General features: G+C 44.6%; 43 protein-coding genes and 3 pseudogenes (1 of these 46 cut by a window edge). 29 read left to right on the forward strand and 17 right to left on the reverse strand.

Translation table 11 applies throughout. The features are described 5' to 3' along the window. Positions 1-683: the 3' portion of an MDR family MFS transporter gene (locus ACM0OZ_RS08080; protein ID WP_414582276.1), read on the forward strand. The gene continues 571 nt to the left of window position 1, outside the view; the window shows 683 of its 1254 coding nt (coding positions 572-1254); its start codon lies beyond the left edge, outside the window; it ends in the stop codon at positions 681-683. 72 nt (positions 684-755) lie between these two features. On the opposite strand, the pseudogene ACM0OZ_RS08085 reads toward ACM0OZ_RS08080, so the two are convergent. From ACM0OZ_RS08085 to ACM0OZ_RS08095, 3 genes and pseudogenes are all read right to left on the reverse strand, one after another. Further along, positions 756-899: pseudogene (locus ACM0OZ_RS08085) on the reverse strand (bifunctional phosphoribosyl-AMP cyclohydrolase/phosphoribosyl-ATP diphosphatase); the annotation flags it as partial. 97 nt (positions 900-996) lie between these two features. Then, positions 997-1809, reverse strand: a complete 813-nt coding sequence (locus ACM0OZ_RS08090; RefSeq protein ID WP_414582277.1) for a DUF1822 family protein — start codon at positions 1807-1809, stop codon at positions 997-999. Between the two features lie 30 nt (positions 1810-1839). Further along, positions 1840-2790: a hypothetical protein gene (locus ACM0OZ_RS08095; protein WP_414582279.1), complete on the reverse strand. Its 951-nt coding sequence runs from the start codon at positions 2788-2790 to the stop codon at positions 1840-1842. Positions 2791-3221: 431 nt separating this feature from the next. Here ACM0OZ_RS08095 and ACM0OZ_RS08100 point away from each other — a divergent pair, with 431 nt between their 5' ends. Continuing rightward, positions 3222-3419: a phospholipase A2 gene (locus ACM0OZ_RS08100; RefSeq protein ID WP_414582316.1), complete on the forward strand. Its 198-nt coding sequence runs from the start codon at positions 3222-3224 to the stop codon at positions 3417-3419. Positions 3420-3500: 81 nt separating this feature from the next. Here the strand turns inward: ACM0OZ_RS08100 and ACM0OZ_RS08105 are convergent, their stop codons facing one another. Further along, positions 3501-4715 carry a pentapeptide repeat-containing protein gene (locus ACM0OZ_RS08105; RefSeq protein WP_414582280.1) on the reverse strand — a complete coding sequence of 405 codons (1215 nt, stop codon included), beginning with the start codon at positions 4713-4715 and terminating at the stop codon, positions 3501-3503. Positions 4716-4810: 95 nt separating this feature from the next. Here ACM0OZ_RS08105 and ACM0OZ_RS08110 point away from each other — a divergent pair, with 95 nt between their 5' ends. Together ACM0OZ_RS08110 and ACM0OZ_RS08115 are read left to right on the forward strand one after the other, a co-directional pair. Further along, positions 4811-5530 (forward strand): glycoside hydrolase domain-containing protein, encoded by a 720-nt coding sequence (locus ACM0OZ_RS08110; protein ID WP_414582281.1) that lies wholly within the window; start codon positions 4811-4813, stop codon positions 5528-5530. After that, on the forward strand, positions 5508-5639 hold the full coding sequence (locus tag ACM0OZ_RS08115) for a hypothetical protein (protein ID WP_414582282.1): 132 nt from the start codon (positions 5508-5510) through the stop codon (positions 5637-5639). Before ACM0OZ_RS08110 ends, ACM0OZ_RS08115 begins: the two co-directional genes overlap by 23 nt. A gap of 68 nt (positions 5640-5707) precedes the next feature. Here the strand turns inward: ACM0OZ_RS08115 and hisIE are convergent, their stop codons facing one another. Together hisIE and ACM0OZ_RS08125 are read right to left on the reverse strand one after the other, a co-directional pair. Continuing rightward, complete coding sequence (gene hisIE / locus ACM0OZ_RS08120) at positions 5708-6358, reverse strand: bifunctional phosphoribosyl-AMP cyclohydrolase/phosphoribosyl-ATP diphosphatase HisIE (RefSeq protein ID WP_414582317.1); 651 nt, start codon at positions 6356-6358, stop codon at positions 5708-5710. A 99-nt stretch (positions 6359-6457) separates the two neighbouring features. Beyond that, on the reverse strand, positions 6458-6643 hold the full coding sequence (locus ACM0OZ_RS08125; RefSeq protein ID WP_414582283.1) for a ChaB family protein: 186 nt from the start codon (positions 6641-6643) through the stop codon (positions 6458-6460). Positions 6644-6772: 129 nt separating this feature from the next. Here ACM0OZ_RS08125 and hemL point away from each other — a divergent pair, with 129 nt between their 5' ends. Beyond that, positions 6773-8071 carry a glutamate-1-semialdehyde 2,1-aminomutase gene (hemL, locus tag ACM0OZ_RS08130; protein ID WP_414582284.1) on the forward strand — a complete coding sequence of 433 codons (1299 nt, stop codon included), beginning with the start codon at positions 6773-6775 and terminating at the stop codon, positions 8069-8071. Between the two features lie 77 nt (positions 8072-8148). Here hemL and ACM0OZ_RS08135 read toward each other — a convergent pair whose 3' ends face one another. Next, positions 8149-8310, reverse strand: coding sequence for a metallothionein (locus ACM0OZ_RS08135; RefSeq protein ID WP_414582285.1), 162 nt, complete (start codon positions 8308-8310; stop codon positions 8149-8151). A gap of 1111 nt (positions 8311-9421) precedes the next feature. Here ACM0OZ_RS08135 and ACM0OZ_RS08140 point away from each other — a divergent pair. The 3 genes and pseudogenes from ACM0OZ_RS08140 to ACM0OZ_RS08150 all read left to right on the forward strand — a co-directional run. Then, the gene (locus ACM0OZ_RS08140; protein ID WP_414582286.1) at positions 9422-11035 is read left to right on the forward strand and encodes a protein kinase domain-containing protein; all 1614 of its coding nucleotides are present in this window, start codon (positions 9422-9424) and stop codon (positions 11033-11035) included. 1184 nt (positions 11036-12219) lie between these two features. Next, positions 12220-12430 (forward strand): annotated as a pseudogene (locus tag ACM0OZ_RS08145) (SulP family inorganic anion transporter); the annotation flags it as partial. A gap of 146 nt (positions 12431-12576) precedes the next feature. Further along, positions 12577-13696: pseudogene (locus ACM0OZ_RS08150) on the forward strand (cation:proton antiporter); the annotation flags it as partial. A gap of 407 nt (positions 13697-14103) precedes the next feature. Here ACM0OZ_RS08150 and ACM0OZ_RS08155 read toward each other — a convergent pair. Continuing rightward, entirely contained in the window at positions 14104-15219 is a 1116-nt protein-coding gene (locus ACM0OZ_RS08155) for an ATP-binding protein (protein WP_414582318.1), read from the reverse strand. A 272-nt stretch (positions 15220-15491) separates the two neighbouring features. Here ACM0OZ_RS08155 and ACM0OZ_RS08160 point away from each other — a divergent pair, with 272 nt between their 5' ends. The 8 genes from ACM0OZ_RS08160 to ACM0OZ_RS08195 are packed head-to-tail and all read left to right on the forward strand — an operon-like array spanning position 15492 to position 19787. Beyond that, entirely contained in the window at positions 15492-15725 is a 234-nt protein-coding gene (locus ACM0OZ_RS08160; protein WP_414582287.1) for a hypothetical protein, read from the forward strand. Between the two features lie 58 nt (positions 15726-15783). After that, positions 15784-16119 (forward strand): cation:proton antiporter subunit C, encoded by a 336-nt coding sequence (locus ACM0OZ_RS08165; RefSeq protein WP_414582288.1) that lies wholly within the window; start codon positions 15784-15786, stop codon positions 16117-16119. A gap of 11 nt (positions 16120-16130) precedes the next feature. Beyond that, positions 16131-17591, forward strand: coding sequence for a cation:proton antiporter (locus ACM0OZ_RS08170; RefSeq protein WP_414582319.1), 1461 nt, complete (start codon positions 16131-16133; stop codon positions 17589-17591). Next, positions 17588-17977: a cation:proton antiporter gene (locus ACM0OZ_RS08175; protein WP_414582289.1), complete on the forward strand. Its 390-nt coding sequence runs from the start codon at positions 17588-17590 to the stop codon at positions 17975-17977. Before ACM0OZ_RS08170 ends, ACM0OZ_RS08175 begins: the two co-directional genes overlap by 4 nt. Next, positions 17974-18225 (forward strand): hypothetical protein, encoded by a 252-nt coding sequence (locus tag ACM0OZ_RS08180; protein ID WP_414582290.1) that lies wholly within the window; start codon positions 17974-17976, stop codon positions 18223-18225. Before ACM0OZ_RS08175 ends, ACM0OZ_RS08180 begins: the two co-directional genes overlap by 4 nt. Continuing rightward, a complete protein-coding gene (locus ACM0OZ_RS08185) occupies positions 18222-18503 on the forward strand; it encodes a monovalent cation/H(+) antiporter subunit G (protein WP_414582291.1) in 282 nt (93 codons plus the stop codon). The genes ACM0OZ_RS08180 and ACM0OZ_RS08185 overlap by 4 nt, the downstream gene beginning before the upstream one ends. Next, positions 18496-19131, forward strand: coding sequence for a DUF4040 domain-containing protein (locus ACM0OZ_RS08190; RefSeq protein ID WP_414582292.1), 636 nt, complete (start codon positions 18496-18498; stop codon positions 19129-19131). The genes ACM0OZ_RS08185 and ACM0OZ_RS08190 overlap by 8 nt, the downstream gene beginning before the upstream one ends. Beyond that, positions 19128-19787: a Na(+)/H(+) antiporter subunit B gene (locus ACM0OZ_RS08195; RefSeq protein WP_414582293.1), complete on the forward strand. Its 660-nt coding sequence runs from the start codon at positions 19128-19130 to the stop codon at positions 19785-19787. Before ACM0OZ_RS08190 ends, ACM0OZ_RS08195 begins: the two co-directional genes overlap by 4 nt. Before the next feature lie 52 nt (positions 19788-19839). Here ACM0OZ_RS08195 and recA read toward each other — a convergent pair whose 3' ends face one another. Then, positions 19840-20925, reverse strand: coding sequence for a recombinase RecA (gene recA / locus ACM0OZ_RS08200; RefSeq protein ID WP_041039463.1), 1086 nt, complete (start codon positions 20923-20925; stop codon positions 19840-19842). A gap of 71 nt (positions 20926-20996) precedes the next feature. Continuing rightward, positions 20997-21188 (reverse strand): hypothetical protein, encoded by a 192-nt coding sequence (locus ACM0OZ_RS08205; protein WP_414582294.1) that lies wholly within the window; start codon positions 21186-21188, stop codon positions 20997-20999. A 27-nt stretch (positions 21189-21215) separates the two neighbouring features. On the opposite strand from ACM0OZ_RS08205, the gene xseA reads away from it, so the two are divergent. The 8 genes from xseA to xseB (ACM0OZ_RS08245) all read left to right on the forward strand — a co-directional run bounded on the left by xseA (position 21216) and on the right by xseB (ACM0OZ_RS08245) (position 28090). Then, entirely contained in the window at positions 21216-22445 is a 1230-nt protein-coding gene (gene xseA, locus ACM0OZ_RS08210; RefSeq protein WP_414582295.1) for an exodeoxyribonuclease VII large subunit, read from the forward strand. A 165-nt stretch (positions 22446-22610) separates the two neighbouring features. Then, positions 22611-22811: an exodeoxyribonuclease VII small subunit gene (gene xseB, locus ACM0OZ_RS08215; protein ID WP_414582296.1), complete on the forward strand. Its 201-nt coding sequence runs from the start codon at positions 22611-22613 to the stop codon at positions 22809-22811. Beyond that, positions 22812-22949 carry a hypothetical protein gene (locus ACM0OZ_RS08220; RefSeq protein ID WP_414582297.1) on the forward strand — a complete coding sequence of 46 codons (138 nt, stop codon included), beginning with the start codon at positions 22812-22814 and terminating at the stop codon, positions 22947-22949. 576 nt (positions 22950-23525) lie between these two features. Then, complete coding sequence (locus ACM0OZ_RS08225; RefSeq protein WP_414582298.1) at positions 23526-24956, forward strand: TolC family protein; 1431 nt, start codon at positions 23526-23528, stop codon at positions 24954-24956. A gap of 70 nt (positions 24957-25026) precedes the next feature. Next, positions 25027-26910 (forward strand): caspase family protein, encoded by a 1884-nt coding sequence (locus ACM0OZ_RS08230; RefSeq protein ID WP_414582299.1) that lies wholly within the window; start codon positions 25027-25029, stop codon positions 26908-26910. 171 nt (positions 26911-27081) lie between these two features. Next, positions 27082-27330 carry a UPF0175 family protein gene (locus tag ACM0OZ_RS08235; RefSeq protein WP_073632094.1) on the forward strand — a complete coding sequence of 83 codons (249 nt, stop codon included), beginning with the start codon at positions 27082-27084 and terminating at the stop codon, positions 27328-27330. Then, complete coding sequence (locus ACM0OZ_RS08240; protein ID WP_414582300.1) at positions 27327-27815, forward strand: DUF3368 domain-containing protein; 489 nt, start codon at positions 27327-27329, stop codon at positions 27813-27815. Before ACM0OZ_RS08235 ends, ACM0OZ_RS08240 begins: the two co-directional genes overlap by 4 nt. 53 nt (positions 27816-27868) lie before the next feature. Beyond that, complete coding sequence (xseB, locus tag ACM0OZ_RS08245; protein ID WP_198940940.1) at positions 27869-28090, forward strand: exodeoxyribonuclease VII small subunit; 222 nt, start codon at positions 27869-27871, stop codon at positions 28088-28090. Positions 28091-28178: 88 nt separating this feature from the next. Here xseB (ACM0OZ_RS08245) and ACM0OZ_RS08250 read toward each other — a convergent pair whose 3' ends face one another. From ACM0OZ_RS08250 to kdpA, 5 genes are all read right to left on the reverse strand, one after another. Then, positions 28179-29261, reverse strand: a complete 1083-nt coding sequence (locus tag ACM0OZ_RS08250) for a sensor protein KdpD (RefSeq protein WP_414582320.1) — start codon at positions 29259-29261, stop codon at positions 28179-28181. A 461-nt stretch (positions 29262-29722) separates the two neighbouring features. Then, a complete protein-coding gene (kdpC, locus tag ACM0OZ_RS08255) occupies positions 29723-30313 on the reverse strand; it encodes a K(+)-transporting ATPase subunit C (protein ID WP_414582301.1) in 591 nt (196 codons plus the stop codon). Next, positions 30313-30555: a K(+)-transporting ATPase subunit F gene (gene kdpF / locus ACM0OZ_RS08260; protein ID WP_414582302.1), complete on the reverse strand. Its 243-nt coding sequence runs from the start codon at positions 30553-30555 to the stop codon at positions 30313-30315. The genes kdpC and kdpF overlap by 1 nt, the downstream gene beginning before the upstream one ends. A gap of 22 nt (positions 30556-30577) precedes the next feature. Next, positions 30578-32647 (reverse strand): potassium-transporting ATPase subunit KdpB, encoded by a 2070-nt coding sequence (kdpB, locus tag ACM0OZ_RS08265; RefSeq protein ID WP_414582303.1) that lies wholly within the window; start codon positions 32645-32647, stop codon positions 30578-30580. A 153-nt stretch (positions 32648-32800) separates the two neighbouring features. Beyond that, positions 32801-34486, reverse strand: coding sequence for a potassium-transporting ATPase subunit KdpA (gene kdpA / locus ACM0OZ_RS08270; RefSeq protein ID WP_414582304.1), 1686 nt, complete (start codon positions 34484-34486; stop codon positions 32801-32803). A 99-nt stretch (positions 34487-34585) separates the two neighbouring features. Between kdpA and ACM0OZ_RS08275 the strand changes: the two genes are divergently transcribed. After that, positions 34586-34768: a hypothetical protein gene (locus tag ACM0OZ_RS08275; protein ID WP_414582305.1), complete on the forward strand. Its 183-nt coding sequence runs from the start codon at positions 34586-34588 to the stop codon at positions 34766-34768. Here the strand turns inward: ACM0OZ_RS08275 and ACM0OZ_RS08280 are convergent. Next, positions 34762-34953 (reverse strand): TrkA C-terminal domain-containing protein, encoded by a 192-nt coding sequence (locus ACM0OZ_RS08280; protein ID WP_414582306.1) that lies wholly within the window; start codon positions 34951-34953, stop codon positions 34762-34764. The genes ACM0OZ_RS08275 and ACM0OZ_RS08280 overlap by 7 nt on opposite strands. Before the next feature lie 311 nt (positions 34954-35264). Here ACM0OZ_RS08280 and ACM0OZ_RS08285 point away from each other — a divergent pair, with 311 nt between their 5' ends. Further along, complete coding sequence (locus ACM0OZ_RS08285; RefSeq protein ID WP_414582307.1) at positions 35265-36404, forward strand: sensor histidine kinase; 1140 nt, start codon at positions 35265-35267, stop codon at positions 36402-36404. Continuing rightward, positions 36370-37056, forward strand: coding sequence for a response regulator (locus tag ACM0OZ_RS08290; protein WP_414582308.1), 687 nt, complete (start codon positions 36370-36372; stop codon positions 37054-37056). Before ACM0OZ_RS08285 ends, ACM0OZ_RS08290 begins: the two co-directional genes overlap by 35 nt. Positions 37057-37124: 68 nt before the next feature. Here ACM0OZ_RS08290 and ACM0OZ_RS08295 read toward each other — a convergent pair whose 3' ends face one another. Beyond that, positions 37125-39488 (reverse strand): ATP-binding protein, encoded by a 2364-nt coding sequence (locus tag ACM0OZ_RS08295; protein ID WP_414582309.1) that lies wholly within the window; start codon positions 39486-39488, stop codon positions 37125-37127. 226 nt (positions 39489-39714) lie between these two features. On the opposite strand from ACM0OZ_RS08295, the gene ACM0OZ_RS08300 reads away from it, so the two are divergent. Continuing rightward, complete coding sequence (locus ACM0OZ_RS08300; protein WP_414582310.1) at positions 39715-40464, forward strand: sucrose-phosphate phosphatase; 750 nt, start codon at positions 39715-39717, stop codon at positions 40462-40464. Then, a complete protein-coding gene (gene ruvA / locus ACM0OZ_RS08305) occupies positions 40461-41096 on the forward strand; it encodes a Holliday junction branch migration protein RuvA (protein ID WP_414582311.1) in 636 nt (211 codons plus the stop codon). Before ACM0OZ_RS08300 ends, ruvA begins: the two co-directional genes overlap by 4 nt. The last annotated feature ends 141 nt before the right edge of the window (positions 41097-41237 follow it).

A 41237-nucleotide genomic window follows, 5' to 3' on the forward strand; every position in this document is an offset into this window, starting at 1 on the left:
TAGTAATACAAGAAACCTATCAACCAAAAAAGACAAGACAAGAAGCAACTTCACAGACAGCTTCTTGGATAGCAGCATTACGCAATCCTCCTTTCAGGGTTTACGTCCTTGTGAATATCATCTTCACCATGTACGTTTCCCAACTACACAGCACCCTCCCCATCTACTTCAAAAACTTTGTATCAGTTGGAGAATCGGCAAAAGGATTTACTGAAACTACTATCAGTGCGCTTTTCGCTTGGCATCTAGCTGTTACAACTTTAGGTCAACTGCCGATTGCCCGTGTTTTAAGGCATTTCAATCATGCTCAAGTATTCACTATTTCTACAATGCTGTGTGCTGTGAGTTTCAGCCTCATTTGGGTAACAGGTATTGCTTCATCTCATCAATTGGTATGGGCAACTTTGGCATTGGGAGTTTTTGGCCTTGCTATTGCCTCCTACACCCCCTCTGCTTCATCCCTAGTCACCGACCTAGCCCCAGTTTCCCAACGCGGGGTTTATTTCTCCATTAGCTCCCTGTGCTGGGCTGCTGGCTATTTTATTGGTCCTCCCTTGGGCGGTTGGGTCTTAGACCAAGCTCAAATCGTAGTTGATAGCTTTTGGATAGGCTTAACTTTGAGTACTGTCATCGTCATCGCTACTTTGCAGTACCTCAATCGAATGCTGAGAACCAAACAGTGAACTAGCAAGCGAGTGGCTCATCAGCGACAAAAGACTGAAAACCGCTGTATATGTGAGGCTTGGCGGTTTATATCACTTCCGGCGTTCTTGCAACTTGCGATAAACCTCCTTTAAATCAACTTTGTGATGAGCTAAAGCGACCAAAGTGTGGTAAAACAAATCAGCAACTTCAGAAGCGATCGCCTCTAAAGCCAAATCCTTACAAGCCATCACTACTACCAAATCACTAGCATCACGGCAGGATTTTGGCAAATCACTGGCAACCCTAAATACCACAGGGAAAGTCATTTTCTAAGCGTTAGCGATGATGCACTCAAATCACAAAATCTTCTGTGAGGCTTTCATCGCCCAAGCCTACCTTAACACTAAACCGTTCTCCTGGTTCGCCACTAAACTCCAGTTGTATCCAGTTATCATCACTTTTAGCTTGAGCTTCCAGTTGCGGACAAGTAGCTCCGGATTCATCCAACACAATTAGTTGCAGACCAGGTGGCAGATAACGTTGCTTACCAGTTGGACAAACCCGTACGCGAATGTCCACTTCTTCATTTGCTCCTGGTGCGATCGTGACCATCAGCACAACTCGATGATAAGCAAGTTGCATTCCCAAGTCAAATTGCTTGCCTGCGCTAACGCTATTAGCTGGATGAAAAGGATCATTTTCTCGAAACGGTTCAGCGCTGCGAGTACTTAAAGCCATATTGGTGGCTTGTGTACTAAACAGTGCGTCCACAGTCTGCCAACCTGCGGTAAAAACCCCCTCAAACCATTGTCTCAAGTCTATCGCCACTGTCTGCGGCTGATTTTCCCTCAGATATCTTGGCAAATCTTCGAGCGATCGCAATTGGCTGAGGGGTAACTCTAACTTACCGAGAGCTTTTACTTCCAAATCAGCAACATCCATCAGCGACTGCATCGCCGGATTCCAACTATCGCTTTTCTCCAAATCAGTTTCAAATCCCAGACATTGTAAATAAAAATTTACGGCAGAAACTGCTAAAGTATTGTTATAAACCTGTTTAGCTTTCTGAGGATTAGATTGGTGACGTGCAAACTGTTTCGCTTTTGAGTGAGCTGACAAAGTAAGCGTTACTGTGAAGGTCAAAGGTTCAATTGTGTAGCTCATAATTAATTACTCCGCTCAGTCTAACTAGCTCTACAAATATTCTCGAAATTTGGGGGCAAAATGCCGACAACAACGCTGAAAAAAGTTACTCAGTGCTGCCACCTTAATTCTTCCGAATTGTGCTGAAATTTCTTCCCAGCTTTTCCCAGACATTGTTGCCAAGGCTATTGCCCGAAAGTTAGCGTCTGGCCGATTTCTCATCTGTTTTCGCTGGAAAATTTTGTCAGCATCTTCTTCTATGCATTCCCGAATTATTTCAAATAATGAAGGTTCTTCTTGAGGCGTCGGTAAATTGCCGATATCTTCTGAGGAAAGTGATTTCTCAGATTTTAAGAATTCACCCCAAACCTCTATAACTACCCTATCTAGTCGAAAATTGACCCATGTCATTAAACTACCTGTTCTCCCTCTATTAGGGTCATAATTGTTAATGTTTCGGCAGATATAAAGCAAGGTTTTATTAACTGCTTCCTCATAAATAAGTTGATAAAACTCAGCGGGAATTTTTCTGATATGCGGACGGCAAAGCTTGCCAGATAATCGAATTGCTTCCAGCAGTTCGATTAACGCATAATCACGTTCTTCAGTTTGGGGTTTAGACTCTTGGGCTATTAGAGCTAGTCTTTGAAGTCGTGCATCATCTAGTATCTTTTTACAAGCGCGCAATCGCAGGATATTTGCCCATTCTCTCACGGTTGTACGTTGCACGTTGTAACTGTCGAGAGCTTCGTCAACATCATGCAAAAGTTGCCGTCGTACTTGCTGGTAAATCTCTTGATAAACACCATATAGCGATTGACCTTTAGGCATACGGCAAATTTTGCGCGATCGCATAATTTCATCCACCATCTGGGTTAAAATTTTCTGTCGCTCCTGAGACTCAGCAGGATGCTTTTGCGCCTCTGTTATTAACTTTGTCAGTTGCTCATCCATTGTTGTAACAGCACTGCTGATATTGCTATCTGTTAAGAGAGCTACCATATGTTTTAACGCTTGTTTTCTCTAGCTAACTAGATGAAGTCCCTATTAACCAGGCTGTATTTGGTGCGCCAATTGTTAGGCTAAATGCCTGTTCACTGGGAAAATACCGGACTTCTGCTTTTTACTCTGCTTAAGTATCTAGCGATTATAAAAGTTGTTACAAAAAATAATTTTTGGGATTTTGTATAAAACTCTGGCTTTTGGGATGAGTAATAGACAAGAAGGCGATCGCACTGGGTTACAGTTTTTGTTTTGTATAAGTGCGATTCACCTACTCTTAACCCAAATAGGCTGCATAAGCCAAACTTAACCATAGATTAAGTTTAATTAAGACATTTTTACGGTGGTCAGACTGCTGTAAAGAAACCAATTACCACAAACAAAACAGAGAGAAATCATGAAAGCTTTGAAACTTTCTTCATTTGTACTGACTGCTTCTTTGTTATGCCAAGGTTCGGAACTGCAGCCTCGGTAGAGAAGGTCTTGCCAGATGTGACAGTAGATTTAAGGAGGATATGGATCGCAAATGCAACGAGGAACAGTCCACGCCACGACGAATAGCATGTAAGGGTGCTGCTACCGTGTATTACCGTTTTGTTCGAGAATATTCACGGAGAGTGAATATTTGAACTCATCTGCGCTACTACCAAACCACTGGCATCTGGGCAGGATTTTGAAAAATCACTGGCAACCAAGTTGCACAGGGAAAGTCATTTTCTAAGCCTTGTAGCATCTCCCGTGCTTGTCGTACTGCCACTATAGAGTTTAGGAATTTCTGGTGCTGGCAGCAATTTACCCATACGTTGGGTTTGTATCTTACCGCCTTCGCATATCTGAGCGGTGATAGATGGAAACCCACTTTCAAAATCACCATCCCCTAAGTTGAGGATAACCGAAGTCCCTGATAGAGATTGACGCGAAGTTACAGCGTTGATTTCAGGAAGATTAAGAGAAAAATTAATAGGTCTGCTAGCTAAAACATGAGCAATTTCTCTCCATTCTTCAGTCTGTCTTTGTTGACTTTGAAGTTGGGCTTGATATCTTTCTTCTATGGCTTTGAAAGCACTTTCGTAATACTGGGTAAAGTCAGCGTGAATTTTTTGCTTATTAGCAGTTGCTGATACATTCACTTTTACCAGTACAACACCATCACCAATATCTTCCACGCTACGAATAGAAAGTTCTGTACCTTCATTTTCAATTTTTAATTGCCAAAACCAATGTTCCAGCGCTGCTTTATTCAAGCCATTACGCAGAATTAAATCAACGGTATGCAAAGCTTTTTGAAATATTTTAGTAAATTCCCCTGGAGCAAATTTTCCACTGCTGGGGCGACGTTCTTGTTGATTATTTAAAAGATAAACATAGTCAGAAATTACCTCTGCTAACTGAGTAGTACTGTCAATATTCCACGCTTCTAAATAAGCTGCTGTCATCCGTGCTTTTTGAAAATTCGTTTTGAGCGCTTGAATTTTAGTTAAATTTGCTCCTTCTAAATTTGCCTGAAAAAATGTGGCTTCACTAACGTCTGCTTCTGTTAAATTAACATAACTTAAGTCTGCATTTGCAAGGTTTGCGCCTTTAAGATTACATCCCGCGTATGACTTATTTTTACCTCTTTTGCTAACGAGTAAATCTCGAACTTTAGCATTCATTAAAATTGTGTTACCTACTCTGGCACGGTCTAGATTTTTTGTTAAATGAAAGTTGGTAAGTGTTAGATTAGCGTTTCGTAAATCTGTACTTTTAAGCGTAGCTTGAGTAAAAATCGCATTGGTTAGATCAGCCGTATTGAAACTGGTGCCACCTATGGAAGCAAAGGCAATAGCTATTTTCCGAAGAAACAAGTACTTTTCTTGTGTGACTAACGCTTGCCAACCAATATTACCTCCCAACCACGCTCCAACTACTACTAGGGAAAGCAACCTGAACTTACTTCCTTCTGAAAACTTAACTACGGTTTGTAATCCTACAAAACTTGGGATCGTAATGGCTAGACGGCAGAACAGCAGACGGCACAGTGGGACTCGCTCCTGGTTATGAGGGAGTATATACGGGCACTAGATGGAGAATACAAGCTAAGACGTTTTGGGGAGTTGACTCCGTGCAATCCATCACGCAGTCGTTCCTCGACCAAATCCGCACGACTTACGGCAGTCCTGACTTCTTCGGCAGGTATCTCGGTGGTCGATATGGGATGACTGCTGATGAAGTAGCACTCGCCCAGCGAAATGGCATCAAGATTCTCGTCGTGGATCAAAGTTTCGGACCGACATATAACCCACTTACTGAATACAGCGCGGGTGAAGCAGCAGCCAGGAAAGCCATCAGTAACGCTGAGGCTCTGGGAATCCCTAATGGCGTGGCTATCTTCGCTGATATCGAGATACAGTCGAACATCGCCGCTCCATGGATTCAGGGCTGGTTCGATACCCTTGCGTCCAGCATCTACAAGCCGGGCTTCTACTCTGACACCATTGAAGGCGGCTTCTCAGATGCCTACTGCCAAGCCGTAAGAAACAACTCCAATGTGGGGACTTCCATCATTTGGTCCAATGAGCCACCACTTGACCGGACGACTAAGGCGAACGCCCCAGCCTTTGCGCCAACCGGTCCAGACTGCAACGCTCAGGTGTTGGGGTGGCAGTACGGCATTGCACCAAATGAAGACCCCCCTAATGTTGACACTAATCTAGTCCTGTCCTGGAGTCGTTGCATTGGAAAATCAGGGAAATATTAATGGTCCCAGATGGCTGGATGGTAGGACAGCAGACGGAACTGTGGGGTTAGCTCCTACTAAAGATGAGCCGTTTACTGGCACCAAATGGAGAGTTAATTTGGCTCTTTGAGCGACACCGCACCTAGTACTACTTAAATCCGGGAACTGTTTTCGTCCTTTGCGCCTTGGCGGTTCCTATCACTTCCTACGTTCTTGCAACTTGCGATAAACCTCCTTTAAATCAACTTTGTGATGAGCTAAAGCGACTAAAGTGTGGTAAAACAAATCAGCAACTTCAGAAGCGATCGCATCCGCATCATCATCCTTACACGCCATCACCACCTCAGCAGATTCCTCACCAATCTTTTTCAAAATCTTGTTATCTCCCCCTGCAAACAGCTTACAGGTGTAGGAACTTTCACTTGGGTTATCGCGGCGATCGCATATCACAGCAAACAATTGCGACAATGTATCCCCTGGTGGTGGAACAATTTTTTCATCAACTTGATGAAAGCAGCTGCGCTCACCAGTATGACAGGCAATATCTCCTACCTGTTCTACCCCAACTAGTAGCGCATCACTATCACAGTCATAACGGATGCTTTTTACTTTCTGAATATGCCCAGAAGTCGCTCCCTTATGCCACAACTCCTGACGGGAACGACTCCAAAACCAACTTTCTCCAGTTTCCAAAGTTTTTTCTAGCGACTTTCGATTCATCCACGCCATCATTAAAATAGTGCCATCCAGATGATCTTGGACAATCGCTGGCACTAGACCCTTTTCATCGTAACGAATTTTTTCCACAGGAATGGCGTGGTGTAGTGAGTGTAAATCGGAAGAAAACATACCAGATGCAATGTTGCTGTTAGAAATAGGTCTTTCGTTCACGATACCATTCTACATAGGGCATCTGATATGTTTTTTTACTCACTTTCTTTCCCAACTTTAAACGACACTTTTATGCATTGCGGATTGCATCCTCACAGCACTCAACGCCACTTTGTGAGCCTTTGCTGCTTCACCGTACCAGTCGATTGCCGAGTTAAAAGCAGCTCGGTACCAATCCTGGTATGCCTCGGATAAACGAGTGCGAATCTCAATTGGCAAGTCTTGATTGGACTTGTACAACATATTGTTATTTTCCTGGTTCAGCTAGTTTACTAGGATATAAGTTCTAGTATATTACTACGATATAACTTATAAGCAGTGTTTACCCCTATCCTAGGATAGAGCTTTTTATTCTCACTGTAGGAGAGAACTTTGGTAAATACAACGATTAAAACTACAAAATCACAAGAAATCTTTGCTGCTGCCCAAAATCTCATGCCAGGAGGAGTCAGTTCCCCTGTCCGAGCCTTCAAGTCCGTGGGTGGACAACCTATCGTTTTTGACCGTGTCAAAGGCGCGTACATTTGGGATGTGGATGACAACCAATACATTGACTATGTCGGCACTTGGGGACCAGCCATTTGCGGTCATGCTCATCCTGAGGTGATTGCAGCACTCCATGAAGCCTTGGAAAAAGGGACTAGCTTTGGTGCGCCCAGTGTGCTAGAAAATATACTGGCAGAAATGGTCATCGATGCCGTTCCTAGCATCGAAATGGTAAGATTTGTTAACTCCGGTACTGAAGCTTGTATGGCAGTGCTGCGGTTGATGCGAGCTTTCACCGGACGCGATAAACTTATCAAGTTTGAGGGCTGCTACCACGGTCACGCCGATATGTTCTTAGTAAAGGCAGGTTCTGGTGTAGCCACACTGGGCTTACCGGACTCTCCAGGCGTTCCTAAATCAGCTACTACCAACACCCTGACTGCTCCTTTCAATGACTTGGAAGCTGTCAAGGAACTGTTTGAACAAAACCGCGACGAAATTGCTGGTGTCATTCTAGAGCCAATTGTTGGCAATGCTGGGTTTATTGCTCCCGATGCTGGCTTTTTAGAAGGTCTACGAGAGCTAACTCACGAGCATGGGGCGTTATTGGTGTTTGACGAGGTGATGACGGGCTTCCGCATAGCCTACGGCGGCGCACAGGAGAAGTTTGGCATCACCCCTGATTTAACAACTTTAGGCAAGATTATCGGCGGTGGTTTGCCAGTAGGAGCTTACGGCGGTCGTCGCGATATCATGTCAATGGTTGCTCCCGCAGGTTCGGTGTATCAAGCTGGAACGCTTTCTGGTAACCCCTTGGCAATGACTGCTGGAATTAAAACGCTGGAATTGCTGCAAAAACCAGGTACATACGAGTATTTGGACAGCATAACTCAAAAGTTAGCTGATGGTTTGCTGCAAATTGCCAAAGAAACAGGTCACGCAGCTTGCGGCGGTCAAATCAGTGGGATGTTTGGTCTATTCTTCGCGAATGGACCTGTCCATAACTACGAGGATGCCAAAAAATCCGATACAGCTAAGTTTGGGCGGTTCCATCGCGGTATGTTGGAGCGTGGTATTTACTTAGCACCATCTCAATTTGAGGCAGGGTTTACTTCCATTGCCCACACAGAAGAAGATATTGAGCGGACGCTAAAAGCCGCACAAGATGTGATGTCTACTCTGTAAATTAGGTACTGGGAATTGAGGATTGGGTACTGGGGAAGAAAATTCCTAGTCCCCAGTCTCTAATCCCGAGTGCTTTTTTAACAGCCACAGCCGGTGTGACCACAACCTTGCATTGTTTGATGCCCTTCAGCACAGGCTTCTGAGCAGTAGTATTTACCGTCCTTTTGAATGGCATCCTCTAAGGAAACAACACATAAGCAAGGTTCACAGGCGCATTTTAATTGGGTTACGTTGGTCATAATTTTCTCCTGACTCGTTCTAAGATTCATCTATTATATATGAACAAATATTCATATATATTGGAAGAGAATTGAAATTTTTTATATGTTTTCTCCTGTAAAAAGCTATACCGCAAATAGCGTATTTATATTTAGATAAAGAGATTCCCCAATTCAAAATCTAAAATCAACAGGGTTTGACTGACAAAGCCTTTTGAGAATTTGAGCTTTTTATTTTTTGCAAAAAAATAGTCTTAGTGACCAAAACGCGCGGGTGTAGGGGTGTAGGGGCATAGGGGGTCTTCTTTGTGGTACACCTCTACCCCGGAACTAGAAGGACTCAAGCCCCTTAATTTATTAAAGCTTCGACACTTCGACAAACTCAGTGCAACGCTTCGCAACTCTTTAACCCCGAGCGAACTTGTGCTGAGCGGTGTCGAAGCAGCCGAGGGGTTAATGGAGAAATATAGAAAATCTGCATCCTTAATTCAAGCCCCTTAATTTATTAATGGGGTTCCCTACACCCTTACACCCTTACACCCTTACCCCCCTAGTTTGTTGACAGGAAAATACTTTGTTTTTCTAAGCTTGGCGAAATTTTTTAATAGAAACAAGAATGACTTCTTATTTGCAATACAGCGGTTTTCTTTCTTTGTATGCCTTGCCACAAATATCTCAAATGTCCATCACATAGCTTTTATAGCAGTCCTAAACGATTTTTGAAATCTGGCATACAGGGTGTTGACCGCCCTTGTGTTGACTGTCAACTGAAAACCCCGTCAATAGCCACCACGGATATTTTTCACAACTGAAATAGGATTGCTATATGGACAATTCCCACCCGAAGATTTGTGGTCTAATCATAAGAATAAGCGCTGTAAGAAAATTACCCAAATGTCAACTCGCCTCGTCTATGGCAATGGAATGAAACAATGAGTGACAAACAATTAGAGAGCAGCAAAATAGTGAATTATCGTAGATTTACGCTTGCTTCATGTAAAACTAGCTTAACTTTAGCAACTCTTCAATAGAATTTTAGAGAAAATTACCAGGTAAGAGATGATTTGCAATTTAATAATGAGATTAGAGTTAAACGCTCTTCGTTATTTTTCGTGCAGCGAGTTAAGAGTTCATGAGCTACTGCATAAATCCTACGTGTCCCAATCCGGAAAATTCCGCGTATAGCCAGAGGTGTCAGTCTTGTGGCTCGCAACTCCTGTTGCGCGATCGCTATCGAGTCATCAAACCATTAGGTCAAGGTGGTTTTGGAGCAACGTTTTTAGCTCAAGATCAAGCCTTACCTGGAGAACCGAGTTGCGTCATCAAGCAACTACGCCCTTCAGGAACAGCACCACAAGTTTTGCAAATGGGACGGGAACTCTTAGAGAGAGAAGCCGTAACTTTAGATCGGATTGGCAATCATCCTCAAATACCAAGGCTGCTGGACTATTTTGAAGACGGCGAACAACTTTACTTAGTTCAGGAATACATTTATGGTGCCACTTTACAACAAGAGCTCAAACGCAACGGAGTTTTCAGCGAAGCAAGAGTGAACCAATTCTTGAGCGAACTTTTACCATTGCTGCAATACATCCACGAGCGAAAAGTGATTCACCGTGATATCAAGCCTACCAATATCATTCGCCGCGCTCAAGATGGCACATTGGTTTTGATTGATTTTGGTGCCGTTAAAAATCAAGTTAGCCAAACATTCGCAAACCCTACCGAGCAAACAGCATTAACTACATATGCGATTGGGACTCCTGGTTTTGCTCCTCCAGAACAAATGGCAATGTGTCCTGTCTTCGCCAGCGATATCTATGCTCTAGGAGTGACATGCATTTATCTCCTCACTGGCAAACCTCCTAAAGATGTAGATTACAACCAGACAACGGGTAAAATGCTGTGGGAGCGACTGGTGCAAACGAGCAACCATTTAACCGTAGTGTTGCGGAAAATGCTGGAAATATCAGTTAGCAATCGCTACCAATCAGCACAGGAAGTCCTGGAAGCGTTGCAGCTAGAGCCTTATCTGGATAGTTTGGCACAAAGTATGTTGGTACAACCCTGCACCGTCAGCAAAGAACGAATGTGCCAAAATTGCGAAGAATCCGGTCTTTTCTCGATCAACCCTGCTGCTGTCTCAGGACTTGGGGTGGCACAGGTGAGATCTGCTATTCTGGCAAGACGAGCCAAGACAGGAGATACCACTGGCACATATGCAGTGGAAACAAAACCAACAGTTGTGACAAAACCAACAACTTTAGTCAGCACTCATACTGGCTGTAATACTGGTCAAAATTCAAAAACTTCCCGTCGGTTGGATACTCAGGGTCTGTTAAGAGACTACTTGAAAGGAAAACGGGATTTTGCCCTATACAATTTGAGTATGCTCAACCTGCAAGACGTTGACTTATCACAAACAAATTTTCATTCCTCACAATTGGTGAAAACTAATCTCCAAGGAGCCAATCTTTACAATAGCAATTTTACAAAAGCTAGTCTCAACCGAGCTAATCTTAGAGACGCTAATTTAAGCAAGGCTTATTTGAGTCATGCCGATTTAGAAGGGGCGGACTTGCGAGGTTCGGATCTCAGCTATGCTAATCTCAACAATGCCAATCTCCAGGGAGCTAATCTTTGTGGAGCTAATCTTACTGGTGCCAAAATTTCTCAGGAGCAGTTAGCACTAGCTAAGATGAACTGGATGACCGTGCGCCCTTGTGGTAGGCAAGGCTTGTTGTGATTTCAGTAGCTCGTCTAGATCTGTCGCCTATTTTATCACTTTAAGAAGAGAAAATCGCTCAACGACTCATTAATACTAAGTAAGTCGGCACGATAAAACTAATGTATGTTTAGTTTTGTAAAAACGGTGGAATGAGCTATTTTTAAAGTATTCGTTGGCTTTACATTTAGTTACATAGGTTGATTTTTTGAGGCCAACTTACTTATCGGTTTGTTTTTTTTATACCTGGAAGTAATACCAATTCTGTATGAAGATACGCTAAATCAAGCTTAGACTAGAATCTATGCTGCAACCTTTCTTCCGAAACAGAGTTTGGCGCAGCTTCATAAAGAAACGGTATAACAACAGCAGAAAAGCTTGTTTGGTAATGTCAACAGACTAAATGTTTAATACGGCGGCTCCCCTCTCATATCGTGTCCGCTGAAAGACCAGCCCTCTAAATATTGACAAATAACATATTTTATGATCTTGTTTCACGGGATAGCATCAAGAGTTGCTTTGTATTGCTTGAGCTTTCGAGCCGTGGAACAGTGGGGATGTTTGCCATCAACGGACAGTGGTGGTCGCTTCTTTTTGGGACTTCTGGGATGTTTGCGAATTTTCCATCAGGACTCGCATCATTACACTGACGGGGCTGGCTTCTACAAAAGCATCAAATATGGGAGATAGCATCAGCGCTGAAGTACAATTTTGGTCTTACCTCCTTAGAGAAATCACATAGTGTACTATTTGTCAATATTGAGAGGAATGACGTAAGCGACCTAACGACCAAGTTCAGCGGCGGCTAGTGACTTATGAATCCTGACAAGAACCTTTATTCCGCCGCTGCAACGACTTGTTGGGCTGCTGCCCCCGACCGCTGGCTTCGCGGTGTCAGTGATCTAAAAACCATAGAAGAACCTTTATGCATACAAAAACTTTTTTCTTGATCCCTCAGCAAGTATTACTACCCAAAGTGGCGTACAGTATAAGAATATCCAAATGATTTAACTATTACGATTTAGTTTTTCAGAGCTTGAAGTCGCTCGGCAATCATTCTCGGCAGTCTGTTGTTGAGACTTCTTTAGACTGCGCGAGCGCAGATGTTAGATTCCATTCTCCAGCCGACTTTTATCTATAACCCATCCTTTCTATGAAATGGGTGGCTTGTAGTTCGTTTGATCTACCGTTTATTTACCTCAGTTATGGCAATCACCAATCTCATCCGGTTTAATAACCTCCGGGGCGCTATCTTCAGCGGTGTCACGACTGCCGTTGTCTCATTACCCCTGGCTCTGGCCTTCGGCGTAGGGCTCCCTCGATAGACTCTATGGGGCAGCTTATGGCGGCTTTTTTGCCGCCCTGTTTGGCGGTATCCCAACGTTGATCTGTGAACCGACCGGGGCAATGACCGTAAGCCCTGTCTACAGGTTCTCGTGCAGCACCTGTGCTGTAGGGGTAAAGCGCATCACTCTTTAATAAATTTCATTTAGTTCATTTATTGTAATACTCCTCGTCAGAGGAGGCACAAGGAGGTATTCGTGGATTTTTTGTCCTTTTTTTTAATGGACTTCGTTAAGCAGTTGCAGTCCCCAACACTTGGTTTTTTGATTGGTGGTATGGTCATTGCCGCTCTCGGTAGCCAATTGGTAATTCCAGAGGCGATTTGTCAGATCATCGTCTTCATGTTGCTCACCAAAATCGGTCTGACCGGTGGTATTGCGATCCGCAATTCCAACCTGACGGAGATGGTGTTACCCGCAGCGTTTGCTGTAGCAGTAGGGATTCTTGTTGTATTCATCGCGCGCTATACGTTGGCCAAGCTGCCGAAGGTCCGCGTTAACGGCAACGAGTATCGGCATTACCTCTAAAGTGTTGTCAGAGTTAGGTCAACTCAAATCCAAAGAAGGGCAAATCATTGTTGGCGCGGCGGTGATTGATGATGTCCTCGGCATTATTGTCCTGGCTGTAGTCGCCAGCTTAGCCAAAACCGGTGAGATTGATGTCGCCAATGTCATTTACTTGATTGTCAGCGCTACGGCATTTTTGATTGGATCAATTTTATTGGGGGGTATCTTTAACAAAAGTTTTGTGGCGATCGTGGATCAGCTCAAAACCCGTGGAAATATTGTGATTCCGGCATTTATCTTCGCTTTCTTTATGGCATTTTTAGGGAACGCCATTCATCTCGAAGCGATTTTAGGTGCCTTTGCAGCGGGTTTGGTGCTCGATGAAACCGATGCCCGGAACGAGTTAGATGAATTAATCAAACCGATCGCCGATTTACTGGTACCCATCTTCTTTGTGACGGTGGGAGCGCGTGCCGACCTCGGTGTTTTGAACCCGGCGGTACCGGAGAATCGGGCAGGACTATTGATTGCTGTCTTTTTGATGGGGGTGGCGATTATCGGCAAGCTGATCACAGGTTGGGCAGTGTTTGGACAACCCGGCATCAATCGAGTGGCGATCGGGGTTGGGATGATCCCTCGAGGTGAGGTGGGTCTAGTGTTTGCTGGCATCGGCTCAGCTAGCGGCATTTTGGATAAGCCGCTGGAGGTGTCGATTATTATCATGGTAATTTTGACAACTTTCCTGGCTCCACCTTTTTTACGGGTTGCCTTTGGTTCATCCACGAATCCCATCCCAGAATCTACCACGGCTGTAGAAACAGCAAGTGAGTAACGGTTTTACGAGATTACGGCTGTTTACTCAATGGGTGTGGTCAAAAGTAGTTGGTAAGTGAGCGATCGCTTAATATCCGGCAGCTAAATATAATGATAATCGCCTGAGGTGGGATGGGGAGGTGGAGCATCGCTCCACCTCTTCAGTTTATTCTAGATCGGGCACATCTTAAACAGCATATTTATGCGACAGCTGAAGCAATGGAATTTAGTGATGAAATGCGTTCTATTTGGATAAAACACATCCTGGATTCAATTGATAGAGGTTACGTTAAAAGAGTGATTAGTCGTCTCAAACGTTGGCAAGGAAAAGGTCAAAAAAGTGTTTTAAATTTATACAAGTATTTGTTACGCTTTCAGGATGCTGTCCACTACCCTAGCCATCAAACGCGGACTCGTTCGGTTAGATTAACTCAGGCGCTGGCGAAGCCACAAAGCAAAGAGAGGCAGAGCAAGTCGGTAACCTTGTTCAGAACCGTAAATCAAGCCTTTGTGCTGCAATCCCGCGATCGCTCCTTGGAGAGAACCCCCTCTGGACAGGTAATGCTTGTGAATGTAATCTCGACTTTGCGGCTTATCGGTAGGGTCTAACGCCAAGGACTCCAAAAGATGCGCCTGATTGGCGGGAAGCAGCATGAGTAATGACTCAAAGACCATCGATAGGTCGGTTAGCAGTTCTTGGATTGCGTGCTGGACGTGCCAATCGCGAATGAGTCCGTCAGAAACTCGTACCGACTTTAGGCGTCGCACCAGTGCGGAAGCATCGCCTAAGTGTCCCTGCACAGCATTGACAAAGAGTTCCAGCGCTTGCGATCGCGGCTCGAATGTCAGCCCTTCGGTATGCAAGCCCTCCTGAACCCAAGCGGCGACAACATCATCGGCTAAGGGAGCCAGTTGCACGATTTCCAAATTATTGCCAGGTTCATCAAGATAAATGCTGATTCCTGCGATCGTGGCGATTAATACATAACTTACCTCAGTCTGACGCTGAATCTCGTTCCTCAAAAACGTTTCCCACATTCCATTGCGATCCCAAGAGCGAATGTGGGGGAAGCTTTCCAAAATCAGCACCACCCGTTTGCCCGAAGACTCCGCTAACTGTTGCAGAAGATGGAGTAATACCTCAAATGCTCTCCATTGTTGCTCTTGGCTCTCTGCCCGAACAGGTTTCAGCCGCTGTCTGCCACTTGCTTCGTCTTTCAGGACAAATAATCCACATGCCTTGTCTTCAATCCACTCTTGCATTAGCGATCGAGCGGCTGCACTTTGAAACGTCTGGTCTATACTCTCGCACAGCAATTGCACAAAGCGCTGACCATTGGTAACTCGGATGCAGTCAACCTCCAAGATTTGAGCGCCAACTTCTTGAGCCGCCCGCCGCACCAGAGTCCGTCGTCCGCTTCCCGGCACTCCCACAATCAGCAGGTCGCCGTCACGCGCTAAAACTTGCGTGATGCGTTGAAATTGAGCCTGCCGCCCGACTAATTCAAACGGTGCTGACACATTTAAGAGATTCACGGACATAACGTTTTGATTTGGAGCTTGACTATCTCGCAAGCCGTTTACTATGTCGGCGCGTGAGTTAGGGCTAAAGTTTAGCATGGCTCTGCCATAAGTCGATTCTTTCATTTGAGTTAGAGCATTTTGAATTTTTGAATGGCTTAGTGACTCGGCAAAGCGGTTTAATGTGGCATCAGTCTATGGTTTCTATTGGCACTTTTATATAGTGCTGCTATGGTATGGCACTATTTCATCGTGCTATATATGTTTTAGCACGGTTTGATAGGTATTTACTCATGGTTCATCTATCCACGACCGGACAGCGTCTTGTCCAGCCGACAACTTGGCAGGCACGGGTGATTTGGGGAGTAACCACGACCAACGCGAGCGTCGGATTTATTCAGGAATTAAAAGCTGAAGAAGCGATAGCGGCGCTATGCAAAGCCATCACCACTGAAGCAACGGTTATCCGCAATGGGCAAAACTTCGGATTCCCTCCAGTGAGCCGGAGAAATCAAACTGCCTATTAGAAATAGTGTGTTTTTTAAAAGATAATTACGACCAACCCTTACTCAACAGGCAATTCCCGTGTTGGAAGCATTCATATTTGCAACAATATTCTGCGGATTTTTCGGCATCATCCTTAAAAAAAACCTTGTTATGAAAATCATCTCTATGGATGTCATGAGCACAGGGGTTATCGCCTATTACGTGCTGATTGCATCGCGAGATGGCTTATTCACACCCATTATTTCAGATGTCAACAATCGGGCTTACGCCGATCCGGTTCCCCAGGCGGTCATATTGACGGGGATTGTGATCGGCTTTTCGATTCAGTGCTTAATGCTGGTCGGTGTCATGAAGCTGGCACGGGATAATCCGACATTGGAAACCAACGAGATCGAGAAGAGCAATACGCCATGAATACCATTACGATGCCTTCTCTAGGAGAGGCTTTGCCAACGACAGGCGTAGCCATCGCATGGATCGCACTACCATTTTTTCTGGGGTTCACCATTTATCTACTCCCCAAACTTGACAGATTTATCGCATTGTGCACGGCATTTGCTTCTGCTGCATATGCGTTGCAGCTATTTGTCCAACAGCCGCCGCTGACACTAAAGTTACTAGATCATTTCGGCGTCACATTAGTAGTCGATCAGTTAAGCGGCTATTTTATCTTGACCAATGCGCTGGTCACGGCGGCGGTCATACTCTACTGTTGGCACAGCGGTAAGACGGCTTTTTTTTATGCACAAGCCATCATTTTGCATGGTAGCATCAATGCCGCGTTCGTCTGTGCGGACTTTATCAGTTTATACGTGGCGCTAGAGGTGAGCGGTATTGCCGCGTTTCTCTTGATTGCCTATCCCCGGACTGATCGCTCGATTTGGGTTGCCTTGCGCTATCTCTTTATCAGCAATACGGCAATGCTGTTTTATCTGGTGGGTGCGGTGCTAGCCTATCAGACAAATCATTCCTTTAGTTTTGCAAGTTTGCGCGGAGCACCACCAGAGGCACTTGCCCTGATCTTTCTGGGACTCTTGGTTAAGGGGGGAATTTTTGTATCGGGATTGTGGTTACCGTTGACCCACTCCGAGGCAGAGACACCAGTGTCGGCGTTGCTGTCGGGAGTTGTGGTCAAAGCTGGAGTCTATCCGCTAGTGCGTTGTGCGCTGATGGTGGAGGAGGTCGATCCGCTCATCCGGCTCTTCGGAGTGGGAACGGCGCTGCTGGGTGTGTTCTATGCCGTATTTGAAAAAGATACCAAGCGGATGCTGGCGTTTCATACGGTTTCGCAGTTAGGCTTTGTCCTCGCCGCACCTAAAGTCGCTGGCTTTTATGCACTGACTCACGGCTTGGTCAAATCGGTACTCTTCCTGATTGCAGGTGCTTTACCGAGCCGCAACTTCAAGGAACTGCAACACAAGCCGATCAATACAACACTCTGGATTGCTCTGGTCATCGCCAGCTTCTCGATCTCAGGCTTTCCCATGTTGTCTGGCTTTGGAGCAAAGGTGTTGACGACGAAAAATTTACTGCCCTGGCAAATAATCGCCATGAACGTTGCGGCTTTGGGAACAGCCATCTCGTTTGCCAAATTCATATTCTTGCCGCATAAAGCGGACGGCGAGGAGGTAGTAAAGCCCGGTTTCTGGCTACCGATGATACTATTGCTCCCTGCGCTTATTGCCTATAGTGGGATGTATTACCAGGCGTATACCCTTACGAATATCATGAAAGCACTCGCCATCATAGGCATTGGCTGGTTGGCGTATCTTTTGATTTTTAAACGAGCAGTACTCAAGCTGCCCCGTGTTATGGAGCAATTTGAGCATCTGATCGGTGGAATGAGTCTCATGTTGCTCCTGCTCTTCTGGATGGTACTAGCATGATTGGGCATCTGAATCTGATATTGCGACTGGCTATCTGGTTTTTGCTCACCGCTAATCTGAGTGTGGCAAATATCATCATCGGTGTCAGCATCGCACTCCTATTACCGGGGCGTCCCAAAACCCCGGAAGCATTAAAGGACTGGCTGCGGGCGCTGTGGGAAACTCTGGTGGCGATTCCGCAGGCATATAAGGAAGCCTTTGAAATGATCCTCCGTCCCCACAATTACGAAGAGGTGACGATGGAGCGAGTCAAACCCGGACGGACACCTGGACTCATCTTTCTGGATATATTTCTGATCACTTTTACGCCCACAAGCATTGTCTTGAAGTACCACGAAAATGGCTGGTACCAAGTCCACTGGGTGCGACGGAGGAAAAAGCGATGAACTTGGCACTGATTGCAATGATTCTGGCTATGCTCATACCCATGTACGAGGCTTGGCAGGATGAGAATATCTGGCAGAAGATGTTGGCATTTGCCAGTGTCGCCACCAAAGCATCAATCATACTCCTGGTTGTATCGGTCTTACGGGATGATTGGATGCTCGGTGTTGTAGGGGTGATCATCCTGAGTGTGGGTAATGCCGGATTAATGTTGTTGGCACAAATCCTTAAACGAATGAATCAACTATGATCACCGCGCTTAGTTATACCTGCATCGGTATAGGAATTTTCTTCTGGTTTTGGGGAACCTTTCCCCTGGTCGGCGATCGCTCGGTATTATTCAAGCTGCATACTCTTTCGGTTGCAGATACGCTAGGGAGCATGCTTATCATCGTCGGACTGCTCCTTCCGAAGGTACCTAGCGAATGGCCACTGCTCATCCTTGGCATTATCACCTTAGCAATCTGGAATACAGTGCTGGGCTATGTATTGGCATACTCTTCCAGCACGGGAGGAAGCGATGAATGATAGCTATATCTATGTCATAACCGCCCTGCTGCCGTTGTCCGCGCTCATGCTGTTACTTCAGACCAATCCCTACCATGCCTTGGTAATCCAGGGAATACAGGGAGCGGTGGCGACATTAGTATTTGCGGTTTTGGGGGCGGCGGATGTTGCTTTGACCCAAGCCTTGATGGGTACTCTGCTGGCGATTACGCTTTATGCGATCGCTGTGCGTTCATCGCTCGTGATGCGTCTTGGTGTACTCGAAGATGGGGCGAGTGAGACAGATGACGAGTCTCTAGCAGCCGGACAAGCCGTTCGCGTAGCGACTTCGCAGAAGTGTGACCATCTTGAGCAACTGATGAATGACTTACGAACAATTTTTCACAAACACTATATGCGTGTTGAGGTCGTTCCGTACACGAATACGCAGGCTTTGCACCGAGCGCTGATGGACAAAGAAGTCCATGCAGCCTGTGCCAGACGAGAGTACGATAATCAAGACCCCGTAGCGAGTGAGGACGAACAGCAACCCTATCACACCACAACTAGGGTTCGACGCCTCTATGACATCATGCGAACCGAACTTTCGTCACCAGCGACAAGCCTAACCTATGTAAATGCACCAGACTTAGGGGGGGAACATAAATGAAATGGGTCTACATTGCAGCGGGGATAGCGCTGTTCGTCAAATTCCTGATCATGCCCAATCCGGCACCGGACTTATCGCTCTCGATTGTCCAAACGCTTGTACAAGAAAGTGGAGTACCTAATGCAGTTACGGCTGTCATTCTCAGGAATCGGTTGTATGACACGATCTTTGAAGTGGTGGTATTTACGATCGCGGTCATGGGTGCAAAGTTTCTACTGGCGAATGAACGGCCGTTCTGCGCGATCAATCAGTTCACCGATCAACCATCCATTATTATGGCGCGTCTAGGAGCAACAATTGCCGCGATGGTGGGTATCGAACTGGCGATTCGGGGGCATTTGAGTCCCGGCGGTGGTTTTGCGGCTGGAGTGGCAGGTGGAACGGCGATCGGACTTATTGCGATTACCTCATCAACGGAGTGGATGCAGGGGATCTACAAGCGCTGGCACGCCGCTACATGGGAGAAGGTTTCGGTTCTGATTTTCATTGTCCTGTCGGTTATAACTCTAGCCGGATTTGAATTACCGCACGGAGAATTGGGCGCACTTTTCAGCGGCGGGGTTATCCCCCTGCTCAACATCCTAGTTGCAGTAAAAGTCGCATTGGGATCGTGGGCGGCTATTTTGGTTTTTATTCATTATCGGGGATTATTGTGAATTAAGTGGGTGGAGCGATCGCTCCACTCACCAAACTGCAAAAGCGCCAGTGTTAATCTTCTTCGATTAACTCTAATTCTTCTTCATCTTCCTCGTCTTCATCTGTCTTCTTAACAGAGTTAGCAGAAACAACAGCCCCCATTTCTAGTTTTTCACGCACCTGCTGCTTAATTTTTTCAGTAAATTCAGGCTTTTCTTCTAGGTACTTAATGGCGTTGTCTCGACCTTGGGAGATGTTCTCGCCATTGTAGCTGTACCAAGCTCCTTTGCGGATTAGGATACCAGTTTCTTCTGCCAAATCTACAAGACAACCCAAAGTAGAAATACCTTTGCCAAAGATAATGTCAAATTCCGCGATTCTAAAAGGTGGTGCAACTTTGTTTTTAGCAACTTTGACTTTGACGCGGTTACCAAATTCCTCTGTGCCTTTTTTCAAGGTTTGAATCCGGCGAATGTCTAGGCGTATCGAAGCATAATATTTCAGAGCGTTACCGCCAGTTGTCGTTTCTGGGTTACCGTAGCTGACACCAATTTTTTGGCGCAATTGGTTAAGAAAGATAACTGTGCAACCAGACTTACCGATATTACCAGTAATTTTACGCAGAGCTTGGCTCATCAATCTTGCTTGAAGACCAACATGGGCATCACCCATATCACCTTCAATTTCAGCACGGGGAACGAGTGCTGCTACAGAGTCAATAACGACAATGTCAACCGCAGCAGAACGGACAAGCTGATCGACAATTTCTAATGCAGTTTCCCCAGTGTCAGGTTGGGAAATGAACAAATTTAAAGTGTCAACACCCAACGCCGCAGCGTAGGTGGGGTCAAGAGCGTGTTCAGCGTCAACATAGGCAGCAATACCGCCGCTTTTTTGCACTTCAGCGACCGCGTGCAGCGCTAATGTCGTTTTACCGGAACTTTCTGGACCATAAATCTCAATGACCCGTCCTTTGGGTAAACCGCCACCTAAAGCCAGATCCAGCGTAAGCGCCCCACTGGAAATCGTCTCTACCTGCATCCGGGTAGCGTCGCCCAAGCGCATAATTGTTCCTTTGCCAAAGGTACGCTCAATTTGGTTCAGTACCATGTTGAGCGCTTTTTGCTTGCCAGCAACATCAGTGGTGTTAATAGCCATTCAGAGCCTCTATATATGGATCTCGGGAGTGTGGGTTTAGGAGTTGGAGTAGAACAGATATACTAATTTATTTAAACACACTTTGCTAGAGAATAACTTGTCAATAACGAAGTGTGACAATATCCTAGCTCAATTGCCGTTTCGTTTGGGTAAGTATAAACAACTATGTAGCAAATTTTCGCCCGCAGCATGATATCTGCCTTCTGCTTGAACAACGACATCACCAAAATCTGCCAGGATCCGATATTTGTTACGATTTGCATAATTATTTTGCACTTATTTAGGGTTTGATGACTGCTGATTATCCTGATCTCATTGCTGAAACAGCGCTTTCAGTCGCTGGGTTAACCGACTATATCCGCTTTTTACTAGAACAAGATGAGGAATTGCAACGAGTTTGGGTGACTGGAGAAGTTTCCAGCAAGAGCCACCATCGCAGTGGGTTATTTTTTACGCTGCAAGATCCAAATGGTGGTGCGGCAATTAAGTGTGTGGCGTGGAATAGCCAATTGGCAAAACTGGCACAGATACCCGTTCCAGGTGAACAGTTAATTATCTTGGGAAGTATTCGGCTTTATCCTCAAAGGGGAGAATATCAGCTTTCGGTTTGGCAAGCTTTACCGGCTGGTGTTGGTTTGCAAGCGCTACGCTACCAGCAATTGCGAAAACGGTTGGAGGCGGAAGGGTTTTTTGAGCCGCAAAGAAAGCGATCGCTTCCTCGTCATCCCCAGGCGATCGCCGTTGTCACTTCACCCACCGCTGCGGCTTGGGGTGATATTCAAAAGACACTAAAGCAAAGGTATCCAGGTTTACACGTTATCTTCTCGCCTGCTACAGTACAAGGTGAGCAAGCGCCAGAGTCGATAGTGAATGCCATTCAACGGGTAGAACAGGATGGACGTGCTGAGGTGCTGATTTTATCAAGGGGTGGAGGTGCGGTTGAGGAATTAGCTTGCTTTAATGATGAACGGGTCGTGCGAGCAGTTGCTTGTTGTTCTATTCCAGTGATTACAGGAATTGGTCATCAAAGAGATGAGTCGTTGGTAGATTTAGTTGCAGATGCTTCCGTACATACACCGACAGCGGCGGCGGAACGGGTTGTTCCAGCGCTAGGGGAATTATATGCTCAGCATCAGCAACGAGTTGTTGCTTTGCATGAAAGCGTACATTCTTGTTTGAAAACGTCACAAAACCAACTCCAAGAAATGCGAAACCGCTTGCGACGCTTGCGGTTGGATAGACAAATGCAGCAGGAAATGCAACAGCTCAGTTGGAAGCGTCAGCAATTGGTGGGTGCAACAACAGCGCAATTGCAGCAAGCAACGCAGCACGTAGAGATGTTACGCCAAAAGTTGGCTACTCTTGATCCTAGAGCTGTTTTGCAGCGTGGTTATGCGGTGGTGCGTCAGCAAAATGGTGCGATCGCTCGTTCTGCTGCTGAGTTGGCTGTGGGAGAGGAGTTGTTGGTTCAGCTGGATCAGGGTGAGGTTAAAGTTAAAGTTACGGAAGTTAAAGAGTAGATGTCTTGCAAAAATCCAGTTTATGGTTATTTAGAACCGCAGATGGACGCAGATAATTTATCTGTGTGCATCTGTGTTCATCTGTGGTTTAATATTCAAAAAATTTGACTCAAGCAAGAGTAAGAGTGATAAACCGCCAAGACGCCAAGGACGCCAAGAGATTTTATGAATCAAGGTTGGAATTATGAGGCTAAGGTTGCTGAAATAGAGAGAATTATTGCTCGCATTGAGGCGGGTGATTTGGAATTAGAAGAAGTGTTTGACCAATTTGCAGCGGCTGTTGAGTATTTGCGTCAGTGTGAAAGTTTTTTGCAGCAGCGACAGCAGAAGGTGGATTTGTTGATTGAAACGTTGAAAGAAGAATAAATGTTAGTTGGAGCGTGGTTAGTTGGAGCGTTGTTAGTTGTCAAGAAGCACGACTTCACTGCTTTCCCCAACGTGATCGCAGCTAATGGGACGTGGCAGAAAAATAGCGATCGCCTGCGAAGTGCAGAAGGATGTTAAGTGGTTAGTCTATGGTTAACCAGTTAGAGAATGAATAAGCAGATAGCAGCAGAGAAAGTGGGGAACCCTGGGGAGAATTTTCCCCGTGGATGTTTCCGGTGTGGGGTGGTGTGACAGGTCAAATGTTTCGGCACTGGCAACAGAGTCAATATCTACGCGAACACTTTTCTTGGTTCAAAGTCCAAGCGCTAACAATAATGTGATTAATATCACCAACAGCATACAATCCGAATTACAGACAACTATAATCACTGTGAGAATATTATACTCTCAAGGTGCAATACCCTACCTACCAGGTTGAATGTGAGAGGTTCTGCCATGACGGGCAAAGTAGTACAACTTTGCCTAAAGCAGAACTTTGTAGTCTGCTGCTGACATAGCTCAAACCCTAATTTTTTCGTTGCAGTCGGGTGCGATTTCTGCCTACTTTAAAATGAACTTGGCAAAGATGACTTGCCAAAATTCGATAAAAGAAACGCTTACATAGTAATGCTTTCAGAGCTACTTTGCTCCTGGTAAGACTAATCCTTATATTACCCTAGAAAAATAATTTTACTTAGGAGTATAAATAGTAATATGTCGGCTGCTCGCTACATAGTAGTTTTGGGTATCAATTGTGTTATCGCTTTAGGTAATATTGGACTTGGTGCCGCACAAGTACCTGATTACCTCAATGTCGACCTAAATCCCCTACAGTTTCCTACCAAACCGGAAGAAGTCAAGATTCAAGGAACTCAGCCGATTACTCTACAGCAAGCTTTGGAACTGGCACGACGTAACAATCCCGAGTTACAGGCAGTGTTATTCCAGGTAGAACGTAGTCGCGCTGCCTTACGGGAAGTTCAAGCTGGTATGTATCCAACTATTAGTTTGAGTGCTGACTTGAGTCGCGCTCAGTCTGGTGTGAGCCAGCTTTCTACAGAGCAACGAGGTGAACAGGCTCAATTATCATCTACTCAGATATTTCGCTCTGATCAAGATGAAGCTACTACGACTTTTCGTGGTGGCGTGCAACTAAGTTATGGTCTCTATAATTTTGGACCTGGTGGTTCCACTAGAGCAGCAGCTGAGGAACAGCTACGTTCAGATGAATTGGAAGTTGAGCGTCAATTTGAGGTCATTCGCCTGAATGTCACCACTCAATACTACGACCTGCAACAAACAGATGAAAACGTACGCATTGCTCAGTCTGCTGTGACAAATGCCCAAGCTAGTTTGCGCGATGCACAAGCTTTAGAAAGAGCAGGTGTTAGTACCCGATTTGATATTCTGCGTGCTCAGGTAAATTTAGCAAATGCCCAGCAACAGCTGACGAATGCACTCTCACAGCAGCAAATTGCTCGTCGTAGATTAGCGCAAACTTTGAATTTGCCGCAGTCTATTAATGTCACTACGGCAGATCCAGTGAGATTAGCTGGTTTGTGGAATATTCCCCTGCCAGAAACTATCGTCTTAGCTTTTCAAAACCGCCCAGAACTGCAACAACGGTTGGCAGAGCGTACTATTGCTGAGAAACGGCAACGAGTCGCGCTTTCTCAACTGAAGCCACAAGTGAACCTCGTTGCTAGCTATAACCTAGAAGATGTTTTCGATGATGGCGTTGGTGTTAATGATGGTTATTCGCTAGGAGTCCAAGCAAGACTAAGATTATTTGATGGAGGAAGTGCAAGAGCTCAAGCAGCTCAGCAAAGTGTTCAAATGAAGATTGCTGAGACTCAATTTGCCAACCAACGCAATAACATTCGGTTTGAGGTGGAACAAGCTTATTCACAATTGCAGTCTAACTTAGAGAATGTCCAAACCGCCAATGCTGCTGTTGAGCAAGCAAGGGAAGCTCTTCGTCTAGGACGTTTGCGTTTCCAAGCTGGTGTCGGCACTCAAACTGAAGTCATTGACGCAGAAAATGACTTGACAAGATCTGAGGGTCAACGAGTCCAAGCAATTTTGAATTACAACCGCGCTCTGGCTAATTTACAACGAGCTATCACCTCCAGGTCAACAAGCTAAATTAGTTAATAGTTATTAGTCATTAGTGTTTATATTTTTAGAGCAGTAAAATATTAGGATAGGAATAGTAATGCTGTTACCAAGAATAATAAATATAAAAATTTTATTTTTTCTGACTTTAACTGAAGTAACTCTACTATTAAATTCTCCTGGATTAACACAGACACCCTCAGTCACAAGTTCAGTGTCTTATAGAATTCAAAAAGAAGCTATAGTTAATAAAAAAATGAATTGGGGACTTAGACAAGACTCTCCTCCTATTAGCTTTCAAGATCATATTGGTCAATGGCAAGGTTTTTGCACAAATTTAATAGATTTACTGGATAAATATTTAAAAGAACATCAATTTATCAAAGAGGATGTCAATATAGTAAGATATCCGATCAGTATTGAAAAAAGGTTTAAATATACTCGATACCCTTATCAGGATGCTCTTCATCTTGCTGGTGAATGTGGTTCTGATTCCATTAGACCAAACGAAAAAGGAATTACGTTTTCTAATTCTTTTTTTACAACTCAAACTTTACTTTTAATACGTACATCTCAAAATAATAAATTTTCATTTTTAAAAAATCATGTGCAATTTAATTCTTCCAATGATTCAAAACCTAGAATTGGAGTTATTGATTCTAGCATAACACTTGATAGGCTTAAAAGCTACTTTAATGCCTTTCTTTCAAATATAGAAATAGTAAAGATAAAGGGTGGTAGGGCAGCTCTATTTAATGCTCTTGCAACCAAAAAAGTTGATGCAGTAGCTAGCGATGAAATTATTTTGAAAAGGATTTTAAAAGATTTAAATTCAAGAACATCAAATGAATTTTACATTGATTCAGAATTGGTAATCAGTTATGAAAGTTATGGATTAATACTTCCAAGTGATGACGATGAATGGGTAAAAATTGTCAACAAATTTTTTATTGACAAACAAGAAAATATACAGGCACTCATTAAACAACACATTATTCCTCCTAATCCTCCTGATCCACCTGGTAAAGCCAGTTATACAGAATTGCTGTTTATTTTATTTACGATAATAGCAACAGTATCCGGCTTGACTGGGGTAGTTTATATGTATCGGGTTCGACCAAATTCTCCATCACCAATCAAGCCAAATCCTAACCCAAAAATTGCTACATTTGATCATGGTTATGCTTTACTCATCGGTGTTGGGGAATCAGCCTACGACCCTTTGTCCCTACCGGTGACTGTCAAAGATGTTCAGGCACTTCATCAAGTTTTGGTTGACCCAAATTTCTGTGCTTATCCTAATGACTCCGAGCATATTCGGCTGTTACATGATGAAGAAGCTACGCGCAGTAACATCTTGGAACAATTGAACTGGCTCAAGGAGCAGGCGAAGGCTGACCCAAAAGCTACGGTGGTTGTTTATTATTCAGGGCATGGGTGGTTTAATAAAAGCCAAAACCGCTACTATCTGCTGCCACATGACATTGACCCTCGCGACTTTGAAGGCTCATCTCTAAGTGCAGAAAAGTTCACTGATGCTTTGCGCCAGATTAAGTCCGAACGACTTCTGGTCATCATTGATAGCTGTCATGCAGCAGGAATGGCGAGCGCTAAAAAAATTCCCTCTAACTTTAAGGAAGTTCCTATTCCAAAGAGTGTCATTGATGACCTAAAACAAGGTAAGGGTCGGATAGTTTTTACTTCATCCCAAGGAGAGGAAAGTTCCTGGATTAGACCTAAGAAAGATATGAGTATTTATACATATCATTTTCTTGAAGCTTTGAAGGGAGAGGGCAATCAGTCTAATGAGAATTTTGTAAAGATTTCTCATCTGATCACTCATCTCAGTAATAAAGTACCTGACAGCGCTATGGCTCTGTGTAAAGAAAAACAGACCCCTTATTTCAGCTTCGAGGGTGAAGACTTTGCTGTTGCTCTACTAAAGGGTCGCCGCCCTGACAATATGACAAAGGGTCTGAAGTGATTGACTGATAAGGATGTTATTGTATTTAGGCTAGAAAAAGATAAAGTCGGAAGAAAAAGATAAAGTCGGAAATCAAACACTTTGAAACAGTAATATTTCAATGTATAGCTTGGATTAAGCTAGAAGAAGAGTAGGAGTAAATGTCTGTACTATCTTTAACAAGAGGAAACTATGAGCGTCATCATATCAGATGAAACTTTGCGTGCTTGCGGGATGACAGAAGCCGAATTCAAGCAGGAAGTTGCATTGCTATTGTTTCAGTCTGGAAAGCTTGCGCTTGGACACGCCAGCAAGTTTGCACAAATAGATAAAATACAGTTTCAGCAGTTACTTAAAGAACGCAAAATTCCTCTTTACTCCTATGACATTGAAGATTTTGAACTCGATTTGAAGAACTTGCGGGAGTTAGGCAGGTTGTGATTATTGTCAGTGATACTTCGCCAATCACTAGCCTTGCTGCAATTGGTCAATTAGATTTACTCCGGCAGCTATATAGTAAAATTTTGATTCCAGAAGCTGTTTATCAGGAACTGACGGGTACAGCAACTCTTGTTCCAGGTTCCAGCGAGGTCAAGACACTCGAATGGATTGAGGTACGACAAGTAACAAACCGCCCCCTAATTGTAACCCTCTTGGAGCAACAATTGGATGAAGGTGAATGTGAAGCTATTGCGCTAGCTATTGAACTGAATGCCGAACTGCTGCTTATCGACGAACGACGAGGTAGAGCAGAAGCTGATAGGTTAGGATTGCGGATTATAGGGTTGTTGGGTGTTCTAGTTGAAGCCAAACAAAAGGGATTGATTTTAGCTGTCAAACCTGTGCTTGATAACCTAATTGCAACCGCACAGTTTAGAGTTGCTGATGCTCTCTACGCCCGTATTTTAAATACTGTGGGAGAGTAGTCATGTATGGAGGTGCGTCGCACAACTCAAGATTAATCCAATGCAAGGTTTTGTTGGGTTTCACTTCGTTCAACCCAACCTACAAACTTTTGCCTACACCTAAGGTTGCTGAAATAGAGAGAATTATTGCTCGCATTGAGGCGGGTGATTTGGAATTACAAGAGGTGTTTGACCAATTTGCACCGGCTGTTGAGTCTTTACGTCAGTGTGAAAGTTTTTTGCAGGAACGACAGCAGAAGGTGGATTTGTTGATTGAAACGTTAAAGGATGAATAGTCGATACTCTGGGACGGCTGCTCGCAGTCATTGTCACGGAAGTGAACTTCTCTGAACAGTTAGCGGTGCAGTTATGATCTTTGTTCAGTTATTTTTCAGTGGCGATGATGTGTAAATCTATTTTTTGATGTCTGATTAACTCCATTAATTGTTGCGTAAAGGAACCTTTGAGCCATCTTTTCCATAAGGACTGCTGGCTTTCACCTAAGACAATTTGGGTGATGTGATGAGTTGCTGCGACCTGAGCGATTTCCTTAGCGACGTTGTGGCTCTTGACGTGTAAAAATTCGCCGCCAAACTCTCGGCACAGTTTCTTGCATGTATCGATGTGTAAACTTTCTTCTTTGGTCAGGAAACGCTCGGGGGCTTCTACAAACACAGCGTACAGCGGCGCATTCATATAATTAGCAATGCGTGCCGCCCGACGGAGCAATTGTACTGAGTTGGGATAGGTAGACACACAGACTAAAACTCGTTCGTGGATATTGCAAGTCTGTCCAACCGAGGTGGAGGTGTTTGCTTCTTCCTCAACGGTATCTGCGACTTCTCGTAATGCCAGTTCCCGCAAAGCAATTAGGTTACGACGCTGAAAGAAGTTTTTGAGGGATTGCTCAATTTTCTCAGGGGCGTAAATCTTGCCTTCTCGCAAGCGCTCTTCTAGAGTTTCTGGGGTGACGTCAATCACAACAACAGCATCAGCTTCGTCAAGCAGGCGATCGGGAATGCGCTCTCGCACCACGACACCTGTAATTCTCGCTACAAGGTCATTCAAACTTTCCAAATGCTGGATGTTGACGGTGGAGTAGACATCAATTCCGGCAGCCAAAATCACTTCCACGTCCTGGTAGCGCTTTTCTCTAGGTGAACCTGGCACATTGGTATGAGCGAGTTCATCAACCAACACAAGTTGGGGGGAGCGCGCTATAATTGCGTCCGTGTCCATTTCTTGCAGGGTGATGTTTTGATGGATTTGAGCTTTTTTAGGAACCACCTCTAGCCCTGCGGCTTTAAGAGCGGTGTCTCTGCGTCCATGAGTTTCCAAGATGCCAATGACAACATCAATACCATCTTGCTTGAGAAGATGTGCCTCTTCCAACATTCTGTAAGTTTTGCCGACACCTGGAGCCATACCAATAAAAATCTTATGCTTCCCGCGTCGGGCAGTGCGGATGTAGGAACTGTCAGGGGAGACGCTAGAGGATAATTAAATAGTCAAAAACTTTGCTAAACTTAGTCAAACTTTGGGAATTTAAGAAAGTTTTTCACAGAGCTTGTGTTGTATAATTAAGCTAATGCCGAAAACCAAGGCTAAAATTTCTGGTTTGTAAACCACAGTCGCGGTCATTACTAGCAAGCCTGTAAAAAGGTCAAACGGGAAGTCCACAGTTTGTTAAATTAGCTGAAAATAACGGGTGACAAATGACTAAAAGCCTCAAAAAGGTTATTCGTTTCGATACATAGGGTGGGCTACACCCGAATTTACGCTTGTGGACAAGAAGGAGCCGACTCTCTTGATAGAAGCAAGAAGCAGACCCTCTAAAGGAAACTTTAGTTGAATGGCTAGCTTTAAATAAGTTTGGTCAAGTTTTGTATAGCAGGAATGGAACATATACGAGGAGTAAGCCTTGTTTGCTAAAGGTTAGGTTGCAAAGCGTCTAATGCCAGATTTAGCTTCAGGACGTTGACTCCGGGTTCGCCAAAAATACCCAAGAATCTGCCATCGGTATTTTTAGCTACCAGGGTTTGAAGTTGGTTGGGGTCAATACGGCGGGCAGTGGCGACACGTTGCACCTGTGCTTGGGCTGCTGCCATGCTAATATGTGGATCTAGACCGGAGCCAGAGGTATAAACTAAATCGGCGGTCGGCTGAATATTAGCTTGTTTTAGCTGTGCGATGTCGCCCTGAATGCGTTTGAGGAGTTCGGGGTTGCTGGGGGCGAGGTTGCTGGCTCCTGACACTCCTGTGGTGGCAACTTCGGGTTTGGTGCTGTAATCAATGGTGCTGGGACGACTCCAGAAGTAGCGATCGCCCTTAAACGGTTGACCAATTAATGCCGAACCAATGACTGTTCCTTGAGGGTTCGTGAGTAAGCTTCCATTTGCCTGGAAGGGAAGCGCTATCTGTCCAGACAGCAGCATGAACAGGGGATAGAGCAATGCTGTTAGCAGCCACAGAGCAATGGTGGAACGAATAGCTTGATTGATTTGGCGCATCTGACTCATCAGAATCTCTCCGGTTGAAAAATCACAACGAATAAATAAATGCACAGGCTTAGGGTGACAAGTCCCAGGAAGGCAATGGTGTAAGATGCAGAGCGTGATAGCTGTCCCTGTGTTGCTGCCTGTACTGCTGGTGCTAGCAGCACGTTAAAGCAGAGCAGCAAAAATAGACTTAGAGAAATGCGATTTCGTTTGCAGGCTACGAAGGCAAACACTTCAGAAAAATCTTGTGGTAAATATCCCATAATTCAAAATCCAAAATCGTAATTATGCCAAACCCACGGCAGTAATCAGCACATTAATCACTTTGACGGCAATGAAGGGAGCAATAACGCCACCGAGTCCATAGATAAAAATATTGCGCTGCAAAAGTTGATCTGCTGTTAGCGGTCTAAACTTGATACCAGTCAGTGCTAATGGGATAAGCGCAGGAATAATCAAGGCATTGTAGATCAAGGCTGACAAGACCGCAGATTCGGGGCTTGCCAAACCCATAATGTTGAGACTGCCAACACCAATACCGGCGAAGATAGCGGGTATGATGGCGAAATACTTGGCGACATCGTTGGCAATGGAAAAGGTGGTGAGTGCGCCACGGGTAATTAGCAGTTGTTTGCCAATGGTGACGATGTCAATCAACTTGGTGGGATCAGAATCTAGGTCTACCATATTGGCAGCCTCTTTCGCCGCTTGTGTGCCAGAATTCATTGCCACTCCCACATTTGCCTGTGCCAAAGCTGGAGCATCGTTAGTACCATCTCCAGTCATGGCAACCAACTTTCCTTGCGCTTGTTCAGTCCGAATCACCTCAATTTTGTCTTCTGGAGTTGCTTCGGCAATAAAGTCATCGACTCCGGCTTCTTGGGCAATGACAGACGCAGTGATGCGGTTATCTCCCGTGAGCATAACGGTTTTTATCCCCATGCGCCGCATTTGATCAAACCGTTCTCGAATGCCGGGTTTGATGATGTCTTTGAGATAAATCACTCCGTAGATGTCGTCGTTTTGACATACAGCTAACGGGGTTCCACCCAATTTGGAAACTCGCTCGTAGGCTGTATCAAGTTCGGGAGTTGACTGTCCATTTCGGGAGCGGACAAATCCTTTAATCGCATCCACGGCACCTTTGCGAATTTGTACTCCCTTCGGTAAGTCAGTGCCGCTCATGCGCGTTTTGGCAGAAAATTCAATACCTTCTGCTTGCTTGCGGTCAAAATCTAATCTTGCCCCTAATTTCTCTGCTAGTTTGACGATGGATTTTCCTTCTGGTGTTTCATCAAACACACTAGATGCCAGCGCAACTTTTGCGACTTCATCAAGGGAATGACCGTTGACGGGAATAAATTCCTCTGCCAAGCGGTTCCCTAAAGTAATTGTACCTGTTTTATCTAATACCAAGGTGTTCACATCCCCGCAGACTTCTACCGCGCGTCCGGAGGTGGCAATCACGTTGAACTGGGCGACTCTATCCATCCCGGCAATCCCAATGGCACTTAATAATCCTCCAATGGTAGTGGGAATCAGCGCCACCAGCAAGGCAATCAACATGGCAATACTTACTGGCGATTTTACGTAGACAGAAACCGTAGGTAGAGTCGCAATCACCACTAAAAAAACTTGGGTTAGGACTGCCAGCAAAACTGTTAAGGCAATTTCATTAGGCGTTTTGCTACGGGCGGCTCCCTCTACTAAGGCAATCATTCGGTCAATAAAGCCTTTGCCTGGGTCAGATGTTACACGAATGATCAGTTCATCGGAGATAATACGTGTTCCTCCAGTGACGGAACTAGCAATATCTGTCCCTGGTTCTTTCAATACTGGTGCAGACTCCCCAGTGATGGCAGATTCATCAACGGAGGCAACACCGGTAATGACCTCTCCATCGGCGGGGATGATATCGCCAGCAATTACTTTGATTTGGTCGCCGCGACGTAAAGCTGTGGAATTAACCTCTTGGATGGAACCATCGGGAAGAAGTTTACGAGCTTTCACATCGGATTTTGTGGATCGCAAAGCATCTGCTTGCGCCTTACCCCGTCCTTCGGCGACGGCTTCGGCAAAGTTGGCAAAGACAACGGTAAAGAACAAAATCAGGGTAATTAGACCATTGAATAATCTGGGATTGTCACCGGGAGTTGGACCAAACAGATTAGGTGCGATCGTAACTAGCGCTGTGATGATCGTGCCTACCCATACCAAGAACATCACCGGATTTTTGAGCATATGACGCGGGTGCAGCTTGACAAATGCTTGCCGAAATGCTTGCCTGTAGAGTCCGGCTTGTTTGACTTTGGTCTTGTGTTTGCTTTCTTGTCGCCGTTTCGTGGATATTTCCATTTTGAATTTCTTATGAATACGAATTTTGGGCGTTGCTGATTCAAAGTATGAATTTAGGTTCGCGCAAAGGCGCAAAGTCGCAAAGACAAGGGTTTTGAAAATTAAACTTAAAAATTTCATACCTCAATTCAGCAACGCCGAATTTTGAATTGTTTACCCGCCTCTGGCAATTTGAAATGCTTCTGCCAAAGGACCTAAAACGAGTACGGGGAAGAAGGTGAGGGCACCAAGAATCAAAATCACGCCCCCTGTCACTCCGGTGAACAGTTTGGTATCAGTTCTCAAGGTGCCTGAAGTCACAGGAACAGGTTGCTTGCGAGACATACTATCCGCTAGTAGCAGTAGGGCGATGATGGAGATATAACGCCCTGCCAACAAACTGACAATGGTGCTAAGGTTCCACCAAAGGGTGTTATCTCCCAATCCTTCAAAACCAGAACCGTTGTTGGCTGCGGCTGAAGCGTATTCATAAACCACCTGGGAAACCCCATGAAAACCTGGGTTAGTAATGCCTGACAAAGTATCGGGAAAGCCAAAGACAATTGCCCAAGGAATGAGAATGGCAAAGGGATGAACTAACAAGACTACGCTGGCAAGGACGATTTCTTTTTTCTCGATTTTGCGTCCTAAAAATTCTGGTGTCCGTCCCACCATCAACCCTGTGAGGAACACCGCCAAAATCAAGTATATAAACAAGTAAGCCGTGCCAGTTCCCTGACCTCCCCAAATGATTTGCAAAAACATATTAAACAGAGTGGCAAAACCACCTGATGGCATCAAGGAATCGTGCATTCCATTCACCGCACCACACATAGTTGCTGTGGTCATGACCGCCCACAGTGCTGTTTGCGCCCAACCAAATCGAACTTCTTTTCCTTCTAAGTTGGGTTGCTGTCCTCCTAGGAGGGGATTAATAAGGTCATTTCCTTGAAACTCACCGACTGCTGCAATGCCTACTAAAAAGACAAAGATGATAAAGACCATCCAAAACACTAACCATGCTTGTTTACGGTTATTGGCAAACACACCGTAGCTGTAAATCAGCGCTGAGGGGATGGAAATCATTGCCCAAGTCTCTAGCAAGTTAGAGAACCCATTAGGATTTTCAAAGGGATGGGCTGAGTTAATGCCAAAAAAGCCACCGCCGTTCTCTCCCAGTTGTTTGATCATCTCGAAGTGGGCAACGGGACCACGGGCAATTACCTGAGTTGCTCCTTCTAGGGTGGTTGCTGTTGCTGGACCTGCTAAGGTTTCTGGCACACCCGCCAAGATTAACAACAATCCCCCCACAATAGATATGGGCAGCAAGACTCGTGTGATTGACCTGATGAGGTCACTATAAAAGTTGCCTAACGGTCTGCCAGTTAAACCGCGAATAAAGGCAATGCCTACTGCCAAACCCGTCGCCGCCGAGGTAAACATTAAAAAACCAAGCGCAAAAGTTTGACTGGCATAACTCAAGGTTGTCTCGCCAGAGTAGTGCTGTTGGTCTGTGTTGGTGAGAAAGGAAATAGTGGTATGCAATGCTAAATCCCAACTAGGCGCACCTAGTCCTGTAGGATTAAGCGGTAACAATCCTTGAAACATCAGGATGAGGTATACCAAAATCCCCATGACGAGATTGCTATACAGCACTGCTTTAGCATACTGCCAGCCCGTCATGTCTTCCTGTGGATGCACCGCACTAAAGGCATAAATCGCTCGTTCTAGCGGATTTATCACAGGGTCAAGCAGTGTTCTTTCTTTAAGGAAAACGCGAGCTATATATCTCCCAAGCACGGGAGTTGTTGCAATGACGATGAGTAACGTCATAGCAATTTGAATCCATCCTTGTAACATGAATTAAAAAAGCTCCCGATACATTACATTATTGTGGAGTTTTTGATGAAACACTCTTTGTGTGAGTAGTGAATTGGATGCTTTTTGTTAAGGGCAAGTTTGAGCACAGGAACTAAAGCTGAATTTAACAGTTACCAGTTATCAGTTATCAGTTACCAGTTACCAGTTATCAGTTTTATCGTTGGGGGAAACACCACACCAAGAGCACCAGAGAGCGTTGGTGGCGGGTTTAAATCCCCCACCAAAGCGAGCCGTCACTGGTCACTGTTCACTGTTCACTGATTTAAGGCAATAGCCAGTACATAATCTCCATACCAAATAATAGGTTCTGCACTCGCCAGGATAAGTTGATTATCTCTAACGATGCCCAGAACCAAGCATTTTTCTGGCAACTGCAAGCTAGTTAAAGCCATGCCACAATGGCAGCTATTGAGCGGAATTTTTACACTTGTTAAACCTAATGCCATAGCCGCATTTTTGCGAGCAAAAGAACAATGAAAAAATGTTTTCTCTTTAGTATTAATTTATATAGTTATTGAAAATTTGCAAAAAAACAAGTTGTAGAAGGATATAAAACAAGATTTATTTTTTATAAGCAGCGTTTAGTTGCAAGTCTATATGTAAGCGGAAGGTGTTTAGATAGTATCTATATCCAAGGTATATTTTTTATATAAACGCTTTTTTGTCGGAATAAATATGGTATGCAGGATAAAATGAATAGATAAGTTTAATTGGAGTTGTCCAGTTAACATAATTCATAGCAAGAAGCAATTAATGAATGGTATCTTTAAAAGCTAGATTGCCTGGAAAAGAATCGCGTTTAGGCAAGTCTTTGCTCATCGCTAGTCTATTTACATTTGTTATAGTTCTGGAGTTCTCTACGCCAAGTGAATACGTGTTTGGGTATCTCTACACGGGACCGATTTTGTTGGCGAACTCCTGGTTAGGTCGGCTTGGCACCTTTTATGCAACGCTCGTTGCTGTGTGCTTAACCATGCTGAATATGTGGGTGCCTGTGGGTGAAGTGACTCAAGTTTCCACATTTGCTGATCGAGCGATCGCCTCGATGGCGTTGATTGTGACAGGTGTTTTAAGCGATCGCATCCGGCGTTCAGAAGAAGCGATCGTCCTGACACGCGCAAAACTAGAAGCACAAGAGGAATTGGTTAGACTACGAGAAGACTTTGCTTCCACACTCACCCATGACCTAAAAACGCCGTTGCTGGGAGCAATTGAAACTCTCAAAGCGTTTCAACAAGAAAAATTTGGTGTAGTTTTACCAGCACAGCAGAAAGTTTTAGCCACGATGGTACGTAGTCATAAAACTTCTCTACAACTCCTAGAAACCTTGTTAGATGTCTATCGCAATGATACTGAAGGCTTAAAGCTTGACTTAGCACCTGTGGATTTAGCGATGTTGGCAGAAGAGGTGGCTGGTACTCTCGCTGATTTAGCTGCAAATCGTCGTGTTTATCTATCATTGAGCTATGGTGATTCTGATTGGCGGCGATCGCTCTGGGTTAAGGGTGATAACCTGCAACTTCAGCGAGTTTTTACCAATCTCTTGGTAAATGCTATCAACCATTCCCGGCGCGGTGATCATGTTGAAGTCCTGTTAGAGCCGCAAACGTCGTATCAAGTTGTAAAAATTTTGGATACAGGTGCGGGTATCAAGCCCGAACAGTTCCCCCACTTATTTGAGCGGTTTTACCAGGGGCATAGCGATCGTCAAGCCAAAGGCTCTGGATTGGGACTTTACCTATCTCGCCAAATTATTGAAGCACATGGCGGTATAATTTGGGCAGAGAACAGAGTACCCACAGGTGCTATCTTTGCTTTCAAACTCCCCGTTTACCCATTTCAGTCCTCTCTAACTGTGTCAGATGCCATCTACCCCAATCAAAATTCTCCTAGTTGAGGATGATGAACTCTTCCGGTTGGGCTTGCGCGTTCGGCTGCAACAAGAAACTGGGTTAGAGATTATCGCTGAGGCTGAAGATGGTGAAACAGCTATTGAGTTAGTCAACCAAAATCCTGTCGATGTGGTGCTTTTAGATGTGGGATTACCAGGAATCGGGGGAATCGAGGCGTGTAGACAAATTAAGCAGCAAAATCCCAATCTGCCAATCTTAGTTTTAACTTCCCATTCTCAAAAATCCCTGATTGCGCGGTTAATTGAGGCAGGTGCTCAAGGCTACTGCCTTAAAGGAATTGCCGCTGAAAAGTTAGTGTTGGCACTCCGTTCTGTGGCTGCTGGAGCATCTTGGTGGGATGAAACTGCAACCAAAGAAATTCGTTCAACATTTGCATTCGATCCGTCCCAACCAGACTCAGAAAATCTCTCAAAACCCTCCAATCGTCTGACGCAACGCGAACAGGAAATCCTGTCGCTGTTGGCAGCAGGAAAAACCAATCAAGAAATCGCTCTTGCACTCTACATTACACCTGGAACAGTCAGGGTGCATGTCCATGCTATTTTGCATAAATTGGGAGTAGGCGATCGCCACACTGCTGTTGTTGTTGCTTTACAAAAACGATTAATTAAAAACGACTTGATCATAGAAGAGTGAACTACCTACGCTCCCGCCTTTTACCGCTTTAGTAGGCATTGTAGTGTCTCGACTAATTCGATTAACTACTAACCACTTCCTTTCGTCAAGGTTTTTTCCACTGCAACTGTTTTATTCAGCGGCAGTATCACGGTAAATGTTGTACCTACACCCATTTGACTCTCTACCGTAATTTGTCCTCCGTGCAATTCAACTGCATTTTTGACAATAGTTAACCCTAGTCCGGTTCCTGGAAGATTGCCTGTGTTACTACTCCTAAAAAAGGAGGTAAATAGCTTGGACTGGTCTTCTTCTGGAATGCCAATACCTTGATCTTGAATACGAAAAATAACACTTTTATTGTCACAAATAAGTTCAAAGAGAATAGTACCTCCTTGTGGAGAATATTTTATGGCATTTGAAAGTAAATTGGTGAGTATATGCCGAAGCAGTTTTTCATCCATCACAGGTAGGTCTTCTCTTTTGCAGCCGTAAACGCACTGCTCAACAAAGTTGAGATAATACTTTTCGCCAGCGTTCAGTTGTAGCTGTTCGACTAAATCTAAGCAAAAGCTTATCAAGTCAATGGGACTCGGTTCAAATTCAAGTTTCCCTGCTTCTGTTTTCCCAATAATTAAAACATCTTCTAATATCTGAGTCAAATGTTTGACGCTTGATTTAATTCGATTGTAATGTCGCTCTTTTTTATCGTAAGATAATTGGTCGCCATAGTTTTGGAGAAAGTCACAAGACAACAAAATAGTGGTTAGCGGTGTGCGGAATTCGTGAGATGCAATGGTAATAAAGTCGGATTTGATTTTACTAATTTCTCTTTCTTTCTCTAGTGCCAAACGTGTTTCTTCGGCAAGTTTACGCTCGGTAATATCTTGGGCAATTCCTACTCGACGATAGACTTGTCCAAGATTGTTGTAAACTGGAAAACTACTATCCCAAATCCAACGTAAAGAGCCATCTGGCTGCACAATTCTATATTCATTCTGGTAGGCACTATATGTATTTTGCTGTATGTTAGTAACTACGCGCTCTTTGTCCTCTGGATGAACAGCTTCCAACCAGGAATTGGGGTTAGCATACAAACTTTCGCAGTTGCGTTGCCACACTTGCTCGTATGCAGGACTGATGTAGATAATTTTGCAGCTTTTAAAGTCTTGAAGCCAAAAAACTTCTTGAATGTTTTCTGCTAATTGGCGAAACTTCTCTTCGCTTTGTCGTAGCATTTCCTGCGCCAATAGCTTGGAGGTGAGTTCTAGCTGCAATTGGGTGTTACTTGCCTTGAGGTCTTTTTCTTGTTGGGTTAAAGTGGAAACGAGCTGGCTGATGTTTCGAGAGAGATTGGCGATTTCATCTTGACCTTGTAGGACGGGAATTTTAACTAGTTTGTGACCTTGACGGATGTAGTTGGCGGCTTTGGCGATCGCCAACATCGGGTTGGTAATTGCTGCTGTCACAAGCCAACCCAAAACAGCAAACAATATACCTAGTATCATATTCGCAATAAATATTTGCTGTTGTATATGCCTTATGTGAGCAAATGCGACATCAGTTTTTTGCCGTACGATCACCAACCACCCTAATCCAGGGTAATTCCGATAACCAACACTTTGAGCGTACCCAGTCAGATAAGTGTGATTATCCGACCAATTCTCAATCAGATAACCATTCATCCCCTGTTGCGCTGCTTTAATACTTTTAAGGGATAGGGAATTGACAGCGTGGAACTTGGGGGGGGCTAGCAAAACATCACCATTCTGACTGAGGACAAACATTTCTTTGTTGCGTTCTTCCACTGAACGCAATAGAGATTTTTCCACTTCTTTAGACCATGTCCAGCTTAAATGGGCAGCTAAAACACCCTGTGGCTGACCTTGAAGATTCATTACAGGAACCGCGATATCTACAAAACGCAGTGGTTCGTCCGTCGGATTGGGTAGCAATTTCGCCAGTTTTACAGCATCATGTACATCACCGATATATTTTGCTCTTCGCCCGTGAATGAACCAAGGTCTTTGAGAAACATCCTTGCCTTCTAATAATTTTCTTGTACTGGCTTGAACAATACCCTTGTTATCAGTTAAACCTATCCAAGCGTAATCAGTATAAGTGCTTTGCAGCTTTTCTAAGAGTGTACGCTGCTGTGATACAGAATCTGGATTGCGGATGATATCCAGTGTGCTGATAATTTGAATGTCGCGATAGCGCTCAAACATCCCTCGGTCTAGCTTATCAGCCATCTGGTAAGCGATTTGCGCTAGCGACTGACCAACATCGACTTTGACCTGTTCGCTGGTAGTGTATCCGACAATCAGACTTGCTAAGATTGACAGCACAAAGGCAACACTGCCAATTGCCAGCCCTAACCGGGTTCTGAGGCTGTGGAGAGGATTTCGCTTGGCAGTTGCTAAGTTATGTAAAAACCTAAAAATGGTCGCCACTCCAAAATCCTCCGGTGTTGCATAGATCTAGTTAGAACCTCAAGGGCTGATGATGATTGTAAATTTCTCTGACTATATTAAATTCAACGCCTGTAAATCGTTTAGATTAATCAGATCATGGTTTTAGCATAACTGGTCAACTTGCTTATCTAAAAACGAAAACAGATGAGATTGGTGCCAAATCAGCATAAACTTTTTGGTGGTAAAGCTAATAAAAGAGGTTGCTGTGGCTAAATTTCTGTTCGTAACCGATTTAGACAATACCCTGGTTGGCGATGACAATGCGCTGACCGAACTCAACGATCGCCTGCAACAGACACGCCAAGAACATGGCAGCAAAATTGTTTATGCGACAGGGCGATCGCCTGTTCTTTACCAAGAACTCAAAGACGAAAAAAATCTTTTAGAACCAGATGCCCTGATTTTAGCTGTGGGAACAGAAATTTATCTTGACGGTAGTGGCAATCCTGATTCAGAATGGTCAGAAAAACTTTCATCTGGTTGGAACCGTGACCTTGTAGTAGCAAAAACAACTCAATTTTCTGAGTTGGTTCCGCAGCCCAACTCAGAACAGCGTCCTTTCAAGGTGAGTTTTTTCCTGCAAGAAGAGCCATCTGCAAGGGTTTTACCACAACTTCAATCAGAGTTGCAAGAAAGTGGTTTAAATATAAAGTTAATCTACAGTAGCGGTATAGACCTTGACATTGTGCCCCATCACAGCGATAAAGGACAGGCAGTACAGTTTCTCCGCCAAAAGTGGAAATTTGTAGCAGAGCAAACGGTTGTTTGTGGCGATTCTGGTAATGATATTGCTTTATTCGCTGCAGGATCAGAACGGGGAATTATTGTCGGCAATGCTCGTCCAGAGCTACTTCAATGGCATAATGAACATCCTGCTGACTACCGTTACCTAGCAACAAATTCTTGTGCTGGTGGAATACTAGAAGGCTTAAAACATTTTGGTTTCTTAGAATGATTAGTTATCTCAAAGGAATCGTTGCTGGTATCCAAAACAATAATGGTAATCGCCATACACTGACACTGGAAGTGAATGGTATAGGGTATGATTTGCAAATCCCTGCACGACTGGCACAGCAGTTGCCAGACTCCGGAGGCGAAGTGCAAATTTTTACCCATTACCAAATTCGCGAAGAAGTGCCATTGCTGTACGGCTTTGGTTCACCTGGGGAACGAGATCTGTTTCGCCATTTGTTAAGTGTCAGTGGGGTTGGTGCAGCTTTGGCGATCGCCCTGTTGGACACTTTGGAACTACCAGACTTAGTGCAGGCGATTATTGCCGGCAACACTCAATTACTCATTCAATCCCCTGGTGTTGGCAAAAAAACCGCAGAACGCCTATGCTTGGAACTAAAAAGCAAGTTGGTAGAGTGGCGTAAGACAGCAGGGTTCTTCGTCGCGACAGGCGGACCTGCACCAAGTATTCTAGAAGAGGTACAAATGACGCTCTTGGCACTCGGGTACACTGCCAATGAGGTAAGTCACGCCTTGCATGTGGTGAGTGAAGATGTTGGGCTCCCTAAAGATGCTTATGTGGAGGAGTGGATTAAACAGGCGATATCTCACCTCAGCAATGAGTATAGTCAGTAGTGATTGGTCATTAGTCATTAGTCATTAGTCATTAGTCATTAGTCATTAGTCATTAGTCATCAGTCATCAGTCATTGCTCCCCCTGCTCCCCTCATCTCCCTCATCTCCCTCATCTCCCTCATCTCCCTCATCTCCCTCATC

This window comes from Scytonema sp. PCC 10023 (assembly GCF_963920835.1).
Lineage (GTDB): Bacteria > Cyanobacteriota > Cyanobacteriia > Cyanobacteriales > Nostocaceae > Kalymmatonema.

What these genes read in the sequence shown, in the direction of transcription:
- ACM0OZ_RS08185 (WP_414582291.1), top strand. Translation starts at nt 18,222, where the DNA reads ATGATCACCGCGCTTAGTTATACCTGCATCGGTATAGGAATTTTCTTC.
- recA (WP_041039463.1), bottom strand. Translation starts at nt 20,925, where the DNA reads ATGGCTATTAACACCACTGATGTTGCTGGCAAGCAAAAAGCGCTCAAC.
- ACM0OZ_RS08285 (WP_414582307.1), top strand. Translation starts at nt 35,265, where the DNA reads ATGGTATCTTTAAAAGCTAGATTGCCTGGAAAAGAATCGCGTTTAGGC.
- hisIE (WP_414582317.1), bottom strand. Translation starts at nt 6,358, where the DNA reads ATGTTTTCTTCCGATTTACACTCACTACACCACGCCATTCCTGTGGAA.
- ACM0OZ_RS08290 (WP_414582308.1), top strand. Translation starts at nt 36,370, where the DNA reads ATGCCATCTACCCCAATCAAAATTCTCCTAGTTGAGGATGATGAACTC.
- ACM0OZ_RS08140 (WP_414582286.1), top strand. Translation starts at nt 9,422, where the DNA reads ATGAGCTACTGCATAAATCCTACGTGTCCCAATCCGGAAAATTCCGCG.
- ACM0OZ_RS08190 (WP_414582292.1), top strand. Translation starts at nt 18,496, where the DNA reads ATGAATGATAGCTATATCTATGTCATAACCGCCCTGCTGCCGTTGTCC.
- ACM0OZ_RS08125 (WP_414582283.1), bottom strand. Translation starts at nt 6,643, where the DNA reads ATGTTGTACAAGTCCAATCAAGACTTGCCAATTGAGATTCGCACTCGT.
- ACM0OZ_RS08170 (WP_414582319.1), top strand. Translation starts at nt 16,131, where the DNA reads ATGCCTTCTCTAGGAGAGGCTTTGCCAACGACAGGCGTAGCCATCGCA.
- ACM0OZ_RS08175 (WP_414582289.1), top strand. Translation starts at nt 17,588, where the DNA reads ATGATTGGGCATCTGAATCTGATATTGCGACTGGCTATCTGGTTTTTG.
- kdpF (WP_414582302.1), bottom strand. Translation starts at nt 30,555, where the DNA reads ATGGGATATTTACCACAAGATTTTTCTGAAGTGTTTGCCTTCGTAGCC.
- ACM0OZ_RS08155 (WP_414582318.1), bottom strand. Translation starts at nt 15,219, where the DNA reads ATGTCCGTGAATCTCTTAAATGTGTCAGCACCGTTTGAATTAGTCGGG.
- ACM0OZ_RS08235 (WP_073632094.1), top strand. Translation starts at nt 27,082, where the DNA reads ATGAGCGTCATCATATCAGATGAAACTTTGCGTGCTTGCGGGATGACA.
- ACM0OZ_RS08180 (WP_414582290.1), top strand. Translation starts at nt 17,974, where the DNA reads ATGAACTTGGCACTGATTGCAATGATTCTGGCTATGCTCATACCCATG.
- ACM0OZ_RS08225 (WP_414582298.1), top strand. Translation starts at nt 23,526, where the DNA reads ATGTCGGCTGCTCGCTACATAGTAGTTTTGGGTATCAATTGTGTTATC.
- ruvA (WP_414582311.1), top strand. Translation starts at nt 40,461, where the DNA reads ATGATTAGTTATCTCAAAGGAATCGTTGCTGGTATCCAAAACAATAAT.
- xseA (WP_414582295.1), top strand. Translation starts at nt 21,216, where the DNA reads ATGACTGCTGATTATCCTGATCTCATTGCTGAAACAGCGCTTTCAGTC.
- ACM0OZ_RS08090 (WP_414582277.1), bottom strand. Translation starts at nt 1,809, where the DNA reads ATGAGCTACACAATTGAACCTTTGACCTTCACAGTAACGCTTACTTTG.
- kdpC (WP_414582301.1), bottom strand. Translation starts at nt 30,313, where the DNA reads ATGAGTCAGATGCGCCAAATCAATCAAGCTATTCGTTCCACCATTGCT.
- ACM0OZ_RS08280 (WP_414582306.1), bottom strand. Translation starts at nt 34,953, where the DNA reads ATGGCATTAGGTTTAACAAGTGTAAAAATTCCGCTCAATAGCTGCCAT.
- ACM0OZ_RS08230 (WP_414582299.1), top strand. Translation starts at nt 25,027, where the DNA reads ATGCTGTTACCAAGAATAATAAATATAAAAATTTTATTTTTTCTGACT.
- ACM0OZ_RS08195 (WP_414582293.1), top strand. Translation starts at nt 19,128, where the DNA reads ATGAAATGGGTCTACATTGCAGCGGGGATAGCGCTGTTCGTCAAATTC.
- kdpA (WP_414582304.1), bottom strand. Translation starts at nt 34,486, where the DNA reads ATGTTACAAGGATGGATTCAAATTGCTATGACGTTACTCATCGTCATT.
- ACM0OZ_RS08220 (WP_414582297.1), top strand. Translation starts at nt 22,812, where the DNA reads ATGTTAGTTGGAGCGTGGTTAGTTGGAGCGTTGTTAGTTGTCAAGAAG.
- ACM0OZ_RS08095 (WP_414582279.1), bottom strand. Translation starts at nt 2,790, where the DNA reads ATGGTAGCTCTCTTAACAGATAGCAATATCAGCAGTGCTGTTACAACA.
- ACM0OZ_RS08205 (WP_414582294.1), bottom strand. Translation starts at nt 21,188, where the DNA reads ATGCAAATCGTAACAAATATCGGATCCTGGCAGATTTTGGTGATGTCG.
- kdpB (WP_414582303.1), bottom strand. Translation starts at nt 32,647, where the DNA reads ATGGAAATATCCACGAAACGGCGACAAGAAAGCAAACACAAGACCAAA.
- ACM0OZ_RS08160 (WP_414582287.1), top strand. Translation starts at nt 15,492, where the DNA reads ATGGTTCATCTATCCACGACCGGACAGCGTCTTGTCCAGCCGACAACT.
- xseB (WP_414582296.1), top strand. Translation starts at nt 22,611, where the DNA reads ATGAATCAAGGTTGGAATTATGAGGCTAAGGTTGCTGAAATAGAGAGA.
- ACM0OZ_RS08135 (WP_414582285.1), bottom strand. Translation starts at nt 8,310, where the DNA reads ATGACCAACGTAACCCAATTAAAATGCGCCTGTGAACCTTGCTTATGT.